Below are 54,979 nucleotides of genomic sequence, written 5' to 3' on the forward strand. Positions count from 1 at the left end.
CAGCTGACGGCTATGTGTCCAACAGCACCAAAACCGACCTGGCCAATTCGTACTATTACAAGTACAAGGGCACGCAGACTGCCATGGGCTGGGTCTACACCAAAGACGGCGTTGTCGCGAACACGTTCTACAACGAGTGCTCGACCAGCACCTCCACCAGCACATCCCTTTTCGAGAAGGTCACGCTGACGAGCACATCGGCCGATGCACAGAAGTACGCGAACTGGTATGCCTACTATCGCAAGCGCTATCTGCTGATGCGCACTGCAATGGGCAAGGCAATTTCCGTATTGGACTCGAGCTATCGCGTGGGTTTCTCGCGGATCAACCAGGACACCGTGACGGACGGGGCCAACTTCCGCGACGTGAAGGATTTCGACGCGACACAGAAGGCCAACTTCTACAGCAGCCTCTACGGAGCCAGCCCCAATGGGGGCACGCCGCTGCGTACGGCACTAGCAAAGGCCGGCCAATACTTCGCCAACAAGGCATCGGGGCAAGCCTACGATCCCGTTCAGTATTCGTGCCAGCGAAACTTTGCGCTGCTCTCAACCGACGGCTATTGGAACAGCGGCTACGGCACCGATCTGGACGGCAACAATGTCGGTCAACAGGATGGTTTCGAGGCGCGGCCAATGCGCGATGGAGCCAATATCGTCGTCACTACGGTTACGCCCTACACGTTGAGCGCCACTCGCAACGAATTTTCGCCGCGAACAAGGACAGGCACCGCAAAGCGTACTGTCTCCAACGCAAGCAAAGACAAAAATAAGTCGAACGCAAAGACTTGCCCATCGGCATATACCGTGACGACGCGAAATCAAACTGCGACTGTCACGCAAACAGAGATTACAACCTCACCGCAATCTGGGGTTGGCACCTACACTGGGACGACGACTGTTACAGATGGCGGGGCACCATCCGCCCCCAGCTACAGCACCCATACCTATTCCAATTGGGTCTACGTTCCCCCGCCGTCGACAGTGACCAGCGAAAGCACAGGCACTTTCGGTGACTCAGGCGGATCTTCTGCACCGACCTGCCAAAGCACAGCAGGTACTGGTCTGGACGTTCCCTCCGCAGTCACTGCACCGAGCAGTTGGTCAGGCTGGACTACAGGTACGAAAACCTATTCGGCGGCCACTGAAGGCACACCTGTAGCGGGAACGCCTAGCTCGACAACCTCCAGCGTCAACGGCACGCCGAACACGTTGGCGGACGTCGCGCAGTACTACTACGCCACCGACCTGCGCACCAGCACGCTCGGCAACTGCACGTCGGGAAGCTCCGGCCAGAGCCTGAATGTCTGCGACAACATTTTGAGGAGCACCGATAGCGACTCGGCAACGTGGCAGCACATGAACACGTTCACGATCGGTCTCGGTGTCAGCGGAACGCTGACCTATGACAGGAACTATCTCACGCAGACTTCCGGCTCGTATGTCGACCTGAAGAGCGGTGCGGTCAAGTGGCCTGCTCCTGGCGGATACGACACCGATAGCGGCAGCGGCGGCGATGCAACCAACGTCGATGACCTTTGGCACGCGGCCGTCAATGGCCGGGGACGCTACTACTCGGCGTTGAATGCAGGTCTACTCGCTGAAGCGATTCAAGGGGTGGTGACTGAGGTCCAGAAGATTCCGGGCGCCGCCGCAGCTGCTGCAACCAGCTCCGTCGATCTGGTCGCCGGCGAAAGCAACCAGGTCTACAGGGCGAGCTACACCTCGGGCTCCTGGACCGGTGACCTGCAGGCCTTCCCGCTGAACGGCACGACAGGTGCAATTGGAAGCACTGCAATTTGGTCTGCCAGCAGGATCCTGGGAGCGGCAGCTCCCTCGTCACGGAGCATCTACTTCAAGGGAGCGTCCGGCCTGCAGGCATTCACCTATGCGAACCTCAGCAGCGCGCAACAGGCCTACTTCGACAACATTTGCAGCAAGACCGGGGCGCCGACGCAATGCAGTTCGCTGTCGAGCGACGACAAGGCGATTGCCAACACTGGCGCCAATCTCGTGAACTATCTGCGCGGCGTGAGAACCTTCGAGTCCTCGAGCCCCAGAACGGGTGGCGGCACCGCGGTGGCCGCGCTCTATCGCAATCGGGAGACCATCCTGGGCGACATCATCAATGGCGCGCCGGTCCGCGTTGGCAAGCCGCCGTTCGCCTACGCCGACACCGGATACGCCGACTTCGTGACCACAAAAGCCACGCGCAAGCCTGTGGTGTATGTCGGGGCCAACGACGGCATGCTGCATGCGTTCTCTGCCGACAGCAGCGATGGAGGTACCGAGCTTTGGGCTTACGTGCCGACCGCCGTCATGCCCAACCTCTTCAAACTGGCCAACACCGACTATGCGTCCCGCCATCAGTACTACGTGGACGGCCCGCCCATCATGGCGGACATCAAGGTGGGCTCCACATGGAAGACCATCCTCGTGGGCGGTCTCGGCAATGGGGGCGCTGGCTACTACGCACTCGACATCACGAACCCGTTGAGCCCACAAGTACTTTGGGAGTTCACGGCTGCCGACATGGGTATGACCTATGGCAATCCGGTTATCGGCAAGAAGGCCGATGGCACCTGGGTGGTTGCATTTACCTCGGGCTACAACAACACGTCAGGTGATGGCAAGGGACACCTGTATGTAGTGAATGCGAATACTGGGGCCCAGTTGCTCGATATTTCGACCACCGCGGGCAGCTCGGATACGCCTAGTGGATTGGCAAAGATCAATGCGTGGATCGAAAGCCGCGCGGATAACACGATCAAGCGAATCTACGGCGGCGATCTTCAAGGGAACCTGTGGCGCTTCGATATTGACAATCTCTATCTGCCCAATCAAGGCGCGTTGCAGTTGGCCAAGTTCCAGATCAACACATCCACGCCTCAGCCGATCACGATCAAGCCGGAAATGGTCCTGATCTCGCAAAAGCCCGTTGTCGTGGTCTCTACGGGGCGCTACCTCGGCACCAGCGATATCGGCGACACGACCCAGCAGACGGTCTATGCGGTGAAGGACCAGCTTACAGCCACTGGATGGGGCGATGTCCGTGCGGACACGACCAACTTTGTGAAACAGACACTGACACTCAACGGCTCTGCGGCAGCCGCTACGACCGCATCGATCACGAACAATCCGGTCGACTGGAGTACCAAGGGTGGCTGGTGGTTCGATCTGCCGCATTCGAAGGAGCGAGTCGCCACCAACATGACCATGCTGGGCGAAACGCTTGTAGTCGGCTCGGCCATCCCGACGGGCGATGCCTGTGCCTCCGGCGGCTCATCATGGCTTTACAACGTCAACGTGACCAATGGCGGCCAGATCGGTGACGGCCCTGTAGGTACCCAGTGGAGTTCGACGTCGATGATTGCGGGCATGACGCTTGTGCGAGATGCAAACGGGAACATCCGGAACCTGATCCAGAACACGGATGGCAGCATTACGCAAAAGCAGATCGATAGCGCATCTACTGGCTTGGGTAGCGCGCGCAGAACGTCTTGGCGTGAACTGGTGGACTAATGATGTGCAGGTGGCCGGAAGTTCATGCTTTCGGCCGTTAGGTCTATTTCTTGTTTGCGTAATTGCTTCTATTGCACTGCATGTTTTTTTGCTCGAAGTGCCTGCCAACTCGTCTCGTGCCGAGAAAAAAGATGCCATTCGTGTGCGAATCAATACACGCACGCAACAACCTCCACGGCATGCATTTACCGTAGCGCCAACCCAAGAACTGGCAAGGTCGACATCAATCGATGTCATAGCCGACACCATCGACTCAGCGACTCCTGCCAGAAGAGATACGAAAAAAGCCCTGAAATCGGGAGTCAACGAGACCTCATCTCGCCTGCCCCGCCGGTCTTCAGATGGCAAGCTTTTCGAAGAGTACATTCCTCGTACTCACCTTACGATTGCACCAATTGCTCTCACCCCCGTAGTTCTCGAGTCGCCGGCTGGGGAATTAGCAGATGAATCACATATTGGCGTTCTGCTGCTCTATATTGACGAAACGGGTAAGGTACATGACGTTGTTGCTCAAGAACCACTACTCCCTGTCGCCTTTGAAAAAGCGGCACGCGCCGCTTTCATGACGGCAATATTTTCGCCCGGTGAATTTCTAGGCCGCCCTGTCAAATCTAGCTTACGGGTCGAAGTTGTTTTTTCGAGAGCGAAACAATAGTTCGCCAATTGAGCAAAATGGAACACGGCATACAAAAAACCTCCTGCCGCGCCTCAATCGATGCGTCTACGGGCTTCCAAGTTATCAACCGCCAAGCCTCCTTAGTAGTACTGCATTTTTGAGTCGCTCGCTCTTAAAAAATTTTCAACGGCCGAGGCAAATCATTTTTTCGCAACAGGAAAAAAACCCTCTACATGCAAAAACCCAAGAGGTTTCCCATTTTTGCCATCCAATAGCACGACCCAGTCATTTGCATGCCGCGAGACCAATGGAAGCCATCGCAATTCGGCTTCCGGCACCTTTGTCAAATCGATTGCAATTGAAATATCACTTGCTCGCGCCGGTTGATAATTGAATAGAGCAGACATTGGCTGCGCATACTCCATCACTTTAGACAGGCCCATATCATACGACTGCCAACGGCTTGGCCTTTGACTGAGCTCTATTCCAGCCATCGACATATCCATGCTCTCGAGCAGGTCGCTATTTCTTTGAGAAAGCTTGATCCCAATTAGCTGCACAGCCGAAAAAGAAAGTGGCCTTGTCCAATCAGGAGCCTCTTTTAATTCCGGCTCATAAATATCTGCTCGGCTGATTACGCGGAATCTATCCACCTCGTATACCAAGGCTACTGGCCGGGCTTCTGCCAAGCTATACAAGCCGTACAGCAGTGCTGCAAACTGAACAACTGCTACTACGCTCAGATCCAAAGCCAATTCCTTCTTTGACTTCAATGGACTGAATAGCACCAATGTCAACATTGGTCCACAAACGACATCCACTGATATAAGAATCCACAATAGATCGCGCCCTCCCGCCAACTCGCCGTACGGATGGGGATACCATAAGCGTAGCACCAGCAGGGTAGCCAGACTTGCTATCAACACGCTTCCAATCAGATGGAAGCCGCTAGCTTTCAGTGCATATGGCAGTCGTTTGGAAATATCTCTCATGGCAACAAAAGCAAAGCCCGTGACCAGCATACTGGCCACGGGCTTTAATGAATGAGACTAGCTAAGTGTATTGCCGAAAATCAGCGGCAGTCAGCAGGAGCATACTTCGGCAGAAGGGTCGCGCCATTTGTCGCGCCGTTGATAGCCGTCTTGCCATTTGCATAGCAGGTCCAAACCAGGGTAGCCCCTGGGATCGTACCTGCAACAAGCACATTGCCATTCGAAGACGGCCACAGTTGAAGGGTATTGCCCGTAGCATTGGCGTTGTAGGTGACCGTAATCAGCCCGTTTGCGGTAGTACCAATGACGGTGTTCACGCTCTTGGCATTAACGCCACCATTCAACGAACAAGTACCTGCGGCAGAGCAGAAGGTCGTGCTAGCGCCGTCCGTGGGAATGCCCTTGAAGAGACCACCGTCCGCATCGGCGACACCGTTAGAAGCATTGTCAGCAACAACGACCTTCAGGCCAGAAGCCAAGACCAGACCTTCGGAGACACGTGCGCGCACCGTGTAGTCCTGATAAGCCGGCAGCGCCACAGCAGCCAAGATACCAATGATCGCCACGACGATCATCAATTCGATGAGGGTGAAACCCTTTTGCACGGAACGTGCGATGGAACGACGGTTCATTAACTAACTCCAGGTAGGTTGGTTGTTACGCCCGGGAACCTGCCCGGAGCGAAGTACCTTCCGCAGCATCTGTGCCACCCGTCTCCAAGGCCTCCCTCCGACCGAACACGTCACCTCTACCCACTTTGGCGTTACACGATGTGACAGAAACCGCCCGAAGATGCTACACGCGGTGACAAATTTGTCATGCCAATGCGTCACCGACTGTCAGAAGGTCAGGACACCGCCCGCCTTCAACCAGCGGATATCCCGCTGCGCCAGCCCCGCCACCTGCTCGACTGCCAGCGCCTCGATCTGGCTCATGATCTCGTCGGTTTCGGCGGGCTTGGTGTGGGTGATGTAGATCGGGTACTGCTCGCCCGCCCCGATGTGCGCCAGCTCGTCGGCCAACACGGCAGGCGATAGGTGCAGGCTGCGCTCGGCCAGCGCCTGCTCGCGGCTGCTGAAGGCGGTTTCAATGACCAGCATCGCCACGTCGAGTTCGTTCACGCGCTCCCAGAAGGACGCATTGCGCTCGGTGTCCCCGCTGAACACCCAGTGGGCGCCGCCTTCCGCCCGCCGCACGGCGAAGCCGCATGCAGGCACGGTATGGACCGCAGGCAGCACCTCCACCACCTTGGGCTCGCGGCTGCCCAGCGGCAGCTGCTGTCCCACCGCGATGTCGTGAAAGCTCACGAAGGGCGCTTCGGGGCTGGGAATGCTCTCGAAATCCGGCCAGATGATGTTGTTGAACACATGTACCCGCAGCGCATCGATGGTGGCGCTCAGCGCATGCACGCGCAGCGGCCTGGTGCGGCGGCCGCCGATGGCGTCGAGCATCAGGGGGAGCGCTGCGATGTGGTCGAGGTGGCTGTGCGTGAGCACGACGTCGTCGATGCGGACCATCTCATCGAGCGTGAGATCTCCGACACCGGTGCCCGCATCGACGAGCAGATCCGTGTCGACCAGAAACGAGGTGGTGCGGCAGTCTTTGGCGATGGCGCCCGAGCAACCCAGCACACGAACCTGCATTGTGAAAGACCCCTTTGTATGTGTCTGTCGTCATTTGGTCTCGAACCGGGTCGCGCCATCCCAGTTCGGGTCTTGCGGTCGCAACGCCATCGAGGCTAAACGCTGGGCGTAGAGCTGGTAAAGGACTTTTTTCGCATCCGCGGCGAGCAGGGGCGCGAGCAAGTTTCGGCCCATGGCCCAGTCCTGGCGGCGGTACGCTGCCAGCACTTCGCTCCAGCGTTCGAGCAGTTGCTGGGTCTGTGCCAACGCTTCGGGCGTGCTCGCGGTCAGGGGCGTAAAAACGGCAACGGCTTGTGCCTTTCCCTTGACTCGCACGCTGTCGAGTTCCTGCCAGACGAAGCCGGGTGCGAGTTCGCGCGTGGCGCCGCTCGCGACCACCTCTACACCGTAATGGCCACTCAAGCCTTCGAGGCGTGACGCGAGGTTGACCGCGTCGCCGACCACGGTATAGCTGCGGCGCGCGGTCGATCCCATGTCGCCCACGCTCATCACGCCGCTGTTGATGCCGATACCGACGCTGATCTCGGGCCGCCCGCTGGCGCGATGGATGCGGTTGATGTCGTGCACGGCATCGGCCATGTCGAGCGCGGCCCGTACTGCGTGCGCGGCGTGATCGGGCGTGTCGATGGGCGCGCCCCAGAAGGCCATGACGCAGTCGCCCATGTACTTGTCGACGGTGCCGCGGTGCGCGCTGATGACGTTGGTGAGCCGGCTGAAGACCGTGTTGAGAAAAGCCTGCAGCTCGGCCGGCGCCATCTGCTCCGACAGGCGCGTGAAGTCGCGCATGTCGCAGAACATCACGGTCATGGGCTTGCTCTCGGCGCGCATGCTGTAGCGGCCGGGGTGCTCCATCATCTCGTTGACGAGCTGGGGCGGCACGTAGGTGCCGAAGAGCCGAACCAGGCCGCGCCGCGTGCGCGACTCGACGAAGTATCCCCAGCTCATGTTGAACGCGAATGCGAGGGCCGCCATCGCCAGCACCGACGCGAGCGGCAGCACGAGGCTGTAGCCCACGTACAGCCAGGCGTTCAAGCCGATCAGCGCCGCGATTGCCCCCGCGGCCAGCAGCATGGCGCGCGGCGCGGACAGCAGCGACATCCCGAAGGCCAGCAGGAGCCCGGCCGCGGCGATGAGCAGCACCTCGTAGCCAGGCGCGTAGTCGGGCACGCTGAGCAGCCGGCGGTCCAGCAGCGCGGAGACGACGTTAGCGTGCACCTCCACCCCCGGGAAAGCGGCCTCGACGGGCGTAGCACGCAGGTCTTGCAGCCCGGGCGCGGTGGCGCCAACGAGCACGATCTTGTCCTTCAGTTCGCCCGGCGCGAGCCGGCCTTCGAGCACATCGGCGGCCGGCACGTAGCGGAACGATCCGCCATCCGAACCGCCGAGGCCGCGAAACGGCACCTGCATGCTGCCCGTCCCGTCGACCGGAATGCGCAGCCGACCCACCCGCAGCGACTCGAGCTGCGGCGCGGTGCCGCCGCCAGGCGCGAAGGCCGGCTGCACAGGCGGCGATCCGTTCGCGAGCCGGTAGACCGCGAGCCCCAGCGACTCGTAGTAGCCCGGCTGCGCCTTGTCGCCGTCATAGCGGGCGATGAGCGGCACGCTGCGGATCACACCGTCGCCGTTGATGCCGACCAGCGTGTTCAGGAAGCCCGCGACCGGTGCCGCCTTCGCCAGTTCCGGCAGGCTGGCGCCGAAGCCGTTCCAACCCGTGGCGTAGGTACTGCCCGAAGGGAAGGCGCCGGCCGGCAGCAGCGGAGTCGCCGGAAGCTGTCCCTTGGCGCTGGGCGTATCGGTGCGTGTGAAGTAGTAGCCCAGCGCCACGCGCCGGCCGCCCAGCGCGGCAGCGAGCGTGGCGTCATGGTCGAGCGAGGGCGCGAGCCGCTCGACCTCGGCGGCCAGGCCGGGCGTCTTGCCCAGGGGGCCGCCCATGATTTCCCTCAGCCTGTCGAGCCCCGAACTGCGGTCGGGCTCGAGGAACATGACGTCGAAGCCGAGCACGGCCGCCTGCTGGCGGGTCAGCAGTTCGGTGGTCAGGCGGGCGATCTTGTCGCGCGCCCAGGGCCACTGGCCCTGCCGTGCGAGGCTGGCATCGTCGACGTCGACGATCACGACCCGCGAGTCGGGCGTGCCCGGCATCGTGGCGCGCAGGCGGACGTCGTAGATCAGCTGGTCGAGGCGTTCGAGCGCGGTCAGCCGCCAGACGCCGGTGGCATGCGCCAGTGCCAGCAGCACGGGCAGCAGCGTGATCGCAATACGCGGCCAGTGCCGCCGCAACTCTTCTCTCACGGCGCCCGATCCGTGAAGACTAGACCGCGGCAAGCCGGGAGGGAAAGCGGCGGCTCAGATGCGCACGAACTGCATGCGCGTGGCATCGCCCAGCTCGAGCACGTCGCGCTCCTGCAGCGCGACGGCCTCGGACCCCAGCTGCAGGCCATTGAGCGTGACGTTGCCTTCGACGCCGGCCGCCACGTAGCCCTGGCGCCGGCGCGTGACCACCGCCACCGCGACCCCGGGCTTGCCGACGGTGGTGACGACCTTCTGCAGCCCGACGTCCTGCCCCTCGTTGGCGCCGGAGAGCACGCGCAGCACCGGAATGCCCAGCTCGACCAGCGCGCCGGATTCCGTGGGCGCCGAAGACAGGGGCATGGCGCCCGACGGGTATTCGCCCGAGGCGGTGCGGATCGAGCCGGCACCGGTGTCGAGGTTGCTGCGTGCGCGGAAATGGATTCGGCAGCCTCCGACCTCGATGACATCGTTGTCCTTGAGCGCCTGCTTCTGGATGGCGAGCGCGTTGACGTAGGTGCCGTTGGTACTGTTGAGGTCTTCAATTTCGACTTCGCCACCAGTCATGTGCAGCACGGCGTGCTCGCCGCTGACCGCCAGATTGTCGATCACGATGTCGTTGTAGGCACGGCGTCCCAGCGTCGTGCGCTCCTTGGCGAGCGCCACCTGCCCGATGACAACGCCATCGACCGAAATGATCATCTTCGGCATTGCCGACTCCCCGAATCCAAAGCTTGAATGACGACGGCAGGCAGGCCGCAGGGCCGCCCGCGGAACCTGCTAGCTGCCCGCGCGGGGCGTTTCCGCAACGCTCGCGCTGGCCAGGACAACGGAAATGTTGTCCCGTCCGCCATTGTCATTTGCAATTGCAACCAAAAGTGCTGCTTTTTTCTGAAGCCCGACATCGTGTTCTAGAAGCGTGAAAAGCTGCTCATCCGAAACCATCTCGCTGAGCCCGTCGGAGCAAAGCATATAGAGATCGCCGGGTCTTGCGCTGTGTTCGTGCATTTCCAGCAAGACTTGGGCCTCCACGCCGACGGCGCGCGTCACGAGGTTGCGGGTGGGCGAATTCAGTGCCTCTTCGGCGGTGATCGCGCCGGCGTCGAGCTGCTGCTGGCGCAGGGAATGGTCGCGGGTGAGCAGTTCCAGCTTGTTGTTGCGCAGGCGATAGCAGCGCGAGTCGCCGATGTGGCCGACCACCACCCGCTGCGGCCGGAATGCCGCCAGCACCAGGGTCGTTCCCATGCCCTGGAGCTCGTGGTTGGTGGTGCCCTCGTGCAGGATCGCGCCGTTGGCCTCGTCGGTGGCGGCCTGGAGCGCGCGCCGGACCACGCGGGCCGGCGCCTGCATCCCGGCATGGGCGAACCAGCGGCCGAAGCTGGCGTGCAGCAGCGAGACCGCCATGGCGCTGGCCACCTCGCCGCCCTTGTAGCCGCCCATGCCGTCGGCCAGCAGGGCCAGCCCGAGGGCAGGGTCGACGTGCACCGCGTCTTCGTTATGGGCGCGCATCCGCCCGACGTCGGTCAGGAAGGCGAATTCCCAGGTCAGCGGAGGGCGAGTGGAGAAAAGGGAGACGCCGACACTCGCCATGTTCTGTCAGCGCCGATCTCTCTGGAACTCAGTGTTGTGCAGCGGCGTGCGAACGCCGTTGCATCAGGCGGCCGACGGCCACGACGAACACCGCACCGGCAGCCGCAGCCGCGTAGTGCAACCAGGGGTTGGCCGCCAGCGTGTCGCGCAGGATGGCGTCCTGCACGATGGTTTCGCCGCCGACCCAGCCGATCAGCGCGGCGCCCAGCATCACGATGATCGGGAAACGTTCCATGAGCTTGATCATGAGCGTGCTGCCGAAAATCACCAAGGGAATACTGATCGCCAGGCCCAGAATCAGCAAAACCATGCTGCCCTGTGCCGCGGCCGCGACGGCAATCACGTTGTCCAGGCTCATCACCAGGTCGGCCAGCAGGATGGTGCGCACCGCGACCATCATGCTGCCGTACTCCTTGGACTCGCCCTCGCCCTCGTCTTCCTCGCCCAGCAGTTGCAGGCCGATCCACAGCAGCAGCAGGCCGCCGATGATCTGCAGGTAAGGCAGGGCGAGCAGCTTGGCCGCCACCACCGTGAGCACGATCCGCAGCACCACGGCTGCGCCCGAGCCGAAAAGCACGGCCTTTTCCTGTTGCGCGGGTGGCAGCGAGCGTGCCGCCATGGCGATCACCACCGCGTTGTCCCCCGACAGGATGATGTTGATCCAGATGATCTTGAGCAGACCTATCCAGAAATCGGTGCTTTGAAGAATTTCCATGTCTCTGATCCCACTGTGTTTTATTGAAAAAAGCGCCCGCAATCCAGTGCGGGCGCTTTTTTGTTTCTGCGTGGTCCTCTCATGACCCGACTCTGCGGCCGGTGTCGCGGAGCCGTTCTTACAGCTTGGCCTTGAGCAGCTTGGCCAGTTCCGAGAAGTTGCGCGTCACGGTGAAGCCGCATTCTTCCATGATGGACAGCTTGGCTTCGGCCGTGTCGGCGCCGCCCGAGATCAGCGCGCCGGCGTGGCCCATGCGCTTGCCAGGAGGAGCGGTGACACCGGCGATGAAGCCGACGACCGGCTTCTTCATGTTGTCCTTGCACCAGCGGGCTGCGTCAGCCTCGTCCGGGCCGCCGATTTCGCCGATCATGATGACCGCGTCGGTGTCCGGATCGTCGTTGAATGCCTTCATCACGTCGATGTGCTTCAGGCCGTTGATCGGGTCGCCGCCGATGCCGACTGCCGACGATTGGCCCAGGCCGATTTCCGTCAGTTGAGCCACGGCTTCATACGTCAGCGTGCCCGAGCGCGAGACCACGCCGATGCGGCCCTTGCGGTGGATGTGGCCGGGCATGATGCCGATCTTGATTTCGTCGGGCGTGATCAGGCCGGGGCAGTTCGGGCCCAGCAGCAGCGTCTTCTTGCCGCCGGCCGCTTCCTTGGCCTTCATCTTGTTGCGCACTTCGAGCATGTCGCGAACCGGAATGCCTTCGGTGATGCAGATCGCCAGGTCGAGGTCGGCCTCGACGGCTTCCCAGATGGCGGCCGCGGCGCCTGCCGGCGGCACGTAGATCACCGACACGGTCGCGCCGGTCTGCGTGGCGGCTTCCTTGACGGAGCCGAAGATCGGGATGTTGAAGATCGACTCGCCGGCCTTCTTCGGGTTCACGCCGGCCACGAAGGCGTTCTTGCCGTTCGCGTATTCCTGGCACTTCTCGGTGTGGAACTGGCCGGTCTTGCCGGTGATGCCCTGCGTGATGACTTTGGTGTCTTTGTTGATGTAGATCGACATGACTTGTTCCTTAGGCCTTCTTGACTGCTGCCACGACCTTCTGGGCCGCTTCCGCCATGGTGTCGGCGCTGATGATCGGCAGGCCCGAATCGGCCAGCAGCTTCTTGCCTTCGACTTCGTTGGTGCCCTTCATGCGAACGACCAGCGGCACTTGCAGGTTCACGGCCTTGCAGGCTGCGATCACGCCGGTGGCGATGGTGTCGCACTTCATGATGCCGCCGAAGATGTTCACGAGGATGGCTTCCACGTTCTTGTTCTTCAGCATGATCTTGAAGGCTTCGGTGACCTTCTCGGGGGTGGCGCCGCCGCCCACGTCCAGGAAGTTGGCCGGCTCGCCGCCGAACAGCTTGATGGTGTCCATGGTGGCCATGGCCAGGCCGGCACCGTTCACCAGGCAGCCGATGTTGCCGTCCAGCGAGATGTAGGCGAGGTCGAACTTCGAGGCTTCCACTTCGGCCGCGTCTTCCTCGTCGAGGTCGCGCAGGGCGACGATCTCGGGGTGGCGGAACAGCGCGTTGCTGTCGAAGTTGAACTTGGCGTCCAGGGCGATGATGTTGCCCTTGCTGTCACGGTTGAGCGGGTTGATCTCGACCAGCGAGGCGTCCGTCTCCATGTAGCAGGTGTAGAGCTTCTTGAAGATGTCCACGGCTTGCGCGGTGGAGTCGGCCGGGATGCCGATGCCGTCGGCGATCTGCTTGGCCTGTTCGTCGGTCAGGCCCTGGGCCGGGTCGGCGAACACGGTGATGATCTTCTCGGGCGAGGAGTGGGCCACTTCCTCGATGTCCATGCCGCCTTCGCTGGAAGCGATGAAGGCCACCTTCTGGGTGGCGCGGTCGGTCACGGCCGAAACGTAATATTCCTTCTGGATGTCGGCGCCGTCCTCGATGTACAGGCGGCGGACCTTCTGGCCTTCGGGGCCGGTCTGGTGCGTCTTGAGTTGCATGCCGAGGATCTCGCCGGCGAGCTTCTTGACGTCCTCGATGGACTTGGCGACCTTGACGCCACCGCCCTTGCCGCGGCCACCCGCGTGGATCTGGGCCTTGACGACCCAGACCGGGCCCCCAAGCTTCTGGGCGGCTTCAACCGCCTCCTGGACCGTATAGGCCGGGATGCCGCGCGGCACCGGCACGCCGAACTTGGCAAGGATTTCCTTGCCTTGGTACTCGTGAATCTTCATGAGGGATGTCTCTCGGAAGGAGGAAGTTGAGAAATCGGGAGATCGGGCTGAGAGGGTCTATGCTCTGTTGTTCGCGGGCGACGGCAGCCTGACGGCTGGGGGCGGCGAACAACCGCGGACTGTATCATGGTGCGCCGCACCAATACTGTAAGTGTGGTTGCGGGCAATACGTACTTCCTACTAGCTACCCTGGGGCACCACCATCATGGCCAAGGTTTTCATCGACGGCGAAGCCGGCACCACCGGCCTTCAGATTCGCGAACGTCTGCAGGCAATGCCGCAGGTCGAACTCGTGAGCATCGCGCCCGAGCTGCGAAAGGACGCCAACGCCAAGCGCGAACTGATGGCCGGCGTCGACCTGGTGGTGCTGTGCCTGCACGACGACGCGGCCCGCGAATCGGTCGCGCTGATCGACCAGCTGCCCGGCGCCAAGCCCAAGATCATCGATGCCTCCACGGCGCACCGCATCGCCCCCGGCTGGGTGTTCGGCTTCCCCGAACTCACCGAAGGCCACTGGCAGGCCGTGGCCAAGGCCGAGCGCGTCGGCAACCCCGGCTGCTACGCCACCGGCGCCATCGCCATGGTTCGCCCGCTGGTCGACGCGGGCATCCTGCCAGCCGACTTCCCCATCTCGCTGCCCTCCGTGAGCGGCTATTCAGGCGGCGGCCGCACCATGATCGAAGCCTACGAAAAGGGCGAGGCCCCGGCCTACGAGATCTACGCGCTGGGCCTGAAGCACAAGCACATCCCCGAAATCATGACCTACACCGGCCTTACCCGCCGGCCGGTGTTCATCCCCTCGGTGGGCAATTTCAAGCAGGGCATGCTGGTCCAGCTGCCGCTGCACCTCGACCTGCTGCCCGGCAAGCCGAAGGCCGGCGACCTGCAGGACGCGCTGGCCGCGCACTACGCGCGCAGCAACACGCCCGAGAAGTTCGTGAAGGTGCTGCCGCCCACCGAGGACGGCAAGCTCGAGGCGCTGGCGCTCAACGACACCAACAACCTCGAGATCCGCGTGTTCCCGAACGAGGATCATCGCCACGCGGTGGTGATCGCCCGCCTCGACAACCTCGGCAAGGGCGCCAGCGGCGCCGCCGTGCAGAACCTGAAGCTGATGCTGGGGCTCTGAGCCCCCAGCTTCCAGCTTCCAGCTCCTCAGTTCACCAGCCAGAGCCCCACGCCCAGCAGGGCCGCGTGCGCGCCGAGCGCGATGTACAGCGGCTTGCGCGAGGGCGTCGACATGTCCTGAAGCGTCTCGTGGATGCGGCGCGTGAGCAGCGCGCGCAGCGCCGGGTCCTGCGGCGCGGCACCGCCCTCGCCTGCCGCCGGCGCGTCGCCGTTCTCCGCCCGGCTCTGCTGCCATTCGGCCAGCATCTCGCTCAGGGGCAGCCTGTCGATCACGAAGGCCACCACCGCGCGCACCGCCCTGCCTTCGCCCAGCACCGGCGCGAGCTGCCTGCTCAGCGCATCGACCGACAGCCAGTCGGCCACGCGATGCAGCGCACCGTGCGCACGCGGCATGGCCTCGATGCGGCTCGCGATCGCGCCGCCCAGCCGCTGCGACACCGCCTCGCCGCGCGCTTCCACCAGGTGCTGCATCGCGCGCGCACGCCCTTGCTGCACGCCCAGCGCCACGTAGACGACCACGAAGAACAGCAGCAGGAGCGCCACCAGCAGCGGCGGCGAGGTGATGAGCGCAAGCACCGCGCCAACGCCGCCCGCGCGCGCGGCTACGTTGCCCGGCCCCTGCAGCTGGCTCAGGTAGAAGAAGAAAACACCGCCGCCAAGGAACACGCCGAGCAGGCCTCCCTTGATCACGGAACCGGCGAAGGACAGCCCGGCCTTGGCACCGGTGCGCACGAGCGACGGCTGCTGGGCCGCGGGATCGGTTGACGACATATGGAAAGACTCCTCCGTTGTTGTTGGCGGCCGCCTAGTGCGCGCCTTGTGCGATTGCCGTGCGATCCGGCGGCCTGCCGCGGATCATGCCATCGGCGCCGCTCCACCATAATCGCGCGCAAACCATACGAGGAGAATCCCATGGCCGTCAGATTCCAGAAACCGACCGCGGCGTTCGTCGCCGCTTCCTGGGCAGCGCTGTTCATCGGCGCCGTCGTCTACCTGATCGGGCTGTGGAACGCCTCCATGCAGCTCAACGAGAAGGGCTACTACTTCACCGTGCTGATGTACGGCCTCTTCTCCGCCGTGTCGCTGCAGAAGACGGTGCGCGACCGCCTCGAGGGCATCCAGGTCACCGGCATCTACTACGGCCTGTGCTGGGTCTCGCTGCTGCTGTCGGTGGCGCTGCTGGCCATCGGCCTCTTCAACGCCACGCTCGCCCCGAGCGAAAAGGGCTTCTACGCGATGGCCTTCCTGCTAAGCCTGTTCGGCGCGGTGGCCGTGCAGAAGAACGTGCGCGACATCGCCGCGCACAAGAGCGACACGCCCGCCCCGCTGGACGAAGCCCCCGACGCGGGCTGAGCCGCTACTCGTTGTCGTTGTAGCCGCTGGCGCCCATCAGCGCCGACAGGCGCGCGGTGATGTTGCCGACGATCTCGCGCACCTGCGCGACGTCCGGCGCCGACTTCTGGTCGATGCGTTCGATGTACGGCACGTTGATCGACGCGATCACATGGTCGGCCGCGCCCATCACCGGATACGCGATGTTGGTGATGCCGCGCGTCTGCTTGCTCGGCATGGCCGAGTAGCCGCGCTCGCGCACTTCCTGCAGGATGGAGAAGAGCTGGCCCGGGTCCATGTCGAGTTCGCCTTCCACGCCGATGTGGGCGCGCAGCATGCGGGCGCGGTCGATCTCGTCGCGAAAGGCCAGCAGCACGTGGCCTGAGGAGGTGTCGGTCAGCCCCATCACCACGCCCACCTTCAGCCCGAAGGACCAGCGCTCGGGGCTCTCGACCTGCGCGATGACCACCACGCGGCCGCCCTGGTACATGGCGAGATGGCACGACTGGCGCGCCCGGTTGGCCAGCTCGCGCAGAAGCGGCAGCGCCGCGCTCACCAGGCTCTTGAGCGGCTGCTGGCGATGCGCCAGCTCGAACATGCGCAGCGTGAGCGTGTAGCGGTCGTTCTCGTCGACCTGCACGAAGCCGCGGCGCTGCAGCGTCACCGCCATGCGGAAGATCTCGCTGACCTTGCGTCCGACTTTCTGCGCCAGCTCGTTGAGCGTGTAGCCGGAGGGGCTGTCGGCCAGCGCCTCCAGGATGTCCAGCCCCTTCTCCAGGGCCGGCGCGGCATAGCGCAGCGCGCCCTCGCCTTCCGGCGCGGCTCCTTCGTCGGCTTCCTGGCCCTGTTGTTCTTCCGGCGCTGGTGCTGCTTGCTTCATCGTTCCCCGCTCATTCCCCGTTCAGTTCGACCATCCACCGTCGATCATATGGATCGCGCCGGTGGTGAAGGCCGACTCGTCGGAAGCCAGGTACACCACCAGCGCGGCGATCTCTTCCGGCTTGCCCACGCGCCCGAGCGGCTGGCGCGCCACGAAGGCGGCGCGCACGGCGGCCTCGTCGGAGCCGGCCTGCTCGGCCTGGGCCGCGATGCGGTCGCGCAGCGAGGGCGACTCGACCGTGCCCGGGCAGATGGCGTTGCAGCGCACGCCCTGCTGGATGAAGTCGGCCGCCACCGCCTTGGTCAGGCCGATGACCGCGGCCTTCGAGGCGCCGTAGACGAAGCGGTTGGCCACGCCCTTCACGCTGGAGGCGGCCGAGGCCATGTTGATGATCGAGCCGCCGCGCTCCAGCATCGCCGGCAGGAAGGTGCGGATGGTGCGGTACATGGACTTCGCGTTGAGGTCCATGCTGAAGTCCCAGTCCGCTTCCTCGCAGGCCAGGATGTTGCCGGCATGCACGAAGCCCGCGCAGTTGAAGAGCACGTCGAGGCGCCCCGTGGTCTGCGCGAAGGCCTGCAGCGCGGCGATGTCGCGCACGTCGAGCCGCGCGGTCTTCAGGCCGGCCAGGCCCTCATCGCGGGCCAGCGCGGCGAGCTCGGCCAGCGCCGCCTCGTCCACGTCGGTGGCCCACACGGTGGCGCCTTCGCGAGCCAGAGCCAGCGCGCTGGCGCGCCCGATGCCCTTGCCGGCGGCGGTGACGAGGATGTTCTTTCCCTGAACGCGTGAAGTCACTGGCGATGTCCTTTGAATGAAGAGTTGACGCACATGTGAAATGAATATTTCACTGATGAAATCAAATATACGCGACAGCAAGCCATTCGCACCCCCGCCAAAACCCGCGTGAAACCCTTATCGGATCGGTAGTTACCCTCGAATAGGCGCAAACCCCAGCTTCCATCATGGGCCTCGCTGGTAATCTCATTTGTGAAAAGTGTTTTTATCTAAGAAAACAAGATTCACCCCATGATCCAAACTCCCGACGCCCCGGCAACCCCGCTGCTCGCCCGTCTGCAAGCCTGCTACACGGGCATCCTGCACGACGTGATGCGCGCCGCCGGGCTGCGCGACTTCACGCTGCCGCCCACGCTGCGCCCGCTGATCCCCGGGCAGAAGCTCTGTGGGCCGGCCTTCACCGTGAACGGCCGCGTCGACCCCACCGCCGATCCGCACGAGACGCTGATGGCATGGACGGGCTTCCTCTCGCGCGCCAGGCCCGGCCACATCGCCGTGATCCAGCCCAACGACTCGACCGTCTCGCACATGGGCGAGCTCTCGGCCGAGACGCTGGGCCGCAAGGGCGTGCTGGGCGTGATCGCCGACGGCGGCGTGCGCGACGCCGAATTCATCATCCAGCAGGGCTTCCAGGTGTGGCACCGCTACTTCACGCCGCGCGACATCGTGGGCTACTGGCTGCCCGAGGCGATGGACGTGCCGGTGCGCATCGGTGAGGTGGCGGTGAACCCCGGCGACCTGCTGCTGGCCGACACCGACGGCGTGATCCGCCTGCCGCTCTCGCAGGCCGAGGCCCTCATTGCCGAGGCCGAGCACATGATGGGCCGCGAGAACCTCGTGCGCACAGCCATCCTCGCGGGCACCGACCCGCAGGAGGCCTACCTGAAGTACCGCAAGTTCTGAGCGCCGCCGGATGCCGAACCCGCAATCCATCGACACCCGGCTGGTGCTGCTCTCGCCCGGCGACAACTGCCTGATCGCCTGCACCCATCTTGCGGCCGGCACGGCCGTGCAGCTCGAAAGCGGCGCCGTCACGCTCGCCAAGGACATCGGCCTGGGCCACAAGCTCGCCCGCCACGCCATCGCCGCCGGCGAGCAGGTGCTGAAGTACGGCGCCGTCATCGGCAGCCTGCACGCCCCGGTCGCGGCCGGCGAGCACATCCACACGCACAACCTCGACAGCGACTACACGCCGACCTACACGCTGGACGAGGGCAAGACCTTCGTCGGCCACGCCTGAAGCGCCCTCCTCCGCATGAACGCTCCCAACCTCCAGATCCAGGGCTTCCCGCGCGCCGACGGCCGCAAGGGCATCCGCAACGTCGTGGTCGTGGCCTACCTCGTCGAATGCGCGCATCACGTGGCGCGCGAGATCACGCTGAACTTCCGCCAGCAGGACGGTGAATCGGAAGTGCATCTCGTCGGCTTCCCCGGCTGCTACCCGAACGAATACGCCGAACGCATGATGGAAGCGATCGCCACGCACCCGAACGTGGGCGCGGCGCTGCTGATCTCGCTGGGCTGCGAGAGCATGAACAAGCGCAAGCTCGAGCAGGCGGTGGCGGCTTCGGGCCGGCCGGTGCACACGCTCACCATCCAGCAGGAGGGCGGCACGCGCAGCACGATCCGCGAGGGCACGGAGTGGGTGCAGTGGGCGCTGGCCGAACTCGCGCAGCAGCAGCGCGTGCCCATGGCCATTAGCGAGCTCGTGGTGGGCACCATCTGCGGCGGCTCCGACGGCACCAGCGGCATCACCGCCAACCCGGCCGTGGGCCGCGCCTTCGACCTGCTGATCGCGCAGGACGCGCGCTGCATCTTCGAGGAAACCGGCGAGCTGATCGGCTGCGAGTTCCACATGAAGCGTCGCGCCGCCACGCCCGAGCTGGGCGAGGCCATCGTCGAATGCGTGAACAAGGCCGCGCGCTACTACAGCACCATGGGCCACGGCAGCTTCGCGCCGGGCAATGCCGACGGCGGGCTCTCGACCATCGAGGAGAAGTCGCTGGGCGCGTACGCCAAGAGCGGCGCCTCGCCGATCAACGGCATCGTCAAGCCCGGCGACGTGCCGCCGCAGGGCGGCCTCTACCTGCTGGACGTGGTGCCCGACGGCGAGCCGCGCTTCGGCTTCCCGAACATCAGCGACAACGCGGAGATCGTCGAGCTCATCGCCTGCGGCGCGCACGTGATCCTGTTCACCACGGGGCGCGGCTCGGTGGTGGGCTCGGCCGTCTCGCCGGTCATCAAGGTCTGCGCGAACCCGGACACCTACCGCCGCTTGCATGAGGACATGGACGTCGACGCCGGCCGCATCCTCGAAGGGCGGGGCACGCTGCAGGAAGTGGGCGAAGAAATCTTCGACGCGGTGCGCAGCGTGGCAGACGGCACGGCCACCAAGTCCGAGGCGCTGGGGCATCGCGAATTCATCCTGACCTACAAGGCCTTCGAGCCGCTCGGGCCCTCGTGCCTGCCGCTCGCGCGCGCCGCGTAGCCGCCTCTTTCTTTCCGCCTCGCTTTCATTGGACTTCCGGAGCCCAACGCATTGAACTACCAGTTCGACTTCATGCCCGTGCTCGAGCAGTGGCCGCTGCTGCTCGAAGGCGCGTGGACGACCGTGCAGCTGTCCTTTCTCGCCACCGTGCTGGGCTTCATGCTCGGCACCGTCTGCGCGCTGGGCCGCAACAGCCGCCACGGCTGGCTGCGCCGCCTCACGGGCGGCTACGTGGAGGCGATCCGCAACACGCCGCTGCTGATCCAGAGCTACTTCCTGATCTTCGGCCTCTCCAGCGCGGGCGTAACGATGCCGATCATGGTCGGCGCGGTGCTCGCTCTCGTGGTGAACATCGGCGCATACAGCTGCGAGATCATCCGCGCGGGCATCGAGTCGATCCACAAGGGCCAGCTCGAGGCCGCCGAATGCCTTGGCCTGTCGAAGGTGCAGGTGTTCTGGCACGTGATCCTGCGCCCGGCGGTGGAGCGTGTGTACCCGGCGCTCGCGAGCCAGTTCGTGCTGCTGATGCTGGCCTCCAGCATCATGTCGTCGATCGGCGCGGAGGAGCTCTTCGGCGTGGCCAACCGCATCCAGTCGGACACTTTCCGCAACTTCGAGATCTTCATCGTGCTGTGGGTGGTGTACCTGGCGCTGTCGTACGCGATGCGACTGGGCTTCTGGCTGCTGGGCATGATCGTGTTCCCGCGCCGGCGCAAGCTCGGCACGCCGCTGTGAGGAGGGCGCGGACATGAAATTCATGCCGACCGAGCATCTCGGCTTCCTCCTGATGGGCGCGTGGGGCACGGTGCAGCTCTCGGCGCTGGCCTTCATCGGCGGCGGGCTCGTCGGCCTGGCGCTGGCGCTGGCGCGCGTGTCGCCCGTGAAGGCGGTGCGCGTGGCTGCCGCGAGCTACATCCAGGTCATCCAGGGCACACCACTGCTGGTGCTGATGGGCGTGTGCTTCTTCGGCCCGAACATCATTGGCATCGGCTCTGTGCCGGCGCTGGCCGCGGCGGCGCTGGCCATCACCGTCTACGCAAGCGCCTTCCTCGGCGAGATCTGGCGCGGCTGCATCCAGGCCGTGCCGCGCGCCCAGTGGGAGGCCGCCGAGTGCCTGGCGCTCACGCGCATCGAGCGCATGCGCCGCGTGATCCTGCCGCAGGCGCTGCGCATCGCGACGCCGCCTACCGTGGGCTTCCTGGTGCAGATCATCAAGAACACCTCGATCGCCTCGCTGGTGGTCGGCTACGCCGAGCTTTCCTACAACGCCAAGGTGCTGAACAACTCGACCTTCCAGCCCTTCCTGTACTTCGGCTGCGCAGCGCTTCTTTATTTCGCCCTTTGTTATCCGCTCTCGCGATGGAGTCGCGCCCTTGAAAGGAAGCTCAATGCAGCCCGTGGTTGAACTCAACGACGTCCACAAGCACTTCGGCAAGCTGCATGTGCTCAAGGGCGTGTCGTTCTCGGTGACGCGCGGGCAGGTGGTGGCCATCATTGGGCAGAGCGGCTCGGGCAAGAGCACCGCGCTGCGCTGCATCGACCGGCTGGAGACCATCGACAGCGGCACCATCCAGTGCTGCGGCCACGCGGTGCACGACCCGGCGCTCGAGCTGCGCTCGCTGCGCAAGGACGTGGGCATCGTGTTCCAGAGCTACAACCTGTTCCCGCACCTCACGGTGAAGCAGAACATCACGCTCGCGCCGCAGTCGGTGAAGAAGATGAGCGCCTCCGAAGCCGGCGCCATCGCCATGGAAGTGCTCGAGCGCGTGGGCCTGGCGGAGAAGGCCGACTCCTACCCCGAGCAGCTTTCCGGCGGCCAGCAGCAGCGCGTGGCCATCGCACGCTCGCTCGCGATGAAGCCGCAGCTCATGCTGTTCGACGAGGTGACTTCCGCGCTCGACCCGCAGCTCACCGGCGAAGTGCTCAAGGTGATGGAGAAGCTCGCCTCCGAGGGCATGACCATGATCCTCGTGACGCACGAGATGGCCTTCGCGCGCGGCGTGGCCGACAAGGTCATCTACATGCACCAGGGGCTGGTGTGGGAGGAGGGCGACGCCAGCATCCTCAGCAACCCGCAGACGCCGGAGCTGCGCCAGTTCATCGGCACCGGACTTTGATTTTTCGTTCAGACAACTCCAGGAGACTTTCGATGACTTCTTCCTTCCCGCTTTCGCTCAAGCGCCGCGGCGCCCTGCTGTCGGCCCTCGCGCTGGCCCTGCCGCTCGCCTTCGCGAGCGCATCGGCGCACGCCGACCAGCTCGACACCATCACGGCCGCCAAGAAGATCCGCGTGGCCATCGACCTCGCCGTACCGCCCTACGGCCTGAAGGACGAAAAACTCAACGCCACCGGCTCCGACGTGGAGACCGCGCGCCTGCTGGCCAAGAGCCTGGGCCTGGAGCTCGAGATCGTGCCGACCACCGGCGCCAACCGCATTCCCTTCCTGCAGACCGACAAGGCCGACATCGTGATCTCCAGCATGTCGGTCACGCCCGAGCGCGAGAAGGTGGTCGACTTCTCGGTGCCCTACGCCGCCATCCTGGCGGTGGTGGGCGCGCCCAAGAGCATGAACATCACCGGCCCGGCCGACCTGGCGGGCAAGAAGGTGATCGCCACGCGCGGCACCACCAACGACCAGGAAGTGACGAAGATCCTGCCGGCCGGCACGCAGATCGTGCGCTTCGACGACGACGCCACCTCCATCACCGCAGTGGTGAGCGGGCAGGCCGACATCTTCGCGACCGCGCCGCCGCTGCTGAAGACCATCAACGAGAAGAACCCGGCCAAGCAGATGGAGCCGAAGTTCACGATGAAGGTCAACATGCTGGCCATCGGCATGCGCAAGAACGAGCCGCGCCTGAAGGCCAAGCTCGACGAGTTCGTGAAGGCGCAGCTCAAGAGCGGCGAGCTCAACAACATCTACAAGAAGTTCCACGGCGCGGACCTGCCGGCCGACGTGACGCGCAACGCAGGCTGATCGCGATGGCGAAGATCGACCAGGTCGAGATCTCGCAGATCGACATCGCGCCGAAGGTCCGGCGCACCGACGCCATCCAGTCCTTCGTGACGCAGGAGACGGTGATGGTCACCGTGCGCTGCGACGACGGCTCGGCGGGCATGGGCTACACGTACACCATCGGCACGGGCGGCTCGTCCATCGTGGCGCTCCTGAACGACCATCTCGCGCCGCGGCTGATCGGGCGCGACCCGCAGCAGTACGAGGCCATCTGGCGCGACCTGTTCTTCCACACGCACGCCACCGCCGTGGGCGCGATCACCAGCCTCGCGCTGGCAGCCATCGACACAGCGCTGTGGGACCGCAACGCACGCGCGGCGGGCCTGCCGCTGTGGAAGCTGGCCGGCGGCGCGCAGGAGCGCGTGCCGGTCTACACCACCGAGGGCGGCTGGCTGCACCTGGAGCCCGCGCAGCTGCTGGAGCAGACGCTCGCCGCCAAGGCCGACGGCTTCCTGGGCGCGAAGATCAAGGTCGGCAAGCCGCACGTGGCGCAGGACATCGCGCGCCTGTCGGCCGTGCGCGAGGCGGTGGGCGCGGACTTCGAGCTGATGGTCGACGCCAACCAGAGCTTCACGGTGGCGGAAGCCATCCGCCGCGCGCGGCAGTACGTGCCGCTCGACCTCGCCTGGTTCGAGGAGCCGATGCCGGCCGAGCACGTGCGCGCGCACGCGCAGCTGCTGGAGAGCACCAGCGTGCCGATCGCGGTGGGCGAGTCGATGTACCACCCGTCGCAGTTCGCGGAATACATCCAGCAGGGCGCCTGCTCCATCGTGCAGGCCGACGTGGCGCGCGTGGGCGGCATCACGCCCTGGCTCAAGATCGCGCACCTCGCGGAGGCGCACAACATCGCGATGTGCCCGCACTTCCTGATGGAGCTGCACGTGAGCCTGTGCGCGGCGGTGCCGAATGCGCGCTGGGTGGAATACATCCCGCAGCTCGACGACCTCACGACGAGCCGGCTGCGCATCGAGGGCGGCCATGCGGTGGCGCCCGGGACGCCGGGTCTGGGCATCGAGTGGGATGCCGACCAGCTGAAGGCGCGGCGCAAGTTCGCGCCGATCGTGCTGCGCGGCTGAACCAGCAGGTCAGCCAGTCAGTCGGCCTCGAGCAGGTCGCGCAGGGTCCGCAGGTCGCGGGCGATCCACTGCGCGTCGCGCTCGAAGGCCGCGTCGTCCATGTGGGGCTGGCGCAGCAGCGTGAACTGCAGTTCGCAGGCGTCCGGCGCGACGCCGATCACGCGAAACGGCAGGTAGACCTCGGGCACGCCCTCGGGCGCGACCCAGTGGTCGAGCACGCCGAAGTCGTTGCGCGGCGCGAAGCGCATGCGGGCTTCGCCGCTCTCGGGCGTGCGCACGATCCAGTGGTCGCCGTGCGGCACCAGCGCGCTCTTCGCGAGGCCGCTGGCCCAGTCGGGCAGGCGCTTCGGATCGGCCGCCAATACATAGGCTCGGCGCCAGTCGCAAGCCACGCGCAGCGTGACGACGCGCGACTGCGCGGCGGAATGCTCATTCGTCGGCTTCATCGAAATCGCTCCTCAGCACCTTGGACACGACGGCGCCCGAGAAACCGCGCGCCATCAGGAATCGCATCTGCTTCGCCCGTTCCTTCGCGTCGGCGGGCGGCCCGGCGAAGCGCTGGCGCCACAGGGCCGTGGCGCGCTCGACTTCGGTTTCCTGCAGGCCGGCCACGGCTTCGGCGATGGCCTCGGGCGCGATGCCTTTGGCCTGCAGCTCCTGCCTGACCCGCAGCGCGCCCGAGCGTGCCGCGCGCTGGTTGAGCACCGAGGCCACCACGCGCGGCTCGCTGATGAAGTCCTTGGCCGCGAGTTCGTCGAGCGCCTTCGCCAACGTGCCGGGCTCTTCCTCGTGCCTGGCCAGCTTGCGTTCCAGCTCGGCGCGCGAATGCTCGCGCTGGCTCAGCAGGCGCAATGCGCGGCCTTTGAGGGAAGGGGCGTCGAATGCCATGCGGGGGTCGCTTGCGCGGCCCCGTGGAGCCGCGCCCGGTCTTTACTCGGCCTTGTCCGCCTTCGCGGCCTTCTGCGGCTTCTCGGGCGTGGTGTCGACATCGGCGGCCAGCAGCGGAATGCCCAGCGACTCGCGCACCTTGTTCTCGATCTCGCGCGACAGCGCGGGGTTCTCGCGCAGGAACTCGCGGGCGTTGTCGCGGCCCTGGCCGATCTTCTCGCCGTTGTAGGCGTACCAGGCGCCCGACTTGTCGATGATCTTGGCGTTCACGCCCATGTCGATGATCTCGCCCTCGCGGCTGATGCCTTCGCCGAACAGGATGTCGAACTCGGCCGTCTTGAACGGGGGCGAGACCTTGTTCTTCACCACCTTCACCTTGGTTTCGTTGCCGATGGCCTCGTCGCCCTTCTTGATGGTGCCGATGCGGCGGATGTCCAGGCGCACCGAGGCGTAGAACTTCAGCGCGTTGCCGCCGGTGGTGGTTTCGGGCGAGCCGAACATCACGCCGATCTTCATGCGGATCTGGTTGATGAAGATGACCATGCAGTTGGTCTTCTTGATCGTGGCGGTCAGCTTGCGCAGCGCCTGGCTCATCAGGCGGGCCTGCAGGCCGGGCAGCGAGTCGCCCATTTCGCCTTCGATTTCGGCCTTGGGCGTGAGCGCGGCGACCGAGTCGACCACGATCAGGTCCACGGCGCCGGAGCGCACCAGCGAATCGACGATCTCGAGGGCCTGCTCGCCGGTGTCGGGCTGGCTGATCAGCAGGTCCGACAGGTTCACGCCGAGCTTCTGGGCGTATTGCACGTCGAGGGCGTGTTCGGCGTCGACGAAGGCGCAGGTGCCGGCCTGCTTCTGCATGGCGGCGATGACCTGCAGCGTGAGCGTGGTCTTGCCCGACGATTCAGGGCCGTAGATCTCGACCACGCGGCCGCGGGGCAGGCCGCCGACGCCGAGGGCGATGTCCAGGCCCAGCGAGCCGGTGGAGACCACCTGGATGTCTTCCAGCGCCTCGCCCTCGCCGAGCCGCATGATGGTGCCCTTGCCGAACTGCTTTTCGATCTGGGCCAGTGCGGCCTGCAGGGCCTTGGCCTTTTCGCTGTTGGCGCCTGCGATGTTCGAACCCTTGACGACTGCGTCCATGTGGAAATCTCCTTGAAAATCAATGGTTTGTGTGTGACACCATCCATCTGTATTTAACTGCAGGCTGGATGCTTGAACAGTAGTGTAGGGGCTGATGCTTCGACGTAAACCTGTTTTTTGGTCAGTTTGCTTTACCATTTCGGACCATGGCCGACACCGCCTTCCCCGCCGACCAGGACGCCTGGCGCCAGACCCATCTGGGCCGCCTGCTGGGCCACGCCATGCGCCGCTTCGACGAGCGCGTGCTGGAGCTGATGGCGCACGACGTCGAGGTGCCGCTGGCCCTGTCGAACCTCGCGGCGCGCGCGCAGGTGAGCGCGGCGCACATCCACATCACGCGGCACCTGTCGCGCGAGGGCTCGCGCCTCACGGAACTGGCGGAGCGCGCCGGCATGACCAAGCAGGCGATGGGCGCGCTGGTCGACCAGTGCGAGGCCTGGGGGCTGGTCACGCGCGGGCCCGATCCGCTCGACGCGCGGGCGCGGCGGGTGCTCTTCACCGCCGACGGGCTGGCCTGGCTCGACGCCTTCCGCGGCGCGGTGACGCAGGCCGAAAAAGAGTTCAGGAGCAGCGTGGGCGACGAGATCGCCACCGTGGTAACCATCGGACTCGAGGCCTACACGGCGGGCTAGACTCGCGCCAGAGACAAATGTGAACAGCGCCGGCCCGGCGCCCGACACATATGAAACGGGCTGGAGGTGACGCATGCGGATTCTGATTGCCGAAGACGACCAGGTGCTGGCCGATGCCCTGCTGCGCAGCCTGCGCACCTCGGGCGCGGCGGTCGACCACGTGGCGAACGGCTCGCAGGCCGACACCGCGCTCATGACCCACGACGAGTTCGACCTGCTGATCCTCGACCTCGGGCTGCCCAGCCTGCACGGCATCGAGATCCTGAAGCGCCTGCGCGCGCGCGGCTCGCAGCTGCCGGTGCTGGTGCTCACGGCGGCCGACAGCGTGGAGGAGCGCGTCAAGGGCCTGGACCATGGCGCCGACGACTACATGGCCAAGCCCTTCAGCCTGCAGGAACTGGAAGCGCGTGTGCGCGCCCTCACGCGGCGCGGCATGGGCGCCACCAGCAACACCATCCGCCACGGCCCGCTGGTGTACGACCAGGCCGGCCGCGTGGCCACCATCGACGGCAAGATGGTCGAGCTCTCGGCGCGCGAACTCGGCCTGCTCGAAGTGCTGCTGCAGCGCGCCGGCCGGCTGGTGAGCAAGGACCAGCTCGTCGACCGGCTGTGCGAGTGGGGCGAGGAAGTGAGCCTCAACGCCATCGAGGTCTACATCCACCGCCTGCGCAAGAAGATCGAGAAGGGCCCGGTGCGCATCGCGACGGTGCGCGGGCTGGGCTACTGCCTCGAGAAGATCCAGCCCTGATGCGCCCTGACATGCGGGAAATGCCGCGGAACCGGCTCTGCCGGGCCGCAGGCATCGCCCTCGGCAAGGCGGCGCAGAGACAGGCGGTGCGCGCGGCCCGGGAGCGAATCAAGTGAAGCTTTTCCAGCGCGCGCAGCGCTCCCTGTTCGGCGAGATCCTCGACTGGATGCTCACGCCGCTGCTGCTGCTGGTGCCGGTGAGCATCGGCGTCACCTGGCTGGTGGCGCAGGGCATCGCCAATGCGCCCTTCGACCGCGCGCTGGAGCACAACGTGAAGGCATTGGCCGAGCTGGTCACGGTGAAGGAAGGGCACGCGCAGTTCGTGCTCTCGCAGTCGGCGCGAGAGATCCTGCGCGCCGACGAGACCGGCCACGTCTACTACCAGCTGCTCGACGGCTACGACAACCTGCTCAGCGGCGAGCGCGACATTCCGCAGCCCGGCCTCGACGAGCCGCTGCCGCCCGGCCAGGTGTTCCTGCACAACAGCGACGTGCACGGCCAGCCGGTGCGCGTGGCCTCGATGTGGATCGCCAGCGGCACCGACGACGTGCCGCCCACGCTGCTGCAGCTGGCGGAGACGCGCGAGAAGCAGTCGGTGCTGGCGGCCGAGATCATCAAGGGCGTGCTGCTGCCGCAGTTCGCGATCCTGCCGCTGGCGGTGCTGCTGATCTGGCTGGCGCTGGTGCGCGGCATCAAGCCGCTGTCGGTGGTGGAGGCACGCATCCGCGAGCGCCGCCCGGGCGACCTGAGCCCGCTGGACGAATCCTCGGTGCCGCTGGAGGTGGTGCCGCTGGTGTCGTCGGTGAATGAACTGCTGGACAAGCTCAACGACTCGATCGGCACGCAGAAGCGCTTCCTGGCCGACGCGGCGCACCAGCTGAAGACGCCGCTGGCGGGCCTGCGCATGCAGGCCGACCTGGCGCAGCGCGAGGGCGCCAACGCCGACGAGCTGAAGCAGTCGCTCAAGCAGATCGGCCGCGCGAGCAAGCGCGCCACGCACACGGTGAACCAGCTGCTGTCGCTGGCGCGCGCCGAGGGCAACAGCGCCAACGCGCACCACCAGCCCTGCGACCTGGCGAAGCTGACCATCGAGGTGGTGCGCGAGGCGGTGCCGCGCGCGATCGAGAAGCGCATCGACCTGGGCTACGACGGCGCCGAGGCCGGCGCGCCGGGCGTGGTGTTCGACGGCAACGCCACGCTGCTGAAGGAGCTGGTGCGCAACCTGGTCGACAACGCGATCAACTACACGCCCTCGACGCCCGAGCGTCCCGGCCTGATCACCGTGCGCGTGCTGGCCGACCCCTTCGGCCACGTGCTGCTGCTGCAGGTGGAGGACAACGGCCCCGGCATCGCCGAGGCCGATCGCGAGCTTGTGTTCGAGCCCTTCTACCGCGTGCTCGGCAACGAGGCCGACGGCTCGGGGCTGGGCCTGCCGATCGTGCGGGAGATCGCGAACCAGCATCGCGCACAGGTGAAACTGGAGGACGCCCATCCGGGCAAGCACCCGCCGGGGGCGCTCTTCACGGTGCGCTTCGAGGGCGAGCAGCCGTCCTGAGCCGCTCGCGAAGCTTTGCCGTCAGGGCGCCGGGGTGCCGGGCTTCGGCGCGTCCTTGCGGATCTGCAGCCACTCGGGGTGGATCTGCCGCGCCATGCGCTGCGGCTCGCGCTCGCTGAGGCTGGCCGGCGCCAGACCGAAGCCGGCGAGATCGCCACGCGTCCAGAGGAAGTAGCCGGCGTTGGCCAGCAGCAGGACGACGAGGAGCAGGCGCAGCTTCATGTTGAAGATCAGAAAGCCATGCCGCGAGGGCGCACGCTCACTTCGTCGCTGGAGATCAGCTGCAGGCCGGCGTCGGTGCGCACCTGCAGCTCGCCGCCCCAGGCCACGCCTTCGCAGAGGCCGGCGGTGCCGTCGCTGAGCGTCACCTCGCGCCCGCGCAGCACGTCGCGCGCGGCAAAGCGTTCGGCGAAGGGGGCGAAGCCGCGGGCTTCGAAGTCGAGCACCGTACGCACCAGCGGCAAGACCAGTTCGTCCAGCACCTCGGGCGCGCTGACGCCCGGACGCCACTGCTGCACCCAGGCCGGCGGCGTGCGCATGCCGTCGGCCTCGCGCGCGCCGATGTTCACGCCGATGCCGATCACGAGGTAGCGCGAAGCATCGGGCCGGCCGTTGGCGGGCAACGCGGTCTCCACGAGGATGCCGACCAGCTTGCGATCGTTGACCCACACGTCGTTCGGCCACTTGAGGCCGACCTTCTGCGTATTGGAGGGATCGAGACTTTCGGCCACGCTGACACCCACGGCCAGCGAGAGTCCCGACCAGTCGGCCGGCGCCAGCGGCAGGCCCAGCGAGAACATGAGCGAGGCTGACGCCTCCTGCCGCGCATCGCCGCTCTGCCAGGGCCGTCCCATCCGGCCGCGGCCTGCCGTCTGGCGCTCGGTCACGAGCAGCACGGGCTCGACGCGGCCGGCACGCGCGCGGCGCATCAGCTCGGTATTGGTGGAATCGATCTCGGCCACGGCCTCGACCGCGAAGCCGGGCAGCAGCGGAGCGACCGCCGCGGCGATCCGGTCCTGGAACCAGTCGGCCGTGCTGCTGTTGTCCATGGTCAGTCCTTGGCGGACTTGTCTTTCTTGGCGGATTTCTTTTCCGCTTTCTTCTCGGCCTTCTTCTCAGCCTTTTTCTCCGCCTTCCTGGCGTCCTTCTTCTCAGCCTTCTTCTCGGCTTTCTTCTTTTCGGCCTTTTTCTTCGCCTTCTTCTTTTTCTTCTTCTCTTCGTCCTCGTCCTTGGGCGTCAGCAGCGTGCCGCGGCATTGCTCGGAGCCGCACCAGCAGGGAAATTCGGAAAGAAGCTTCGGCGTGTATGGCTCGTCGATGATCAGGCCGTAGTCGTAGTTGAGCTCTTCGCCGGCGGCGATGTTGCGCAGCGCCTTGATATAAACGCGCCCATCGACCTCGTCGGCTTCGCAGTTCGGCTCGCACGAGTGGTTGATCCAGCGTGCATCGTTGCCCTTGACGTTGCCGTCGATCACGCGGCCGTCGTCGATATGGAAGTAGAAGGTGTGGTTCGGCTGGGTCGGGTCATGCGGATGGCGGCGCAGCGCCTCCTTCCAGCTGATGACCTCGCCCTTGTATTCGATCAGCGTCTCGCCTTCGGCCAGGTCCTGCACGGCGAAGACGCCGTTGCCGTGGACGTCGGAGCGCCGCATCTGGATGCGGCGGCGGCCGGAACGCTCCTTGGCGGCGGGCTGCGCATCAGCCTCGGGGAGCGCGGTGGCTTGCGTATCACGACCGGCCGGAAGTGGGGATTTGGAAGGCATCGCCGAAGTCTGTTAGTTTGAATATGCACACATGCGTGTGCGCGCGTGCGCACGCGGGAAGCCGCAGAGTATAGAGAGCCCTTAGATGACAAAGACGTTGGTAATCGCAGAAAAGCCGTCGGTGGCGCAGGACATCGTCCGCGCCCTCACGCCGGTCGCAGGGAAATTCGACAAACATGACGAGCATTTCGAGAACGACAGCTATGTCGTGACCAGCGCTGTCGGTCACCTGGTCGAGATCCAGGCGCCCGAGGAATTCGACGTCAAGCGCGGCAAGTGGAGCTTCGCCAACCTGCCGGTGATCCCGCCGCACTTCGACCTCAAGCCCGTCGACAAGACCAAGACCCGCCTGAACGCGGTGGTCAAGCAGGCCAAGCGCAAGGACGTGACGCAGCTCATCAACGCATGCGACGCGGGACGCGAGGGCGAGCTGATCTTCCGCCTCATCGAACAGTACGCGGGCGGCAAGTCGGGCCTGAACAAGCCGGTCAAGCGGCTGTGGCTGCAGTCGATGACGCCGCAGGCCATTCGTGACGGCTTCGACGCGCTGCGCACCGAAAAGCAGATGCAGGGCCTGGCCGACGCCGCGCGCTCGCGCTCGGAAGCCGACTGGCTGGTGGGCATCAACGGCACGCGCGCCATGACGGCGTTCAATTCGCGCGACGGCGGCTTCTTCCTCACGACCGTGGGCCGCGTGCAGACGCCGACGCTCTCGGTGGTGGTGGAGCGCGAGGAACAGATCCGCAAGTTCGTCTCGCGCGATTACTGGGAAATCCACGGCACCTTCGCGGCCGAAGCCGGCGAGTACCCGGGCAAGTGGTTCAACCCCGACTGGAAGAAAGCCAACGCGCCGCTGCTTGCCAACGGCGAGCCCGACCCCGAACAGCGCGCCGACCGCGTGTGGAACGAGCAGGAAGCCCGCGCCATCGCCGACGCCTCGCGCGGCAAGCCCGCCACCGTCACGGAAGAGAGCAAGCCCACCACGCAGGCATCGCCGCTGCTGTTCGACCTGACCTCGCTGCAGCGCGAGGCCAACAGCCGCTTCGGCTTCAGCGCCAAGACCACGCTCGCGCTGGCGCAGAGCCTGTACGAGCGCCACAAGGCACTGACCTACCCGCGTACCGATTCGCGCGCGCTGCCGGAAGACTACCTGCCGGTGGTCAAGCAGACCATGGGCATGCTCGCCAACAGCGGCATGAAGCACCTGGCGCCTTTCGCCCAGCAGGCGGTGGACGGCAACTACGTCAAGCCCAACAAGCGCATCTTCGACAACGCCAAGGTGTCGGACCACTTCGCCATCATCCCGACGCTGCAGGCACCGAGCGGCCTGAGCGAAGCAGAGCAGAAGCTCTACGACTTCGTGGTGCGCCGCTTCATGTCGGTGTTCTTCCCGAGCGCCGAATACCAGGTGACCACGCGCATCAGCACGGTGGAGCAGGGCGGCAAGAAGTATCCCTTCCGCACCGACGGCAAGGTGCTGGTGAAGCCCGGCTGGCTCGCCATCTACGGCAAGGAAGCCCAGGACGACGAGAAGGAAGACGACAAGGACGGCAAGCGCCTCGTGCCGGTGAAGCCGGGCGAGATCGTGAAGGCCGAGTCGGTCGACACCAAGGGCCTGAAGACGCGTCCGCCGGCACGCTATTCGGAAGCCACGCTGCTCGGCGCCATGGAAGGCGCTGGCAAGACCATCGACGACGACGAGCTGCGCGAGGCCATGCAGGAGAAGGGCCTGGGCACGCCAGCCACGCGCGCGGCCACCATCGAAGGCCTGATCACCGAGAAGTACATGCTGCGCGAAGGCCGCGAGCTGATCCCCACGGCCAAGGCCTTCCAGCTCATGACGCTGCTGCGCGGCCTGGGCGTGGAGGAACTCTCCAAGGCCGAGCTCACCGGCGAGTGGGAATACAAGCTCGCGCAGATGGAGAAGGGTGCGCTCAGCCGCGACGCCTTCATGCGCGAGATCGCCGAGATGACGCAGCACATCGTCAAGAAGGCCAAGGAATACGACCGCGACACCGTGCCGGGCGACTACGCCACGCTGCGCACGCCGTGCCCCAACTGCGGCGGCATCGTGCGCGAGAACTACCGCCGCTATGCCTGCACCGGCAAGAGCGGCACGGGCGAGGACGCCTGCGGCTTCTCGTTCGGCAAGTCGCCGGCCGGGCGCACCTTCGAGGTGGCCGAGGCCGAGGCGCTGCTGCACGACAAGCACATCGGCCCGCTGGAAGGCTTCCGCTCCAAGGCCGGCTGGCCCTTCACCTCCGAGATCGTCATCAAGTACGACGAGGAAGCGAAGAACTGGAAGCTGGAATTCGACTTCGGCGACGACAAGAACGAGGAAAGCGGCGAGATCGTCGACTTCAGCGAGCAGGACACCGTAGGCCCCTGCCCGGTGTGCGGCGCGCCGGTGTTCGAGCACGGCAGCAACTACGTCTGCGAGAAGTCGGTGCCGACCAATGCGCAGCCCACGCCGAGCTGCACCTTCAAGACCGGCAAGATCATCCTGCAGCAGCCGGTGGAGCGCGCGCAAATGGAAAAGCTGCTGGCCACCGGCAAGACCGACCTGCTCGACAAGTTCGTGAGCATGCGCACGCGCCGCGCCTTCAAGGCCTTCCTGACCTGGAACGCCGAAGAGGGCAAGGTGACCTTCGAGTTCGCGCCGCGCGAGGGCGGCAGCAAGTTCCCGCCGCGCAAGACCTTCGGCAAGGCTGCGCCGGCCGGCAAGACGGCTGCCGCGAAGAAGGTGGCGGCGAAGAAGACGCCCGCGGCCAAGAAGGCCCCGGCCGCGAAGAAGGCCGCCGCGCCGCGCAAGCCGGGCGCGGGCCTGAAGCCCAGCGACGCGCTGGCGGCGGTGATCGGCAACGAGCCGGTCGCGCGCACCGAGGTGGTGAAGAAGCTCTGGGACTACATCAAGGCCAACGGCCTGCAGGACGCCAAGGACAAGCGCTCGATCAACGCCGATGCCAAGCTCAAGCCGGTGTTCGGCAAGGACCAGGTGACGATGTTCGAGCTCGCGGGCATCGTGGGCAAGCACCTCTCGGCGCCCTGAGCCATGCTGCGCAGACACTTCGCAACGAGTGTGGCATTGGCCGTCGCGGTGCTCGGCGGCAGCGGTTTGGCGCACGCCGCCGCGTGGCCCGACAAGCCGGTCAAGCTGGTCGTGCCTTTCCCGCCCGGACAGGCCACCGACATCTTCGCCCGCGCCATCGCCGAGCAGCTCGGCAAGCGGCTGGGCCAGCCGGTGATCGTCGACAACAAGGCCGGCGCCGGCAGCAACATCGGCACCGAGTTCGTGGTGCGCTCCCAACCCGACGGCTACACGCTGGTGGTGGCGGGCAGCGCGATGGCGGTGAACCAGACGCTCTACGCCAAGCCGGGCTTCGATCCGCGCAAGGACCTGGTCGGCATCTCGCTCATCGCCAAGGTGCCGCTGGTGTTCCTGGCCACGCCCGAGAGCGGCATCCGCACGCTGGCCGAACTCACCGCGCGCGCCAAGGCCGAGCCCGGCCGGCTGAGCTACGCGAGCGCCGGCATCGGCGGCACGCAGCATCTGTCGGGCGAGATGTACAAGGCGGCGGCGCATGTCTTCGTCACGCACATTCCGTACCGGGGCAGCGGCCCGGCGCAGTCGGACTTCCTGGGCAACCAGGTGCCGCTGATGATCGACTCGGTGACGGCCGCGCTGCCGCACATCAAGTCGGGCCGGGCGGTGCCACTGGCCGTGACCTCGGCCACGCGCTCCTCGCAGCTGCCCGACGTGCCCACCGTGCGCGAAAGCGGCGTGGCGGGCACCAAGAACTTCGAGGCCGTGGGCTGGCTCGGGCTGATGGCGCCGCGCGGCACGCCGCCCGACATCGTCGAGCGCCTCAACCGCGAGGTGACCGACATCCTGAAGAGCGAGCAGATGGCGCGCTTCATCCGCGAGCGCGGCTCCGAACCCGCACCGACGACCCCGGCCGAGTTCGACCGCTTCGTGGCGAGCGAGATCGGCGTGTGGGGCGCGGCGGTGAATGCCTCGGGCGCCAAGCCCGAATAAGCAGGAGCGGCGGCAGGCGGCGCCAACAACCCTGCCGGCGCCGGGTGTGCTGTTACAGGCCGCTTTACGCGGCCGGCCTATAGTGGCCCGGATCCAACCATCCAGGAGATTCCGTTGAAGTCGTCTTTCATCGCCGCCGCATTCGCGATTGCAATGGGCGTGCTGGCCACGGGTTGCGCCGGCACGGGTTCGGCCGGCAACGGCAATGCCGGCTCCTCCGCCGCCACGCCGACCAGCGGCAGCGGCGTCACGGTGTTCGGCACCATCGACGCCAGCGTCAGCGGCTACAAGAACAGCAGCGGCGCGCGCTGATCAGGCCACGCCCGCCAGGTAACCATGCAACGCGGCACGCAGCTGCCGTGACAGCGCCTGCAGGTCGGGCCGCCCGCCGGTGCCGATATGCAGGTGCGCGAACAGGCCGTAGATGATGGTCTGGCACACGCGGGCAACTTCCTTCTTCTGGCAGTCCGGCGACAGGTCAACAGCCGCGTCGAGCACGCCCACCCATTCGCCCACGAAGCGGTCGTACATCTTGCGGTAGGCCTCGGGCCCCGAAAGGTGCCGCTCCAGCAGGTAGTGCGCGCCCCAGGCCAGGGGCTGCGCGCGGTGCGCCTCCAGCTGCGCGTCGATCACCGCGTCCACTATTTCCGCAAGCGGGCGGCCCGCATGCGCGGCGACGGCCGCGCGCATGTCCAGCAGCAGCGCCTTGGAGCGCAGGTGCAGGACAACGCGCGCCAGATCTTCCTTGTTCTCGAAGTATTCGTAGAAGCTGCCGAGCCCCGTGCCGGCCACCGACACGATCTCGCGGATGGTGATGGCGGCAAAACCCTTCTCGACCAAAAGCCGAACAAAGGCTTCCTGCAGCGCCTGCGAGGTGTGGAGCGCGCGGGACTGGCGCGGCTTTCTCCTCGGGGCTGCAGCGGTGCGGGGGGCAGCCATCAGCGCAGCCGAACCCGAACACCTCGCGGGCGGGTTGTTCCTAGAATTTTTTGACCCATCGAACGGCATTCTGCAATGGCTCACGACGACATCGATCCGGACGGCTCCCACCCCGCCGTCTACACCGCGCAAGGCGACGGCGCATGGCTGCCGAGCGAACTCTCGCGCGGCCCCTGGGACCCGCGCGCGCAGCACGGCGGCGCGCCCTGCGCACTGCTCGCGCATGTGGCCGAGCGGTCCGCGCCCGGCACCGGCTGGCAGCTGGCGCGACTCACCACCGAATTGGTGAAGCCGGTGCCCCTGGCGCCGCTGGCCACGCGCACCCAGGTGCAGGCCTCGCGCTCCACGGTGCGCGTGGGCATCGACCTGCTGGCGGGCGACGTGCTGGTGGCACGGGCGAATGCCCTGCTGCTGGCGGAACAGCCGCTGGCGCTGCCGCCCGATCTGCCCGGCTGGCCGCGGCGGCAACTGCTGCCGTTGCCGCGCGACTGCAAGGAGCCCGTGCGCATCCCGGGGCTGCCCAGGGGCGTGTCTTTCTACGGCACGGCCATGGAGACGCGCGTGGCCGAAGGCGACCCCACCCGGCCCGGCCCGTGCGGCGCGTGGTTCCGCCTCGCTGTGCCGCTGCTGCACGGCACGGCCACGTCGCCCGCAATGCGCGCGGCGGCCGCCGCCGACTTCGGCAACGGCCTGAGCTGGGTGCTGCCAGCCGAGCGCTACCTGTTCACCAACGCCGACATGAGCATGAACCTGTTCCGCGCGCCGCAGGGCGAGTGGATCGGCGTGAGCTCGGTCACCGAGGCCCACGGCGGCGGCGCGGGCCTCGTCGTGTCCCACCTCTACGACGAGAGCGGCCCCATCGGCCTCGCCACCCAGACGCTGGTGCTGCGCGAGCGGCGCCCCGAAGCCTGAGCCTTCAACCGGAAGAAACGACCATGACCACCACCGGCATCCACCCCGACAACCAGGTCCCCGAGCTCAAGGACTACAACGTCTACACCAGCGACCCCGCGCTGCGTGGCGCAGTGGAACGCGGCGGCGCCGCATGGCGCGACGACGAGCTGGCGCGCCAGGGCGCGGAGTACGGCGCCGAGGCCACGCTGCGCGCCGCGGAAGACGCCAACCACCACGAGCCCGAGCTGCACACCCACTCGCGCACCGGCGAGCGCATCGACCAGGTGCGCTTCCACCCGGCCTGGCACACGATGATGACCATCGCCCGGCGCAACGGCATCGCCAACCTGCCGTTCTTCGACGAGCGGCCCTCGGCCTGGGTGGGCTACGGCGCGTCGCTGTACATGCACAGCCAGATCGAGTCGGGCTCGACCTGCCCGACCACCATGACCAAGGCCTGCATCCCGGTCGTGCGCCGCAACGCCGCGCTGTATGCCGCGCTGCGCGACAAGCTCGCGTCGAACGAGCACGATGCGCGCGACATCCCGCTCGAGGGCAAGACCTCGATCACCGTCGGCATGGGCATGACCGAGAAGCAGGGCGGCAGCGACGTGCGCACCAACACCACGCGCGCAGTGCCGGCCGGAAGCGGCCCCTGGGGAGAGGAGTTCCTCGTCACCGGCCACAAGTGGTTCTTCTCGGCGCCGATGTGCGACGGCCACCTGGTGCTGGCCAAGACCGACGAGCACGGCTCCTCGTGCTTCTTCGTGCCGCGCTGGCGGCCCGACGGAAGCAAGAACGCGATCCACATTCAGCGGCTGAAGGACAAGGTCGGCAACCGCTCCAATTCGAGCAGCGAGGTCGAGTTCAAGGACGCCTGGGGCGTGCTCGTGGGCGACGAGGGCCGCGGCATCCCGACCATCATCGAGATGGCGACCGTGACGCGGCTGGACTGCGCGCTGGCCAGCGCCGGCTTCATGCGCCAGGCCTTCGCGCAGGCGCTGCACTACGCGCGCAACCGCCACGTCTTCGGCAAGGCGCTGGCCGACCAGCCGGTGATGACCGCGCTGCTGGCCGACATGGCGCTCGAATCGCAAAGCGCCACGCTGCTGGCGATGGGGCTTGCTTCGCGCTTCGGCTCCGCGGCGCCGCTGGACACGGCCAGGCGCCGGCTGCTCACGCCCGCCGCGAAGTTCTGGAACTGCAAGCGCGCGGTGGCGCTCACCGGCGAGGCGATGGAAGTGTTCGGCGGCAACGGCTACGTGGAAGAGGGCCCGATGGGCCGGCTCTTCCGCGAGGCGCCCGTCAACTCGATCTGGGAAGGCTCGGGCAACGTGATGTGCCTGGACGTGCTGCGCGCCGTCTCGCGCAACCCCGACGACGCGCACCTCGTGCTCGACCACCTGCAGGAAATCGCCACCGGCGAGCCCCGCGTGCTCGACGCGCTGCAGGCCGTGCGCCGGATGACGCAGCTGCCGCCGCAGGAGCTGGAGCAGCAGGCCCGCCGCTTCACCCAGCGGCTGGTGCTGGCCGCCCAGGCGTGCCTGATGCTCGAGCACGCGAGCGCGGAGGAGTCGGCCGCGTTCCTTTCGAGCCGCTTCGATCCCGACTGGGGGCCTGTGACGGGCATCAGCGCCGGCACTGCGGATCCGGCGGCGCTGCTGCGTGCTGCCTGGCGCTGACCAGACGCCCGTCCAGCCGTCGAGAATCGCGCGCATGACCATTGCGGCGCAACCCGGAGTGCTGGACCGGGCGTATTTCAATCTCGTTGTCGTTCGCGCTCCCTTGATCGAGGTGGCGCGCGCCTTCGACGGCCATCCCCCGATGAAGGTGAAGGTGGCGGCCGCGCCATTCGTCTTTCCATCCCAGTCGTACAGCGGGGAAGGCTCCACCATGCTGCTCTGGGTGCCGGAAGCCGCCCCGCATCTCACGGCCTTCATGCCGCACGCCGCGTCGAGCGACTACTTCTTCCGCTCGTACTGCACCCGCTTCCTGTTCGACGTCGCCGAGACGCGAAGCACCTCGCAGCAGGCGGAAGACCCGATCAACTCGTTCGAGGTCGATGCGGACGGCAAGCCGAGGCGCACGGTGCGCGCAATGAAGGACGATCGCTGGGACTTCTTCCAGGAAGGCAGCCCGCTCGGGTTCGAACGGACCGAGCGCTATGCATCGAGGCTGGTCAGGGACCGCCTGACGCGAGGGCTTGTGCTCGACTACCTGGAAGCCTGGGGCGCGCCCGTTCGCGACGAGGCTTTCTGGAGAACGAGCATGCCGGCGGCCACCTTCGTGAGCCGGACCTAGCCTGCGGGCTTCTCTTCTTCAGCGCCGCAGCAGCGCCTGCCGCAGCACCCGCGCGGCGCGGTCGCGGATCTTGCCGGGGCCGGAGCGCGGCGTGGTCTTGGGCGCGACCTTGGCGGTGGCGCAGGCCCACAGGAAGTCGTGCAGGATCGGCGTGTCGTCCACGGTCTCGGTGCTGCCGTACTTGTGGAACTCCGGGTGCCACTGGGTCGCGCTGATGTAGCTGCGACCCTTCTCGGGGCGGCGGCGGATGGCCTCGGGCACGCGGTCGGGCATGCTCCAGGCCTCGACCTCGAAGCCCGGCGCGAGACCCTTGATGCCCTGGTGGTGGATGCTGTTGACGCGCGCGGTGCGCACCTCGGGGTAGAGCTTCGACAGCCGCGTGCCCTCCACGATCTCGATGTCGTGGAAGTTCTGGTCGTAGGTCACCGGGTCGCGGTGCTTCAGCGTCTGGGGGTGGCCGTGCTGCTCCTCGATGTCCTGGTAGAGCGTGCCGCCGAAGGCCACGTTGATGAGCTGCAGCCCCCGGCACACGCCGAAGATGGGCTTGCCGGCCTGCTCGAAGGCTTCGACCAGCGCCAGGTCGTAGAGATCGCGGATGCGGTCGCCGATCCAGGCGTCCTTCAGCGGCACCTCGCCGTAGCTTCCGGGCCAGACGTCGGCCCCACCGTGCATCACCACGCCGTCGAGCCATTCGGCGTAGTGCGACAGCTTGGTGTCGCCGCGCGCGGTCTCGCCGGTGGGGCAGGGCACCATCACGACCATCGCGCCGGCGGACATGAGCCAGTGCGCGATCGACTGCTCGACGTACTGCAGCGTCTTGTTGGTGAAGAGCGAGCGGGCCGGGTCGGCGTGCGAGAAGCAGGCGGACAGGCCGATCTTGAGCCTGGCGGAAACAGGTTGTGTCATCGCTGGACTGTCGTCGGAGGAAACCGGACGGGTGATGCGGAAAGGAAAGTCCATTTTGGCTCGTTGGCCTCTCGCACGGGGTCGGACGACACGCCAAGTATGCTTTCAACGCTGCCCCAACGTACAAGGAAGACAAGCCGATGAAAACCATCAAGGGCCCAGCCATATTCCTGGCCCAGTTCGCGGGAGACACCGCCCCCTTCAACACCCTCGACGGCATTGCCGGCTGGGCCGCCGGCCTGGGCTACAAGGGCGTGCAGATTCCCAGCTGGGACGCCCGCCTGTTCGACCTGAAGAAGGCCGCCGAAAGCAGGACCTACTGCGACGAGATGAAGGGCACGCTGGCAAGCCACGGCCTGCAGATCACGGAGCTATCGACCCACCTGCAGGGCCAGCTGGTGGCGGTGCACCCGGCCTACGACGCGGGCTTCGACGGCTTCGCGGCACCCGAGGTGCGTGGCGACCCGGTGCGGCGGCAGCAGTGGGCCGTCGAGCAACTGCACCTTGCGGCGAAGGCCTCGGCCAATCTCGGGCTCACGGCGCACGCGACCTTCTCGGGCGCGCTGGCCTGGCCCTATCTGTACTCGTGGCCGCCGCGCCCACCCGGCCTGATCGAGGAAGCCTTCGACGAGCTCGCGCGCCGCTGGCGGCCCATCCTGGACGCCTTCGACGCCGCGGGCGTGGACGTGGGCTACGAGATCCACCCCGGCGAAGACCTGCACGACGGCGTGAGCTACGAGATGTTCCTGGAGCGCGTGAACAACCACCCGCGCGCCTGCCTGCTGTACGACCCGAGCCACTTCATGCTGCAGCAGCTCGACTACCTGGCCTACATCGACCATTACCACGAGCGCATCAAGATCTTCCACGTGAAGGACGCCGAGTTCAACCCGACCGGCAAGCAGGGCGTGTACGGCGGCTTCCAGAGCTGGATCAACCGGGCAGGGCGCTTCCGCTCGCTGGGCGACGGCCAGGTGGACTTCAAGGCCATCTTCTCGAAGATGGCGCAGTACGACTTCCCGGGCTGGGCGGTGCTGGAGTGGGAGTGCTGCATCAAGCACCCGGAAGACGGCGCGCGCGAGGGCGCGAAGTTCATCGCTGACCACATCATCCGCGTGGCCGACCGCGCCTTCGACGACTTCGCGGCGGGCGGCGTGGACGTGGCAGCCAACAAGCGGATGCTGGGGATCGGCTAGAGGCAGCTAGGCCGTCGAGCGGATCGCGTCATCGAGCATCTCGAGCCCACGGTCGAGTTCGGCCTCCGTCACGTTCAGCGGCGGCGCGATGCGCCACACCGCCGCCATGCCGCCGACGGACACGATGTTCATGCTCAGGCCGCGCTCCATGCAGGCGTCGGTGATGGCCCGGCCGCGCTCGGCGTCGGGCTCGCGGGTCTCGCGGTCCTTCACGAGTTCGACCCCCTGCAGCAGGCCGTGGCCGCGCACGTCGCCGATCACCTCGTGCCGGGCCTTCAGCGTCTCGAGGCCCGCGCGCAGCCGCTTGCCCATCTCGGCGGCGCGGCAGGCTAGGTCTTCCTCCTCCAGCACGTCGAGCACGGCCAGCGCGACTTCGGCCGGCAGCGGGTCGGACACGTGCGAGGTGACGTGCACGAAGCCCTTGTCGTGGCAGTCCTGCTCGATGGCCTCGCTGGTGATGGCCGCGCCGATGGCAACGCCGCCGCCCAGCGTCTTCGACACGGTGAGGATGTCGGGCACCACATCGGCCTGTTCGAAGGCGAAGTTGGCGCCCATGCGGCCGAAGGCGGTCTGCGCCTCGTCGAGGATCAGCAGCATGCCGCGCTCGCGGCACTTCTCCTTGAGCTTCGGAAAGTAGCCCGAGGGCGGCACGATCACGCCGCCCGAGCTGAGCACCGGCTCGGCGATGAAGGCCGCGAGCGAACCGCTGGATTGCGCGTCGACCATGTCGAAGCCCACGTCCAGGCAGGTGGTATCGCAGGCGTCGCGGCAGTGCCGCACCGGGCAGCGGTAGCAGTTGGGCGCCGGAATCGACATCGTGCCGGGCTTGCGCGGCCCGTAGTCCACATGGTGTCGGCCGGCGAAGGTGAGCGAGGCGATGCCGCCGGTCACGCCGTGCCAGCCGCCGTTCAGGCCCACGATCTCGTAGCGGCCGGTGGTCACGCGCGCCATGCGCACAGCCGCCTCGTTGGCCTCGCCGCCGGTCGAGAGGAAGATCGATTTCGACAGCGACGGCGGCAGCATCGACGCCAGCCGCCCGGCCAGCGCCGGCACGGCCGGCCCGACGAAGCCGCTGTAGAGGTGCAGCGCGCCCTCGCAGGCCTTCTGGATGGCGGCGACGATGCGCGGATGGTTGTGGCCGATGGTGGCGCACATCTGGCCCGAGGTGAAGTCGAGGATCTCGCGGCCGTGCTGGTCCCACAGCGTGGCGCCGCGGGCCTTGACGATCACGTGCGGGCTGAGCCCCATGCCGTAGCGCACGAGGTGCCTGCTCGCCGCGGGATCGTAGGTTGCGCCTTCTGCCATCGGATGCTCCTTGTCGTGGGGAATGCGGCCAGCGTAGCCAGCGGCCGGAGAATCCGGTGTCGTTGTGCGGGCCCCAAAACGAATCCGATTGCCCGGGCGTTGCGCCACACTGGCGGCACCATGAAAAGCGGCACCCTCGATCTCGATCGCATCGACCAGTGCATCCTCGCCGAGCTGCAGGCCGACGCGGGCCTGCAGAACCAGACGCTGGCCGAGCGCGTGAACCTCTCGCCCTCGGCGTGCCTCAAGCGCGTGCAGCGGCTGCGGCGCGCGGGCGTGATCCGCGAGGAAGTGGCGATCCTCGACGCCGCGCGCGTGGGCTTTCCGGTGCTGGTGATCTCGCGGGTCGCGCTGCGCAGCACCACGCGCGAGGCGATCCAGGCCTTCGAGCGCAAGGTGCATGCGCTGCCGCAAGTGCTGCAGTGCCACTGCGTGGCGGGCGACACCGACTTCGTGCTCGTGATCTGCGCGCGCTCGCTGCCCGAATACCAGGCCTTTGCGCAGGAGCAGCTGGGCGACGCGCTGGAGCTGGAGAACTATTCGAGCGACGTGGTGCTGTCGACCACCAAGTTCACCACGCAGCTGCCGCTGGACAGGACCTGAGCGCTACAGCAGCGCGGCCAGCCGGCGTATCGCGCCGTCGATCTGCGATTCGCCGATCAGTCCGTAGCCGAAAGCCAGGCCGTTGGGCGTGCCGGGCGCGTGCGGATCGAGTGCGAAGCGCGACAGCGGCGGCAGCGTGATGCCGGCCGCCGCGGCACGCTCGACCACCGTATCTGCGCGCGTGCCGCCATGCAGCCAGGCCGACAGGTGCAGGCCCGCGCTGGAAGGAATCACTTCCAGCCGCCCCGCGCCGTGGCTCGCCAGCGCCTCGAGCAGGGCGGTGCGCCGCGCGGCGTAGAGCTTGCGCATCTTGCGGATGTGGCGCGCCAGGTGCCCCTCGGCGATGAAGGCGGCGAGCGCCTCCTGCCCGAGCACCGGGCCGTGCCAGTCGGCCAGCTCGCGCGATCGCACCAGCGCCGCGCGCGCCCAGGGCGGCGCCACCACGAAGCCCAGGCGCAGGGCGGGGAAGAGGCTCTTCGAGAAGGTGCCGACGTAGAAGACCGACTCGGCGCGGTCCAGCGTCTGCAGCGCGTCGAGGGGGCGGCCGGCGAAGCGGAATTCGCTGTCGTAGTCGTCCTCGACGACGACGGCGTTGCGCTCGCGCGCGAAGGCCAGCAGCGCGGCGCGGCGCGGCGGCGACATCGCGACGCCGGTCGGGAACTGGTGCGAGGGCGTGACGCACACCACGCGCGCCTCGGGCGGGATGCGCTCCACGCACAGGCCCTCGGCATCGGTGGGCACCGTCACCACCCTCGCGCCCGCCGCCAGCATGGCTTCGCGCAGCGAGGGATAGAAGAGCTGCTCGACCGCGACCACGGTGCGCCCCGGCACCACGAGGATGCGCGCGAGCAGCCCGAAGGCCTGCTGCGCGCCGGCAGTGACCACGATGTCGTCGGCGGTGCAGCCGACCGCGCGGGTGAACGACACATGCCCGGCGATCGCCTCGCGCAGCGCGGCCTGGCCCTGCGGGTCGGCGTAGTCGGCCGTCTGCCGCGCGATGCGGCGCAGGGCGCGGTCGCTCAGGCGGCGCCAGATGTCGAAGGGAAAGAGGCTCACGTCGGGCAGGCCGACACGGAAGTCGTCGCGCGCGGGCTGCGGCTGCAGCGTGGGGGCGAGGTCGGCGCCCGGCACGCTCGCCGGCACCAGCCGGGAGTCGCGCCCGACGGCCAGGGCCTTCTTCGGGGCGGTGCGCCGCCGGGACACGGGCAGCGTGTCGGCCACGTAGGTGCCGGCTCCGGGGCGCGCGAGCAGGTAGCCCTCGCCCAGCAGCAGGTCGTAGGCGGCCAGCGTGGTGTTGCGCGACACGCCCAGCCGCTGCGCCAGCGCGCGCGTGGCGGGCAGGCGGGAGCCGGGCTGCAGGCGGCCGTCGAGGATGGCGCCGCGCAGCTGGCGGTGCAGCTCGCGCAGCAGGTCGCGCGAGCCGGCGGGCGGCAGGCGGATGGCGAGTTCGAAAAGCGGCTCCATGAACTTCGCCGATTGTGGTTCTTTTGAAGAGCCAATTGCAAACCTATTCTGGAGGCACTGAACACACTTTCCACGGAGTCATTCGTCATGAACAACACGGCTCTTTCCTCCTCCCCCTCGTCCTCGCCGCAACCGGCCGAACGCCTGCCGCTGAGCCTGGGCTGGCTGGCGCTGGGCGCCTTCGCCATCGGCACCGAGAGCTTCATGATCGCGGGGCTGCTGCCGGTGCTGGCGGCCGACCTGCATGTCAGCGCCGCGCGCGCCGGGCAGCTGGTGCTGCTGTTCGCGCTGAGCTATGCCATCGGCTCGCCGGTGATGGCGGCACTGCTGGCGCGCTTCGGGCGCCGGCGGCTGCTGGTCGCGAGCCTCGCGACCTTTTCGGGACTGACGCTGGCTGCGTCAATGGCGCATGGCTTCCTGCAGCTGGCGCTGGCGCGCGTTGCGCTGGGGCTGGTGGCCGGCGTGTTCCTGCCGACGGCGAGCGCGGTGGCGGCCGTGATGGTGTCGCCCGCGCTGCGCGGCCGGGCGCTGGCCATCGTGACCGGCGGCGGCACGGTGGCGGTGGCGCTCGGCGTGCCGCTGGGCGCGTGGATCGCGGGCTGGGGCGGCTGGCGCACGGCCTACCTGCTGATCGCCGCGGTGGCGGCGCTCGCCACCTGGGGCCTCGCGCTGGGGCTGCCGCGCGAACTGGCGCAGGCGCCTGTCGTCGAAAAGCGGGCACCGGCCTTTGCCGTTGCGCGCGAACCGGGCGTGCTGCCGGGGCTGCTGGTCAGCCTGCTTTGGGCCACGGGCGGCTTCAGCTTCTACACCTACATCGCGCTGTTCCTGTCGCACACGCTGGGCTTCGGCGCCGAAGGCACGGGCGCGGTGTTCTTCGCCATCGGCGTGGCGGCGGCCATCGGCACCGCAACCGGCGGCTGGGCCACCGATCGCTTCGGCGCCGACCGCATGGCGCAGGGCTTTGCACTGATGCTGGTGCTGATCCTGGGCGGGCTGTCGTTCTCGGCGCAGATGCTGCCGCGCGGGCTGGCGCTGCCGGCGATCGTAGGGCTGTCGGCGCTGTGGGGTTTCGCGGGCTGGGGTTTCGGGCCGGCGCAGGCGGTGCGGCTGATCCGGCTGGCGCCGGAACGCGCGCCGATGACGCTGTCGCTCAACGCCTCGGCGATCTACCTTGGCATCGCGGCGGGTTCGGGGCTGGGCGGGGTGGCGATCGACCTGTTCGGCGTCGGCACGGTGGGCTGGGTGGGCGCGGCATGCCAGTTCGCCGGCCTGATGTTGCTGCTGCGCGCCGCACGCCGGGCGCGCGCGGCCTGCGCAGCGTCGACGAAGCTATGTTTTCGATAGCAAAAAGTGCTTGCACCAAGGCCCTTCGGGGCCTTTTTCCTTTGGGCGTTGTTTTAAGACAAGCAACTGTCATGCCCTGCAAGCTATAATGTCGGGTTCGTTTCGATACCACGACGAAGAATTTCGTCAATCCCGCCTGCAAGCTGCGCTGCTTTCCGGATTCTCCGGCCTCCCGCTCGGCAAGCCGGCATTCACAGTGTGTTGGAGTGCCAGACCGGCGCCCATGATGGCCACCACTGCCGTCGTTCCTGTTGAAGCGAATCGCGCGTCCGTCTCGCGCTCCCGTACGCGGGCTGAAACAATCACACCAATTCAATCTCCAACACACATCGAACGAACGATTCAGAGGTAAGCACAGATGCCCAAGGAAGAACTGATCGAAATGAACGGCGCGGTGACCGAAGTCCTGCCGGACTCGCGCTACCGCGTCACGCTGGACAACGGCCATCAGCTGATCGCCTACAGCGGCGGCAAGATGCGCAAGCACCACATCCGCATCCTGGCCGGCGACAAGGTGTCGCTCGAGCTCTCGCCCTACGACCTGACCAAGGGCCGCATCACCTTCCGTCACCTGGAACGCCGCGGCCCGCCGCCGACGAACTCCGGCTCCGGCGGCTCCGGCAACAACAACGCACCCCGCCGCTGATACCCGACCGACCGAAGGCCTTGCGACGCCCGCCATGGGTGCCGCAAGGCCTTTGTCATTCGTGCGTCTCCCGGCCTTCGAACCATGACCACCCCTGATTCCACGGCCGGCAACAACGGCTTCGCCTCGCTGGCGCTTTCGCCCCAGATGCTGGCCAACCTCACGCAGCTCGGCTACACGCAGATGACGCCGATCCAGGCGGCCGCGCTGCCGCCGGCGCTGCTCGGCAAGGACCTGATCGCGCAGGCCAAGACCGGCAGCGGCAAGACCGCCGCCTTCGCTCTCGCGCTGCTCTCCAACCTGAACCCCCGCCGTTTCGCCGTGCAGGCAATGGTGCTGTGCCCCACGCGCGAGCTGGCCGACCAGGTCACGACCGAGATCCGCCGCCTGGCGCGCGCCGAGGAGAACATCAAGGTGGTCACGCTCTGCGGCGGCGTCGCGCTGCGCGGGCAGGTGGCCAGCCTGGAGCATGGCGCGCACATCGTGGTGGGCACGCCGGGGCGCATCATGGACCACCTCGAGCGCGAGAACCTGAATGTGGAAGCGCTCAACACGCTGGTGCTCGACGAAGCCGACCGCATGCTCGACATGGGCTTCTTCGACGACATCGTGAAGGTGGCGCGCCAGTGCCCGAAGGAGCGCCAGACGCTGCTGTTCTCGGCGACGTACCCGGAGGGCATCGCGAAGCTCGCGCAGCAGTTCATGAAGTCTCCCGAGCAGATCACGGTGCAGGCGCAGCACGAGGGCAGCAAGATCCGCCAGCGCTGGTACCAGGTGGCCGACAACGAGCGGCTGCACGCCGTGAGCCTGCTGCTCGACCACTTCCGCCCCGTGAGCACGCTGGCCTTCTGCAACACCAAGCAGCAGTGCCGCGACCTCGTCGACGTGCTGCGCGGCCAGGGCTTCAGCGCGCTGGCCCTCTTCGGCGAGCTGGAGCAGCGCGAGCGCGACCAGGTGCTGGTGCAGTTCGCCAACCGCAGCTGCTCGGTGCTGGTGGCCACCGACGTGGCGGCGCGCGGGCTCGACATCGCGCAGCTCGAAGCCGTGATCAACGTCGACGTGACGCCCGATGCCGAAGTGCACATCCACCGCGTCGGCCGCACCGGCCGCGTGGGGCAGCAGGGCGCATCGGAAGGCTTGGCGCTGAACCTGGCCAGCATGGACGAGATGGGCAGCGTCGGAAAGATCGAGCAGCTGCAGGGCCGCGAATCCGAATGGCACGAGCTGGCCGAACTCACGCCGGGCAAGGGCGCGCCGCTTCAGCCGCCCATGGCCACGCTTCAGATCGTGGGCGGGCGCAAGGAAAAGATCCGCGCCGGCGACGTGCTGGGTGCGCTGACGGGCGAATGCGGCTATGCCAAGGAGCAGGTCGGCAAGATCAACGTCAACGAGTTCTCGACCTACGTGGCGGTGGACCGCGCGATCGCGGCGGAGGCCGTGCGCAAGCTGTCGGCCGGCCGCGTGAAGGGCAAGTCGGTCAAGGTGCGGCTGCTGGAGCAGTAGCCGCCTGCGGCGAGGTCGGCGCCACCGGCGCATCGAGCGCCGGAGCCGCGCCTGCCGGCACCTCCTGCCGCGCCAGTTTCGCGGCCAGCCGGAACGCCACGATCACCGCCAGCAGTCCGAAGATCGACGAGCCCACGGCCTGCCCGATCAGCACGCCGGCCGCGCCATGGTGCGAGCCCCACCAGGCGAACGGAATCGTGCCCAGCGTGGCGCGCCCCCAGTTGAAGCCCGTCGACAGCAGCGGATGCCCGAGGTTGTTGAACGAGGCGTTCGCCACGAACAGCCCGCCCGCGAAGAAGAAGCTCGCGGCCAGCCAGCTGCAGAAGAGCGAGATCAGCTGCGCCGCCTGCCCGTCGGCCGAGAACGCGCGAATGATGACGCCCTGCCCGAGCGCCAGCACCAGCCACGCCACGGCCACCGAGGCCACCATGAAGAGCAGGCTGTCGCGCAGCCCCTCCTGCACGCGGCGGAACTGCCCCGCGCCCAGGTTCTGCGCGAGGATCGGCCCGACCGCGCCGCTGAGCGCGTAGACCAGCCCGAAGGCAACGGGCGTCAGCCGGTCGATGGTGGCCGCGCCCGCCACCGCCGAGGGCCCGAACTGCGCGACCGAGTGCGTGACGAAGGCGGCGCCCACGGGCGTCGCGAGGTTCGTCAGCACCGCCGGCCCGGCCACCGAACCCAGCGCGCGCGCATCGCCGCCCAGCCGCGCCGGCTCGAAGCGCCCGAGCATGTGGTGCCGCACGATCACGCCATGCAGGCCGATGGCCGCGAGCACCATGCGCGAGACCACCGCGCTGATGGCCGCGCCGTCGAGCCCCAGGCCGAAGCCGAAGATCAGGATCGGGTCGAGCACCGCCGTCACGAAGGCGCCTGCCAGCGTGACCGTCATCGAGCGGCGCGCGTCGCCCACCGAACGCAGCAGCGCCGAGGTCGCCATGCCGATGCCCAGCAGCGGCAGTGTGTGCACCGTCACCGAGAGGTAGCGATGCGCGAGCCGCGCCGTCTCGCCCTGGGCCCCGAGCGCGTGCAGCGCGGGGTGCAGGAAGAACGCGGTGCCCGTGCCCGCCACCACCGACAGCGCCACCATCAGAACGAGGCTCGAGGTGCCGATGCGGCGCGCGTCGTCCGTGCGGCCCGCGCCCACCGTGCGCGAAACCACCGCCGCGATGCCGATGGTCAGCCCGATGCACAGCGACGCATGGAAGAAGCCCACCACGCCCGCGAAGCCGACTGCCGCGGCGATCTCCTTTTCGCCGAGCAGCGAGATGTAGAAGAGGTTGATGAGGTCGACCGCGAACACCGCGATCAGCCCGATGGCCCCCGTGCCGGCCATCACGCAGACGTGGCGCATCAGCGAGCCCGAAACGAAGCGCGCGCGCCCGACACCACCCGCCGTTGCGGTTATTGGCATATGAAATTCCCGATGTGGCCTAATTGCAGGTTCGAACATCACTTTTACCCGAGCTTTTCATGCCCAAGACATTCCGTACCGAAGCCGAACGCGTTGCCACCCCGAAGCCAACGCCGCTGCCCGGCTACACCGTGCCGCGCTCCGGTGGCGGCCAGAAGGTCAGCCTCGAACGTGGCACCGCAACGCGCAGCAAGAAGAACCCCGGCAAGCGCGCCAAGAAGGGCGGCTGATCCGGCCTCCGGCCTGCCGGCTCCCCGAAGGAGCCACGACGAACGCGCCCCCGGGCGCGTTTTGTCATTGGGGCGGGCCGCCGCCCCGAGACCTCCCTCCAGACCCGCGATGTCCGACGACAACCAGATCCTCATCCCGCCCTCGTTCTTCGCGGTCTACACCGACGCGCGCCAGCGCCTGAGCGAGCCCATCGGCGTGGTGCGCGAGCGCTACGAGATCTGCGAAGACCTCGCCAGCCACCTCGTGGGCCATGCGCAGATCCAGCACCACACCGAGGTGCCGGTCGAAAGCGAGATCCTGCGGCGCATCCACGCCGGGCTGGCCGTGCCCGAATCGGGCGTGTCGCCGGCAGAGGCCACCTGGGTCGTGCGGCGGCTGGCGGAGCTGCTGGGCTGGGAAGATCCCCAGCTGCCCGAGCCGGCGCCCGGCGCGGACTGAGCGCCGGCAGGAGCGACGCCGTGCTGCTCAAGGTCGGAGAACTCGCCAGGCACACCGGCCTCACGGTGCGCACGCTGCACCACTACGACGCCATCGGCCTGCTGGCGCCCTCCGCGCGCTCCGAGGCCGGCTACCGGCTCTACGACGCGTCCGACGTCGCCCGCCTGCACGCCATCCAGGCGCTGCGGCTGCTGGGCCTGCCGCTGGCCGAGATAGGCACCCTGCTGGACGCTGAGGGCGGCTCGATGCCCGCCATCATCGCGCGGCAGATCGAGTCGCTCGACCAGCAGATCGCGCAGGCCACCGCCTTGCGCGAGCGGCTCGGCCTGCTGCAGCAGCGCCTGGACGAAGGCGTCCAGCCCGACATGAAGGACTGGCTGGACACGCTCGAGAAGATGACCACCTACGGGCGCTACTTCAGCCCCGCGGAGATCAGGTCGTTCATGGCCAACTGGAAGACCGTGGCCGACCGGTGGCCGCCGCTGGTGGCCGAGGTGGCCGCGCTGATGTCGCGCGGCGTGCCGGCCAGCGCCCCCGAGGTGCAGCCGCTGGCCGCCCGCTGGATGATGCTGATGGGCCAGTGGATGGACGGCAGCTTCGACCTCATCACGCGCTGGGGCGAGATGTACCGGCGCGAACCCGTGGCGCGCAGTGACGACGGGCCTCCCGCCGAACTGGTGGAGTACATCGGCGAAGCCATCGGCATACGCATGGCCGCGCTGCTGCGCCACCTGACCACCGACGATCTCGCGCAGCTGAGCCGCCCGCCCGAAGACGAATGGCGGCGCCTGGCGGGCGAACTCGCCGTGCTGAAGGCGCGCGGCGTCCCGCCCGGCGACGAGCCGGTGCTGGCCATCGCGCGCGAATGGGCGCGCCTGTTCGACGCCTTCACCGGCCACGACCCCGGCCTGGCAGCCCGCCTGATGCAGGCGATGAACGCGGAGCCGGTGCTGCAGGCCGCCGCGGTGACCACGCCCGAAGTGCGCGACTACCTGCTGCGGGCCATGGCCGTGCTGCAGCAGAAAAATACGCCGCCGCCCGCCGCCGGCGCTTGACCCTGACGTTGCGTGAGGCCCGACAGTGGCCGCATGAACAACGCACAACCCCTTTCCCAAAGGCTCCACGCGCTCGACAACCTCCGCGCCCTCATGATGTGGCTCGGCATCGTGCTGCACGTGGCGATCAACCACATCACCGTCAGCTCGCCGCTGCCGTGGCGCGATCCGAAGACCTCGCCGGTGGCCGACCTGGTGATGCTCTTCATCCACAGCTTCCGCATGCCGGTGTTCTTCGTGCTGGCCGGCTTCTTTGTCGCGCTGCTGGTCGAGCGGCGCGGAGCCGGCGGCATGCTGAAGAACCGCTGCCTGCGGCTCGCGCTGCCCTTCGCGATCTTCTGGCCGCCGCTGTTCGTGGCGACAGCGGTGCTGTCGATGGTCTACATCCACCTGACGGTGCGCGGCGTGCCGGGCATCGACGTTTCCCTGACGCCCGCGCGGCAGCCCGGGGGCTCGCCCTTCAACACCATGCACCTGTGGTTCCTGTACCAGCTCTTCTGGCTCAGCGTGCTGGCCTGGGCCGGCATGCGGTTGCGGGGCTTCGTGCCGGCGCGGCTGCGCGAGGCGCTGGCCCGAGGCTTCACGGGGCTGGTGGCGCGACGCTGGGGCTTCGCCGTGCTGGCGCTGCCGCTGGCGTTGACCGGCATGTCCTATCCGTCGGGCCTGGTCATGGAAAGCGGCTCGTTCCTGCCGCCTCTTGCCGAATGGGCGCAGAGCGGCCTGTTCTTCGTCGTCGGCTTTTACGTGTACGGCCGGCGGGAGCAACTGCTCGCGCTCTTCTCCGCGCGCTGCAAGGGCCATGCTGCGGCCGGGCTCGTCTTCCTGGTCGCCGCGGCGGTCCTGCTGGGCGCCTCGCGCTCGGGGAATGCGCTGCGCCTGCCGCACCCGGAGTTCTGGATCGCCTTCGCCTACAACGCGACCGCGTGGCTCTGGAGCCTGGCGCTGATCGGCGGCTTCGTACGCTACCTGCCGCGCCAGAACGCGGTGCTGGCCTACCTGTCGCAAAGCTCGTACTGGGTGTACCTGGTGCACATGCTGGGCACCGTGGGCTTCGGCATCCTGCTGTTCAACGCGCCGCTGGGCGCGATCGCGAAGATGGGGCTGAACATCGCGGCGACCTCGCTGGTCGCGCTCGGGAGCTACCAGCTGCTGGTGCGCCGCACGCCCATCGGCACGCTGCTGAACGGTCAGCGCCCCGAGAACCGCTCGGACAGGAAGTCGACGAAGGCGCGCGTCTTGGCCGCCAGGTGACGCGAGGGGTAGACCGCGTACACGGGCGTGCGGTCGGCCTCCCAGTCATCGAGCACCGCCTCCAGCCGGCCCGAGGCGAGCTCGGCCTCGACGTAGATGCGCGGGATCAGGCTCAGCCCGAAGCCCGCGAGCAACGCATCGCGCACGGCGATGCTGGAGCTGACCTTGTAGCGCCCGTCGATGTGCACCGCCACGCTGCGGCCGGCGCGCGCGAAGGTCCACTTGTTGGCGTGGCCCGAGAGCGTGAACTGCACGCACTCGTGGGCCTTGAGGTCCTCGGGGCGCTCGGGCCGGCCGGCGGCGGCGAAGTAGGCGGGTGCGCCGCACAGCACGTGGTCCATGGTCATGAGTTCGCGCGCGACGAGGCTCGAGTCCTCCAGCCGGTCGCTGCCGCGGATGGCGAGGTCGTAGCCCTCGCCGATGATGTCGACGCGGGCGTCCTGCAGGTTCAGCTCCAGCCGCAGGTTCGGATGGCGGCCCATGAATTCTGGAATGGCCGGCGACAGCAGGGTGAGCGCGAAGGTCAGCGGCGCGCTCACGCGCAGCACGCCGCCGGGGCTGCTGCCCATGGGCGCCAGCGCCGCGTCGGCCTCGCTCAGTTCGTCGAGGATGCGCGACAGCCGCTCGTGATACGCCGCGCCAGCCTCCGTCAGGCTCATCTGGCGCGTGGTGCGGTTGATGAGCCGCACCTTCAGGTGCGCCTCCAGCTCCGCGATGTTCTTGCTGACGGCCGCCGCCGAAAGACCCATCTGCCGCGCGGCGCCGGCGAAGCTGCCGGTAGCGGCGGCGGTGCGGAAGACTTTGAGGGCGGTGAGGTGGTCCATGCCTGATTGACGACTGTCGGTAAAGAATCAATTCATTATTCGGACATTCACAACCGCCGGTCAACTCACTAGATTCGAGGCATGACCAGCCGCACCACCGACATCCTCCTCACCGCCACGGCGCCCGCCATCTGGGGCAGCACCTACATCGTCACGACCGAGCTGCTGCCGGCCAACTACCCGCTGACGGTGGCGCTGCTGCGCGCGCTGCCGGCGGGCCTGCTGCTGCTTGCGATCGTGCGGCAGCTGCCCGAGCGCGCGTGGTGGGGCCGCATCTTCATCCTGGGCGCGCTGAATTTCTCGGTGCTGTGGGCGATGCTGTTCCTCGCGGCCTACCGGCTGCCGGGCGGCGTGGCGGCCACCATCACCTCGGTGCAGCCGCTCTTCGTGGTGTTCCTCGCCAGCATCTTCCTGGGCTCGCCGGTGCGCGCGCTGTCGGTGGTGGCTGCGGTGGTCGGCATCGGCGGCGTTGCGCTGCTGGTGCTGACGCCGAACGCGGCGCTCGATGCGCTGGGCATCGCGGCCGCCATCGCCGCGGCGACGTCGATGGCCTTCGGCACGGTGCTGAGCCGGCGCTGGCAGCCGCCGGTGTCGGCGCTGACCTTCACCGCATGGCAGCTCACCGCGGGCGGCCTGCTCTTGCTGCCGGTGGCGCTGCTGCTGGAGCCGCCGCTGCCCGCGCTCACGCTGCACAACTGGATCGGCTTCGGCTGGCTGGGCCTGGTGGGCGCCGCGCTGACCTACATCGTGTGGTTCCGCGGCGTGGCCCGGCTGGAGCCCTCGACCATCGCGCCGCTGGCCTTCCTGAGCCCGGTGACGGCGGTGATCCTCGGATGGGCGCTGCTCGGCCAGGCGCTTTCGACCTGGCAGGTGCTAGGCATCTTCATCGTGATCGCGAGCATCTGGCTGAGCCAGCATGCGCAGCGCGGCGGACAGCCGGCGGCAAGGCCCGCCGCAGCGGCCGCGCGCTAGGCGGCCGACGCGGTGGCGCGCTTCAGCAGGCTCAGGTAGCCCGGCTGCACTTCCATGCGCGCGATGGCGTCCTGCCGCCGCAGCAGCCGGTGCGCCTTCGGCAGCGCCCAGCAGGGCAGGCTGGTGAACATGTGGTGCTCGCAGTGGTAGTTGACCCAGTAGGGCGCCACCAGCGTGCGTTCGAGCCAGCCGGCATGCGTGGTGCGGGCCTGCCGCATCGGATCGGGCTCGTTCTGCGCGACCAGCGCATGCTCGGCGATGTTGCGCACGCGGCTCACCAGCGGCAGCCAGGTCGCCATCGGCAGCAGCCACATCGCGAGCCATGCCCACCAGTAGCCGGCGAGCGCGAAGGCCAGGAAGCCGAGGCCGTTGGCAATGAGGAATCGCCGGTCCTTCGCGAGCTCGCGGCCGAACGCCTTCAGCGCCGACTCGCCTGGCGCGCGCTTGCGGATGCCCTCGGCGATGTGGCCGAAGCGCTGCTTGTAGAAGGTCTGCCCGCTCAGGTCGCGCAGCACCTTGCGCCACATCGAGGCGCGCGTGATGGGGAAGGGCGCCGACAGCACCAGGTCCGGGTCTTCGGTCTGCTGCACGAAGCGATGGTGCTGCAGGTGATAGGGCCGGTAGTCGCGCAGCGTCGACGAGCACAGCCAGTAGCCCACCCAGTCGTTGAC

Annotated in this window: 56 protein-coding genes (2 of these 56 running past the window's edge); 31 read left to right on the forward strand and 25 right to left on the reverse strand. The window is 67.2% G+C overall.

Annotated elements, in window-relative coordinates:
- Together SFB74_RS32410 and SFB74_RS32415 are read left to right on the forward strand one after the other, a co-directional pair.
- On the forward strand, positions 1–3,521 hold the 3' portion of the coding sequence (locus SFB74_RS32410) for a pilus assembly protein (protein WP_432728482.1). It extends 397 nt beyond the left edge of the window; the window shows 3,521 of its 3,918 coding nt (coding positions 398–3,918); its start codon lies beyond the left edge, outside the window; it ends in the stop codon at positions 3,519–3,521.
- A complete protein-coding gene (locus tag SFB74_RS32415; protein ID WP_432728483.1) occupies positions 3,505–4,176 on the forward strand; it encodes a hypothetical protein in 672 nt (223 codons plus the stop codon). Before SFB74_RS32410 ends, SFB74_RS32415 begins: the two co-directional genes overlap by 17 nt.
- Before the next feature lie 161 nt (positions 4,177–4,337).
- Here the strand turns inward: SFB74_RS32415 and tfpZ are convergent, their stop codons facing one another.
- From tfpZ to sucC, 9 genes are all read right to left on the reverse strand, one after another.
- A complete protein-coding gene (gene tfpZ, locus SFB74_RS32420; protein ID WP_432732033.1) occupies positions 4,338–5,159 on the reverse strand; it encodes a TfpX/TfpZ family type IV pilin accessory protein in 822 nt (273 codons plus the stop codon).
- Positions 5,160–5,209: 50 nt separating this feature from the next.
- Positions 5,210–5,761: a pilin gene (locus SFB74_RS32425; RefSeq protein WP_432728484.1), complete on the reverse strand. Its 552-nt coding sequence runs from the start codon at positions 5,759–5,761 to the stop codon at positions 5,210–5,212.
- A 207-nt stretch (positions 5,762–5,968) separates the two neighbouring features.
- Positions 5,969–6,772 carry a 3',5'-cyclic-nucleotide phosphodiesterase gene (locus SFB74_RS32430; protein WP_432728485.1) on the reverse strand — a complete coding sequence of 268 codons (804 nt, stop codon included), beginning with the start codon at positions 6,770–6,772 and terminating at the stop codon, positions 5,969–5,971.
- A 30-nt stretch (positions 6,773–6,802) separates the two neighbouring features.
- On the reverse strand, positions 6,803–9,061 hold the full coding sequence (locus SFB74_RS32435; protein ID WP_432728486.1) for a CHASE2 domain-containing protein: 2,259 nt from the start codon (positions 9,059–9,061) through the stop codon (positions 6,803–6,805).
- 54 nt (positions 9,062–9,115) lie between these two features.
- The gene (locus SFB74_RS32440; RefSeq protein WP_432728487.1) at positions 9,116–9,769 is read right to left on the reverse strand and encodes an FHA domain-containing protein; all 654 of its coding nucleotides are present in this window, start codon (positions 9,767–9,769) and stop codon (positions 9,116–9,118) included.
- A gap of 69 nt (positions 9,770–9,838) precedes the next feature.
- Positions 9,839–10,648 (reverse strand): Stp1/IreP family PP2C-type Ser/Thr phosphatase, encoded by an 810-nt coding sequence (locus SFB74_RS32445; RefSeq protein ID WP_432728488.1) that lies wholly within the window; start codon positions 10,646–10,648, stop codon positions 9,839–9,841.
- A 28-nt stretch (positions 10,649–10,676) separates the two neighbouring features.
- Positions 10,677–11,363 carry a TerC family protein gene (locus tag SFB74_RS32450; protein ID WP_432728489.1) on the reverse strand — a complete coding sequence of 229 codons (687 nt, stop codon included), beginning with the start codon at positions 11,361–11,363 and terminating at the stop codon, positions 10,677–10,679.
- A 118-nt stretch (positions 11,364–11,481) separates the two neighbouring features.
- A complete protein-coding gene (gene sucD, locus SFB74_RS32455; protein WP_432728490.1) occupies positions 11,482–12,375 on the reverse strand; it encodes a succinate--CoA ligase subunit alpha in 894 nt (297 codons plus the stop codon).
- Positions 12,376–12,385: 10 nt separating this feature from the next.
- On the reverse strand, positions 12,386–13,552 hold the full coding sequence (gene sucC / locus SFB74_RS32460; protein WP_432728491.1) for an ADP-forming succinate--CoA ligase subunit beta: 1,167 nt from the start codon (positions 13,550–13,552) through the stop codon (positions 12,386–12,388).
- 205 nt (positions 13,553–13,757) lie between these two features.
- Between sucC and argC the strand changes: the two genes are divergently transcribed.
- The gene (gene argC / locus SFB74_RS32465; protein ID WP_432728492.1) at positions 13,758–14,681 is read left to right on the forward strand and encodes an N-acetyl-gamma-glutamyl-phosphate reductase; all 924 of its coding nucleotides are present in this window, start codon (positions 13,758–13,760) and stop codon (positions 14,679–14,681) included.
- 26 nt (positions 14,682–14,707) lie between these two features.
- On the opposite strand, the gene SFB74_RS32470 is transcribed toward argC, so the two are convergent.
- Entirely contained in the window at positions 14,708–15,451 is a 744-nt protein-coding gene (locus SFB74_RS32470) for a hypothetical protein (RefSeq protein ID WP_432728493.1), read from the reverse strand.
- A gap of 141 nt (positions 15,452–15,592) precedes the next feature.
- On the opposite strand from SFB74_RS32470, the gene yiaA reads away from it, so the two are divergent.
- A complete protein-coding gene (gene yiaA / locus SFB74_RS32475) occupies positions 15,593–16,033 on the forward strand; it encodes an inner membrane protein YiaA (RefSeq protein WP_432728494.1) in 441 nt (146 codons plus the stop codon).
- Positions 16,034–16,037: 4 nt separating this feature from the next.
- On the opposite strand, the gene SFB74_RS32480 is transcribed toward yiaA, so the two are convergent.
- Together SFB74_RS32480 and SFB74_RS32485 are read right to left on the reverse strand one after the other, a co-directional pair.
- Positions 16,038–16,892: an IclR family transcriptional regulator gene (locus tag SFB74_RS32480; RefSeq protein ID WP_432728495.1), complete on the reverse strand. Its 855-nt coding sequence runs from the start codon at positions 16,890–16,892 to the stop codon at positions 16,038–16,040.
- Between the two features lie 21 nt (positions 16,893–16,913).
- Positions 16,914–17,684: an SDR family oxidoreductase gene (locus SFB74_RS32485; protein WP_432728496.1), complete on the reverse strand. Its 771-nt coding sequence runs from the start codon at positions 17,682–17,684 to the stop codon at positions 16,914–16,916.
- A 231-nt stretch (positions 17,685–17,915) separates the two neighbouring features.
- Here SFB74_RS32485 and SFB74_RS32490 point away from each other — a divergent pair, with 231 nt between their 5' ends.
- The 8 genes from SFB74_RS32490 to SFB74_RS32525 are packed head-to-tail and all read left to right on the forward strand — an operon-like array spanning position 17,916 to position 24,264.
- Positions 17,916–18,587 (forward strand): RraA family protein, encoded by a 672-nt coding sequence (locus SFB74_RS32490; RefSeq protein ID WP_432728497.1) that lies wholly within the window; start codon positions 17,916–17,918, stop codon positions 18,585–18,587.
- 10 nt (positions 18,588–18,597) lie between these two features.
- The gene (locus SFB74_RS32495) at positions 18,598–18,924 is read left to right on the forward strand and encodes a UxaA family hydrolase (RefSeq protein WP_432728498.1); all 327 of its coding nucleotides are present in this window, start codon (positions 18,598–18,600) and stop codon (positions 18,922–18,924) included.
- A gap of 15 nt (positions 18,925–18,939) precedes the next feature.
- Positions 18,940–20,172, forward strand: coding sequence for a UxaA family hydrolase (locus SFB74_RS32500; RefSeq protein ID WP_432728499.1), 1,233 nt, complete (start codon positions 18,940–18,942; stop codon positions 20,170–20,172).
- A 51-nt stretch (positions 20,173–20,223) separates the two neighbouring features.
- Positions 20,224–20,907 carry an amino acid ABC transporter permease gene (locus SFB74_RS32505; protein WP_432728500.1) on the forward strand — a complete coding sequence of 228 codons (684 nt, stop codon included), beginning with the start codon at positions 20,224–20,226 and terminating at the stop codon, positions 20,905–20,907.
- 22 nt (positions 20,908–20,929) lie between these two features.
- Positions 20,930–21,577, forward strand: coding sequence for an amino acid ABC transporter permease (locus tag SFB74_RS32510; RefSeq protein ID WP_432732034.1), 648 nt, complete (start codon positions 20,930–20,932; stop codon positions 21,575–21,577).
- Positions 21,561–22,289, forward strand: coding sequence for an amino acid ABC transporter ATP-binding protein (locus SFB74_RS32515; RefSeq protein WP_093195931.1), 729 nt, complete (start codon positions 21,561–21,563; stop codon positions 22,287–22,289). Before SFB74_RS32510 ends, SFB74_RS32515 begins: the two co-directional genes overlap by 17 nt.
- A gap of 32 nt (positions 22,290–22,321) precedes the next feature.
- Positions 22,322–23,149 carry a transporter substrate-binding domain-containing protein gene (locus SFB74_RS32520; protein ID WP_432728501.1) on the forward strand — a complete coding sequence of 276 codons (828 nt, stop codon included), beginning with the start codon at positions 22,322–22,324 and terminating at the stop codon, positions 23,147–23,149.
- Between the two features lie 5 nt (positions 23,150–23,154).
- Positions 23,155–24,264 (forward strand): mandelate racemase/muconate lactonizing enzyme family protein, encoded by a 1,110-nt coding sequence (locus SFB74_RS32525; protein WP_432728502.1) that lies wholly within the window; start codon positions 23,155–23,157, stop codon positions 24,262–24,264.
- A 17-nt stretch (positions 24,265–24,281) separates the two neighbouring features.
- Here the strand turns inward: SFB74_RS32525 and SFB74_RS32530 are convergent, their stop codons facing one another.
- Genes SFB74_RS32530 through recA form a run of 3 tightly spaced genes read right to left on the reverse strand, consistent with a single transcriptional unit; the run spans position 24,282 to position 26,292 of the window.
- On the reverse strand, positions 24,282–24,710 hold the full coding sequence (locus tag SFB74_RS32530; RefSeq protein WP_432728503.1) for an SRPBCC family protein: 429 nt from the start codon (positions 24,708–24,710) through the stop codon (positions 24,282–24,284).
- Positions 24,694–25,152, reverse strand: a complete 459-nt coding sequence (recX, locus tag SFB74_RS32535) for a recombination regulator RecX (protein ID WP_432728504.1) — start codon at positions 25,150–25,152, stop codon at positions 24,694–24,696. The genes SFB74_RS32530 and recX overlap by 17 nt, the downstream gene beginning before the upstream one ends.
- A gap of 42 nt (positions 25,153–25,194) precedes the next feature.
- The gene (gene recA, locus SFB74_RS32540; protein ID WP_432728505.1) at positions 25,195–26,292 is read right to left on the reverse strand and encodes a recombinase RecA; all 1,098 of its coding nucleotides are present in this window, start codon (positions 26,290–26,292) and stop codon (positions 25,195–25,197) included.
- 146 nt (positions 26,293–26,438) lie between these two features.
- On the opposite strand from recA, the gene SFB74_RS32545 reads away from it, so the two are divergent.
- The 3 genes from SFB74_RS32545 to SFB74_RS32555 all read left to right on the forward strand — a co-directional run bounded on the left by SFB74_RS32545 (position 26,439) and on the right by SFB74_RS32555 (position 29,227).
- Positions 26,439–26,924, forward strand: a complete 486-nt coding sequence (locus SFB74_RS32545; protein WP_432728506.1) for a MarR family winged helix-turn-helix transcriptional regulator — start codon at positions 26,439–26,441, stop codon at positions 26,922–26,924.
- A 73-nt stretch (positions 26,925–26,997) separates the two neighbouring features.
- On the forward strand, positions 26,998–27,672 hold the full coding sequence (locus tag SFB74_RS32550; RefSeq protein WP_093300210.1) for a response regulator: 675 nt from the start codon (positions 26,998–27,000) through the stop codon (positions 27,670–27,672).
- Positions 27,673–27,784: 112 nt separating this feature from the next.
- Complete coding sequence (locus SFB74_RS32555) at positions 27,785–29,227, forward strand: sensor histidine kinase N-terminal domain-containing protein (protein ID WP_432728507.1); 1,443 nt, start codon at positions 27,785–27,787, stop codon at positions 29,225–29,227.
- A 21-nt stretch (positions 29,228–29,248) separates the two neighbouring features.
- On the opposite strand, the gene SFB74_RS32560 is transcribed toward SFB74_RS32555, so the two are convergent.
- Genes SFB74_RS32560 through SFB74_RS32570 form a run of 3 tightly spaced genes read right to left on the reverse strand, consistent with a single transcriptional unit; the run spans position 29,249 to position 30,989 of the window.
- Positions 29,249–29,449 (reverse strand): sporulation protein, encoded by a 201-nt coding sequence (locus SFB74_RS32560; protein WP_432728508.1) that lies wholly within the window; start codon positions 29,447–29,449, stop codon positions 29,249–29,251.
- Positions 29,450–29,457: 8 nt separating this feature from the next.
- A complete protein-coding gene (locus tag SFB74_RS32565; RefSeq protein WP_432728509.1) occupies positions 29,458–30,276 on the reverse strand; it encodes a biotin--[acetyl-CoA-carboxylase] ligase in 819 nt (272 codons plus the stop codon).
- A 2-nt stretch (positions 30,277–30,278) separates the two neighbouring features.
- On the reverse strand, positions 30,279–30,989 hold the full coding sequence (locus tag SFB74_RS32570) for an SET domain-containing protein (protein WP_432728510.1): 711 nt from the start codon (positions 30,987–30,989) through the stop codon (positions 30,279–30,281).
- A gap of 85 nt (positions 30,990–31,074) precedes the next feature.
- Between SFB74_RS32570 and SFB74_RS32575 the strand changes: the two genes are divergently transcribed.
- From SFB74_RS32575 to SFB74_RS32585, 3 genes are all read left to right on the forward strand, one after another.
- Positions 31,075–34,038: a DNA topoisomerase III gene (locus SFB74_RS32575; protein ID WP_432728511.1), complete on the forward strand. Its 2,964-nt coding sequence runs from the start codon at positions 31,075–31,077 to the stop codon at positions 34,036–34,038.
- Positions 34,039–34,041: 3 nt separating this feature from the next.
- Positions 34,042–35,025 (forward strand): Bug family tripartite tricarboxylate transporter substrate binding protein, encoded by a 984-nt coding sequence (locus SFB74_RS32580; protein ID WP_432728512.1) that lies wholly within the window; start codon positions 34,042–34,044, stop codon positions 35,023–35,025.
- Positions 35,026–35,139: 114 nt separating this feature from the next.
- Positions 35,140–35,337 carry a hypothetical protein gene (locus tag SFB74_RS32585; protein WP_093300216.1) on the forward strand — a complete coding sequence of 66 codons (198 nt, stop codon included), beginning with the start codon at positions 35,140–35,142 and terminating at the stop codon, positions 35,335–35,337.
- Here the strand turns inward: SFB74_RS32585 and SFB74_RS32590 are convergent, their stop codons facing one another.
- Positions 35,338–35,964 carry a TetR/AcrR family transcriptional regulator gene (locus SFB74_RS32590; RefSeq protein ID WP_432728513.1) on the reverse strand — a complete coding sequence of 209 codons (627 nt, stop codon included), beginning with the start codon at positions 35,962–35,964 and terminating at the stop codon, positions 35,338–35,340.
- Positions 35,965–36,039: 75 nt separating this feature from the next.
- Between SFB74_RS32590 and SFB74_RS32595 the strand changes: the two genes are divergently transcribed.
- From SFB74_RS32595 to SFB74_RS32605, 3 genes are read left to right on the forward strand one after another with little or no spacing between them, the layout of a single operon-like run.
- On the forward strand, positions 36,040–36,876 hold the full coding sequence (locus SFB74_RS32595; RefSeq protein ID WP_432728514.1) for a thioesterase family protein: 837 nt from the start codon (positions 36,040–36,042) through the stop codon (positions 36,874–36,876).
- A 23-nt stretch (positions 36,877–36,899) separates the two neighbouring features.
- On the forward strand, positions 36,900–38,540 hold the full coding sequence (locus SFB74_RS32600; protein WP_432728515.1) for an acyl-CoA dehydrogenase family protein: 1,641 nt from the start codon (positions 36,900–36,902) through the stop codon (positions 38,538–38,540).
- Between the two features lie 34 nt (positions 38,541–38,574).
- Complete coding sequence (locus tag SFB74_RS32605) at positions 38,575–39,159, forward strand: hypothetical protein (protein WP_432728516.1); 585 nt, start codon at positions 38,575–38,577, stop codon at positions 39,157–39,159.
- Positions 39,160–39,177: 18 nt separating this feature from the next.
- Here the strand turns inward: SFB74_RS32605 and SFB74_RS32610 are convergent, their stop codons facing one another.
- Positions 39,178–40,065 carry a gamma-glutamyl-gamma-aminobutyrate hydrolase family protein gene (locus SFB74_RS32610; RefSeq protein WP_432728517.1) on the reverse strand — a complete coding sequence of 296 codons (888 nt, stop codon included), beginning with the start codon at positions 40,063–40,065 and terminating at the stop codon, positions 39,178–39,180.
- Between the two features lie 140 nt (positions 40,066–40,205).
- Here SFB74_RS32610 and SFB74_RS32615 point away from each other — a divergent pair, with 140 nt between their 5' ends.
- On the forward strand, positions 40,206–41,261 hold the full coding sequence (locus tag SFB74_RS32615; RefSeq protein ID WP_432728518.1) for a sugar phosphate isomerase/epimerase family protein: 1,056 nt from the start codon (positions 40,206–40,208) through the stop codon (positions 41,259–41,261).
- 6 nt (positions 41,262–41,267) lie between these two features.
- Here SFB74_RS32615 and SFB74_RS32620 read toward each other — a convergent pair whose 3' ends face one another.
- Positions 41,268–42,566, reverse strand: a complete 1,299-nt coding sequence (locus tag SFB74_RS32620; RefSeq protein WP_432728519.1) for an aspartate aminotransferase family protein — start codon at positions 42,564–42,566, stop codon at positions 41,268–41,270.
- A 120-nt stretch (positions 42,567–42,686) separates the two neighbouring features.
- Between SFB74_RS32620 and SFB74_RS32625 the strand changes: the two genes are divergently transcribed.
- Positions 42,687–43,169, forward strand: coding sequence for an Lrp/AsnC family transcriptional regulator (locus tag SFB74_RS32625; RefSeq protein WP_432728520.1), 483 nt, complete (start codon positions 42,687–42,689; stop codon positions 43,167–43,169).
- A gap of 3 nt (positions 43,170–43,172) precedes the next feature.
- Here SFB74_RS32625 and SFB74_RS32630 read toward each other — a convergent pair whose 3' ends face one another.
- Complete coding sequence (locus tag SFB74_RS32630; RefSeq protein ID WP_432728521.1) at positions 43,173–44,633, reverse strand: PLP-dependent aminotransferase family protein; 1,461 nt, start codon at positions 44,631–44,633, stop codon at positions 43,173–43,175.
- 87 nt (positions 44,634–44,720) lie between these two features.
- Here SFB74_RS32630 and SFB74_RS32635 point away from each other — a divergent pair, with 87 nt between their 5' ends.
- The 3 genes from SFB74_RS32635 (at position 44,721) to dbpA (ending at position 48,126) form a co-directional block, all read left to right on the forward strand.
- Entirely contained in the window at positions 44,721–45,977 is a 1,257-nt protein-coding gene (locus SFB74_RS32635) for an MFS transporter (RefSeq protein WP_432728522.1), read from the forward strand.
- Positions 45,978–46,335: 358 nt separating this feature from the next.
- Positions 46,336–46,623, forward strand: a complete 288-nt coding sequence (gene infA / locus SFB74_RS32640; RefSeq protein ID WP_093195906.1) for a translation initiation factor IF-1 — start codon at positions 46,336–46,338, stop codon at positions 46,621–46,623.
- Between the two features lie 84 nt (positions 46,624–46,707).
- Positions 46,708–48,126 (forward strand): ATP-dependent RNA helicase DbpA, encoded by a 1,419-nt coding sequence (gene dbpA / locus SFB74_RS32645; RefSeq protein WP_432728523.1) that lies wholly within the window; start codon positions 46,708–46,710, stop codon positions 48,124–48,126.
- Here dbpA and SFB74_RS32650 read toward each other — a convergent pair.
- Entirely contained in the window at positions 48,101–49,537 is a 1,437-nt protein-coding gene (locus SFB74_RS32650) for an MATE family efflux transporter (RefSeq protein ID WP_432728524.1), read from the reverse strand. The two genes, dbpA and SFB74_RS32650, sit on opposite strands and share 26 nt — an antisense overlap.
- 59 nt (positions 49,538–49,596) lie before the next feature.
- Between SFB74_RS32650 and SFB74_RS32655 the strand changes: the two genes are divergently transcribed.
- The 4 genes from SFB74_RS32655 to SFB74_RS32670 all read left to right on the forward strand — a co-directional run bounded on the left by SFB74_RS32655 (position 49,597) and on the right by SFB74_RS32670 (position 52,512).
- On the forward strand, positions 49,597–49,767 hold the full coding sequence (locus SFB74_RS32655; protein ID WP_164546861.1) for a hypothetical protein: 171 nt from the start codon (positions 49,597–49,599) through the stop codon (positions 49,765–49,767).
- Between the two features lie 109 nt (positions 49,768–49,876).
- Complete coding sequence (locus SFB74_RS32660) at positions 49,877–50,206, forward strand: hypothetical protein (protein WP_432728525.1); 330 nt, start codon at positions 49,877–49,879, stop codon at positions 50,204–50,206.
- A 20-nt stretch (positions 50,207–50,226) separates the two neighbouring features.
- Complete coding sequence (locus tag SFB74_RS32665; RefSeq protein ID WP_432728526.1) at positions 50,227–51,261, forward strand: MerR family transcriptional regulator; 1,035 nt, start codon at positions 50,227–50,229, stop codon at positions 51,259–51,261.
- Positions 51,262–51,294: 33 nt separating this feature from the next.
- Positions 51,295–52,512 (forward strand): acyltransferase family protein, encoded by a 1,218-nt coding sequence (locus SFB74_RS32670; RefSeq protein ID WP_432728527.1) that lies wholly within the window; start codon positions 51,295–51,297, stop codon positions 52,510–52,512.
- On the opposite strand, the gene SFB74_RS32675 is transcribed toward SFB74_RS32670, so the two are convergent.
- Positions 52,449–53,336 (reverse strand): LysR family transcriptional regulator, encoded by an 888-nt coding sequence (locus tag SFB74_RS32675; protein ID WP_432728528.1) that lies wholly within the window; start codon positions 53,334–53,336, stop codon positions 52,449–52,451. The genes SFB74_RS32670 and SFB74_RS32675 overlap by 64 nt on opposite strands.
- 81 nt (positions 53,337–53,417) lie before the next feature.
- On the opposite strand from SFB74_RS32675, the gene SFB74_RS32680 reads away from it, so the two are divergent.
- On the forward strand, positions 53,418–54,308 hold the full coding sequence (locus SFB74_RS32680) for an EamA family transporter (protein ID WP_432728529.1): 891 nt from the start codon (positions 53,418–53,420) through the stop codon (positions 54,306–54,308).
- Here the strand turns inward: SFB74_RS32680 and SFB74_RS32685 are convergent.
- Positions 54,305–54,979 carry the 3' portion of a fatty acid desaturase family protein gene (locus SFB74_RS32685; RefSeq protein ID WP_432728530.1) on the reverse strand. Its footprint extends 255 nt past the window's final position, so only the last 675 of its 930 coding nucleotides appear in the window; the start codon falls outside the window, past its right edge; it ends in the stop codon at positions 54,305–54,307. The two genes, SFB74_RS32680 and SFB74_RS32685, sit on opposite strands and share 4 nt — an antisense overlap.

This window comes from Variovorax xiamenensis (assembly GCF_050916385.1).
GTDB lineage: Bacteria > Pseudomonadota > Gammaproteobacteria > Burkholderiales > Burkholderiaceae_C > Variovorax.

Coding starts and splice junctions, on each gene's coding strand:
- tfpZ (WP_432732033.1), bottom strand. CDS start 5,159: ATGCTGGTCACGGGCTTTGCTTTTGTTGCCATGAGAGATATTTCCAAA.
- SFB74_RS32425 (WP_432728484.1), bottom strand. CDS start 5,761: ATGAACCGTCGTTCCATCGCACGTTCCGTGCAAAAGGGTTTCACCCTC.
- SFB74_RS32430 (WP_432728485.1), bottom strand. CDS start 6,772: ATGCAGGTTCGTGTGCTGGGTTGCTCGGGCGCCATCGCCAAAGACTGC.
- SFB74_RS32440 (WP_432728487.1), bottom strand. CDS start 9,769: ATGCCGAAGATGATCATTTCGGTCGATGGCGTTGTCATCGGGCAGGTG.
- SFB74_RS32445 (WP_432728488.1), bottom strand. CDS start 10,648: ATGGCGAGTGTCGGCGTCTCCCTTTTCTCCACTCGCCCTCCGCTGACC.
- SFB74_RS32450 (WP_432728489.1), bottom strand. CDS start 11,363: ATGGAAATTCTTCAAAGCACCGATTTCTGGATAGGTCTGCTCAAGATC.
- sucD (WP_432728490.1), bottom strand. CDS start 12,375: ATGTCGATCTACATCAACAAAGACACCAAAGTCATCACGCAGGGCATC.
- sucC (WP_432728491.1), bottom strand. CDS start 13,552: ATGAAGATTCACGAGTACCAAGGCAAGGAAATCCTTGCCAAGTTCGGC.
- argC (WP_432728492.1), top strand. CDS start 13,758: ATGGCCAAGGTTTTCATCGACGGCGAAGCCGGCACCACCGGCCTTCAG.
- SFB74_RS32470 (WP_432728493.1), bottom strand. CDS start 15,451: ATGTCGTCAACCGATCCCGCGGCCCAGCAGCCGTCGCTCGTGCGCACC.
- yiaA (WP_432728494.1), top strand. CDS start 15,593: ATGGCCGTCAGATTCCAGAAACCGACCGCGGCGTTCGTCGCCGCTTCC.
- SFB74_RS32480 (WP_432728495.1), bottom strand. CDS start 16,892: ATGAAGCAAGCAGCACCAGCGCCGGAAGAACAACAGGGCCAGGAAGCC.
- SFB74_RS32490 (WP_432728497.1), top strand. CDS start 17,916: ATGATCCAAACTCCCGACGCCCCGGCAACCCCGCTGCTCGCCCGTCTG.
- SFB74_RS32495 (WP_432728498.1), top strand. CDS start 18,598: ATGCCGAACCCGCAATCCATCGACACCCGGCTGGTGCTGCTCTCGCCC.
- SFB74_RS32500 (WP_432728499.1), top strand. CDS start 18,940: ATGAACGCTCCCAACCTCCAGATCCAGGGCTTCCCGCGCGCCGACGGC.
- SFB74_RS32510 (WP_432732034.1), top strand. CDS start 20,930: ATGCCGACCGAGCATCTCGGCTTCCTCCTGATGGGCGCGTGGGGCACG.
- SFB74_RS32515 (WP_093195931.1), top strand. CDS start 21,561: ATGCAGCCCGTGGTTGAACTCAACGACGTCCACAAGCACTTCGGCAAG.
- SFB74_RS32520 (WP_432728501.1), top strand. CDS start 22,322: ATGACTTCTTCCTTCCCGCTTTCGCTCAAGCGCCGCGGCGCCCTGCTG.
- SFB74_RS32525 (WP_432728502.1), top strand. CDS start 23,155: ATGGCGAAGATCGACCAGGTCGAGATCTCGCAGATCGACATCGCGCCG.
- SFB74_RS32530 (WP_432728503.1), bottom strand. CDS start 24,710: ATGAAGCCGACGAATGAGCATTCCGCCGCGCAGTCGCGCGTCGTCACG.
- recX (WP_432728504.1), bottom strand. CDS start 25,152: ATGGCATTCGACGCCCCTTCCCTCAAAGGCCGCGCATTGCGCCTGCTG.
- recA (WP_432728505.1), bottom strand. CDS start 26,292: ATGGACGCAGTCGTCAAGGGTTCGAACATCGCAGGCGCCAACAGCGAA.
- SFB74_RS32545 (WP_432728506.1), top strand. CDS start 26,439: ATGGCCGACACCGCCTTCCCCGCCGACCAGGACGCCTGGCGCCAGACC.
- SFB74_RS32550 (WP_093300210.1), top strand. CDS start 26,998: ATGCGGATTCTGATTGCCGAAGACGACCAGGTGCTGGCCGATGCCCTG.
- SFB74_RS32560 (WP_432728508.1), bottom strand. CDS start 29,449: ATGAAGCTGCGCCTGCTCCTCGTCGTCCTGCTGCTGGCCAACGCCGGC.
- SFB74_RS32565 (WP_432728509.1), bottom strand. CDS start 30,276: ATGGACAACAGCAGCACGGCCGACTGGTTCCAGGACCGGATCGCCGCG.
- SFB74_RS32570 (WP_432728510.1), bottom strand. CDS start 30,989: ATGCCTTCCAAATCCCCACTTCCGGCCGGTCGTGATACGCAAGCCACC.
- SFB74_RS32575 (WP_432728511.1), top strand. CDS start 31,075: ATGACAAAGACGTTGGTAATCGCAGAAAAGCCGTCGGTGGCGCAGGAC.
- SFB74_RS32580 (WP_432728512.1), top strand. CDS start 34,042: ATGCTGCGCAGACACTTCGCAACGAGTGTGGCATTGGCCGTCGCGGTG.
- SFB74_RS32590 (WP_432728513.1), bottom strand. CDS start 35,964: ATGGCTGCCCCCCGCACCGCTGCAGCCCCGAGGAGAAAGCCGCGCCAG.
- SFB74_RS32595 (WP_432728514.1), top strand. CDS start 36,040: ATGGCTCACGACGACATCGATCCGGACGGCTCCCACCCCGCCGTCTAC.
- SFB74_RS32600 (WP_432728515.1), top strand. CDS start 36,900: ATGACCACCACCGGCATCCACCCCGACAACCAGGTCCCCGAGCTCAAG.
- SFB74_RS32605 (WP_432728516.1), top strand. CDS start 38,575: ATGACCATTGCGGCGCAACCCGGAGTGCTGGACCGGGCGTATTTCAAT.
- SFB74_RS32610 (WP_432728517.1), bottom strand. CDS start 40,065: ATGACACAACCTGTTTCCGCCAGGCTCAAGATCGGCCTGTCCGCCTGC.
- SFB74_RS32615 (WP_432728518.1), top strand. CDS start 40,206: ATGAAAACCATCAAGGGCCCAGCCATATTCCTGGCCCAGTTCGCGGGA.
- SFB74_RS32620 (WP_432728519.1), bottom strand. CDS start 42,566: ATGGCAGAAGGCGCAACCTACGATCCCGCGGCGAGCAGGCACCTCGTG.
- SFB74_RS32625 (WP_432728520.1), top strand. CDS start 42,687: ATGAAAAGCGGCACCCTCGATCTCGATCGCATCGACCAGTGCATCCTC.
- SFB74_RS32630 (WP_432728521.1), bottom strand. CDS start 44,633: ATGGAGCCGCTTTTCGAACTCGCCATCCGCCTGCCGCCCGCCGGCTCG.
- SFB74_RS32635 (WP_432728522.1), top strand. CDS start 44,721: ATGAACAACACGGCTCTTTCCTCCTCCCCCTCGTCCTCGCCGCAACCG.
- infA (WP_093195906.1), top strand. CDS start 46,336: ATGCCCAAGGAAGAACTGATCGAAATGAACGGCGCGGTGACCGAAGTC.
- dbpA (WP_432728523.1), top strand. CDS start 46,708: ATGACCACCCCTGATTCCACGGCCGGCAACAACGGCTTCGCCTCGCTG.
- SFB74_RS32650 (WP_432728524.1), bottom strand. CDS start 49,537: ATGCCAATAACCGCAACGGCGGGTGGTGTCGGGCGCGCGCGCTTCGTT.
- SFB74_RS32655 (WP_164546861.1), top strand. CDS start 49,597: ATGCCCAAGACATTCCGTACCGAAGCCGAACGCGTTGCCACCCCGAAG.
- SFB74_RS32660 (WP_432728525.1), top strand. CDS start 49,877: ATGTCCGACGACAACCAGATCCTCATCCCGCCCTCGTTCTTCGCGGTC.
- SFB74_RS32670 (WP_432728527.1), top strand. CDS start 51,295: ATGAACAACGCACAACCCCTTTCCCAAAGGCTCCACGCGCTCGACAAC.
- SFB74_RS32675 (WP_432728528.1), bottom strand. CDS start 53,336: ATGGACCACCTCACCGCCCTCAAAGTCTTCCGCACCGCCGCCGCTACC.
- SFB74_RS32680 (WP_432728529.1), top strand. CDS start 53,418: ATGACCAGCCGCACCACCGACATCCTCCTCACCGCCACGGCGCCCGCC.